This window comes from Enterococcus sp. MMGLQ5-1, from assembly GCF_013155265.1.
GTDB lineage: Bacteria > Bacillota > Bacilli > Lactobacillales > Streptococcaceae > MMGLQ5-1.
The window spans coordinates 115,343-173,013 of the sequence record NZ_JABJXU010000004.1 but is presented as its reverse complement, the minus strand read 5'-3'; the positions used below and the strand labels follow the sequence as shown (position 1 = coordinate 173,013).

Genomic DNA, 57,671 nt, shown 5'->3' with positions numbered 1-57,671 from the left:
TGTTTTTCAGATTCAGAAGCATTATATACTTCTTTGTCTTTATGCCCTTTGACACGTCCTTTTTGTGCTTCATTGTTCATTGATAATGTAATGGTTTCACCAGCTTTGATTTTAGCTTTAATTGGTGTTTCATTTAAAACATAACCGTCAAGGGTTTTAACTTCGGTGTAAGTGACTTCAGTATCATGTAAAAATTCTTTATCAATAAAGCCGATACCTTTATCATTTGTTTTAACATCGTAATCTTTACCGTCAACTGTCATTTTAAATTGAACATTAGCCATAGGCTTGCCTGTTTCTTCATCCAATTTTTGAACCTGTGATTTACCTGTTTTAACAACTTTAATATTAATATCAAAATAATTTGGGTCATTAATTTTTGCGACCATTAAAGTCTGACTACCCGATTTTTGATAAACAACAGAAGTACCTTGAGCAAGAGTTTTCATCAATCGAAATTTACCATTTTCATTAGAATTTTTATTCGGTGTAATTGTTAATTGATTACCATTAATAGAGTAATCAACATTTGCATTACTTGATGGTGTCAATGAATTAAATTCAGATAAATTCGTATTATTAGTATCTGTTAAAGTCACAGATTCACCTAATTTTACAGTAACCGTCTGACCGTTAAAGCTTGGCTTTTTATTGTAATTATCAACCGCTTGATTAATTTGTGCTTTAGCATTTTGAAAATCGGAATCACTAAAACCGTCAATACCATATACTTCAATACCATTCACAGCTTCCCAAATCATCGTTTGAGCTACAAAATAGTACCACTTGTCTGTACTAACTGTACTCCATAAAGTCGCAATTTGTTCAGCACGAGCTGAAAGGTCTGTACGATCTTTACCGATATACCCCGTATTCATACCTAAAGGAATTAAAACTTCTGGCTCAATACAAAACGCAACTTCCTCTTTACCATTCGATTTAACCACTAATTGCCCTGTATCATGCACACCAGTCGAAGTCAGAACTTTAACATATTCTCCCGGAACATTTACATATTCTGCGATTGTATCCGCACTAACTGACTGTGATTGCCATGTACTCACACCAATCTGAGTAACTAACAATGCCAATGCGAATAATACTTTTTTCTTTGATTTAACTAAGCTACCTGTATAGCTCATAAAATCAGATAACGCTTGATTTATTTTCATTTTTTCTCCTCTCAATCATCAAAGTTTAATTTGATAATTTCTAAGAGGGCGAACGTATACCAAACATTGAATCACTCCTTTTTTAGACAACAAAAAAAGGACTTAACTAAAAGTCCTTAATTTATATTTTATTAATATGGGCGAATCCAACCCTCACCATTACCTGTATAACCACTATAACCATTATCGGCTATCCAATCCATTAATTCACCGCTTCCCTCTGGATAAGGCGCACGAATATAGCCAGCATTCAACCATTTTTGGTCGTCAGACACGACAGCACCATCACCATTAGAAGAACTACCCCCAGCATTACTAGAGCCACCACCTGTATTTTGTGAAGCACTACCATTATTAGTAGTATCACCATTATTTACAGTTTGCCCACTAGCATTAAAAGTCGTACCAGCCGATGAACTACCAGCATTATAGCTTGGTGTATAACCATTTGAAGCAGTAGCAGCACTTGTAGAGCCAGTCGCACCATTTTTAGTTGTCGCATTTGATACAGCTTCACTAGCTGAGTTTTCTGCTTGTGCTTGTTCAGCTTGCGCTTTTTGGGCTTCATCAGCTTTAGCTTTTTCTTCGGCTTCTTTTTTAGCCTTTTCAACATTTGCCTTATCATCAGCAACTTTTTTAATTTGAGCTTTAGCGTTTGTCTTAGCATTTTCTAAAGCTGTTTTAAAATCACTTTTAGATAATTTATCAAGATTAACTTCATCAACTGTTTTACTTGTCAAACCGTCTTTAATCGTTTGATTAGTTATTTTAGAGCCATTTAAAACAGCTGACTTAAATAAACTATTCGTTTTAACCTGTAAATCAAATTTTAATTGAATCACAATTAAATCATTTAATAACTTTTGATAATCTGAATCTGATAAATTTGATTGTTTAGACTTAACTTTTTGATTCACTTTATCAATTTGTTCTTGTGTAATATCAGCTACTAGATAATCTTTATCTGTTAAAGCAGCTACAATTTTTGATAATCCGTTATAAGTGCTATCTTGTAATTGCTCAATCTTTAATTGTGCTTGTGTTTCTTGGCGTTTCTGATATGCAGATACTCCAAAACTACCACCTAGAATAATTACAACACCAGCAATCAATGCAATTTGTTTCTGTTTTTTATTCAATCCCCTAATCGTATCTAATACATTTTTCATAAAATAACCTCCGTTAATTAATTTTATCATATTTTTAAAATAACATATTATAATTTCAATAAGTTTAATATAAAATATCCAATAATAATAACATTTGAAAAATATAACATCTTAATTGTGTATTCATGATATTCTTCATTTCCTAATTTAAAATATTGATTTAAAGCAAAATTCCCAAAAATTTGAATTATTATCAAACTTAATATTGTAATTAATATAACCAATTTAGACATCATTTAACCACCTTTCTTATAAACAAAGGCTCTGGATAAATTGGATTGCGTAACTGATCTCTTTCTTTATTAGTAACCTCATTACTTATTTTTCTTACATAAGTGGGATATTGAGCAACTAACAATCGGTGTGCTTCACATTTAATTTTATGTTCCGCATACACTTTACCAGTAACCCAACCAACATATTGATATTGATACATTTTCTCTCCGTTCTATAAATCACCCCCAGTGATTTTATATTTATTTTTTCCAATAAAAAAAGACTTGCTAGAATTAACAAGTCTAATCAACAAATATCATTATTCAAAATGCGCTAGTTTACAAATTCTTACATCTACATCGTCAATTAACCATTTAATTGGCAAGAAAATAGAACCTCCAATTGCTTCACGCTCTATTGCAAATTCGCTAATATTTGAAGGCAAAATACATAAACCATATTTTGCAGATTCAATGACTAAACCAACAAAACTCCCCTCATTAATTCCACAATTTGTTTCATAAGAGTATACACTTACTAAATCACCCTCTGTTAATTCTTCAACTTCAAAAACTTGTTGCATAACTTCCTCCAATTCATAACAAAAAAAAAGACTTACTCAATCAAGCAAATCTAAACGACAACAACATTATTAATATTTTTAGCACAAGTAATCTTTACATAGGCAACTGCCCCAAGCGGTATAGCTTGATTTAAAGGATACTTAAAATAGTTAGTTTGAAAATCTTGGTAAAAACATTGAATCAAAAATTTTGTTCTCACGATCAATATTATTTTGAATTCCTACAATATCGTGTGTAAAATTTTCACTATCTGCATTTAATAAATCATTTAATTTTAAATCAAAATGCTTTACTGCAAGTTTTAAATCAATAATTAAACCAATACGGTCAAATAATAACAACCCCTCTTTCTCAGCTCTTTCAACAATTTCAGAGATTAAATTCATTTTTTCTCTATTCATATAATCCTCCTTTTTTTCAAAATAAAAAGCCTACATCATAATGTAAGCCGATAAAATAATGTAACTATATAAGTAACGAGAATCGAACTCGAAAAATACACCAGCACTTACTTAATAAATAATTAAATAGCAATTTCTTGCTACGGAGTGGAACTATATCACGTGAACCTAACCCCTAGATTTTGTTTTGGAAGAATCTAAACTCCCCAAAGTTTTTTACTTTACTCTTGATTTTTATATATCGAGAACTGTATAATTAAAGTGTCTAAGTTTTAACTAACAGTTCTTTGATAATCAGAAAGAAAGTATCTGCTTTGTTTCATATTTGGTTGTCAAGGAACATTTTTTTAATTGAAAAACTTAAGTTAATTCTCTTTTATCTGCAAGATTCCTATTTTTCCTTGTAATTAACTTGAAAAATTTAAGGAATTATTCTCAGTCGATAAATTTGAACTAGCTATATTTTTTTAATTAATTTTATAGCTTTTGGCTATATTCATATAATAGCTTATAGCTATATTAGTGTCAACTACTTTTTTAAAAAAATTTAAAAAGGAGATAAAATGTTTTCAGAACGATTAAAACTATTACGTTTAGAGGCTGGATTAACTCAAAAAGATATTGCTCAACAACTTAAAATTTCCCAACCTTCTTATGCTGACTGGGAAAGAGGCAAAAAAAATCCAACTCAAGATAAACTAACTATTATTGCTAAATTTTATGATGTGTCAGTTGATTACTTACTCGGTAATACAGATGATAAACATTCTGATAAGAAAAATTTGTCTACTTTTGATATTCTTTTCAGAAAAACTTCAAAAAATTTAAATGAACGTGAACAAAAAGAGCTTAAAGAGGATTTAGAAGCATTTTTAGCAGAGCGTTCAAAAATACTTAAAGAACGAAAAAAGCAAAAAGAGGATGATAATATTTGATAAATACTTACTATGAAGTATTAGGAAAAGCTTATTCTGCCCTCTACCAATTTATAAAATTATATGACATATCTACAAAAGAATATTCATATCATGATTTTTTTACCTTTCAAACAGAGCAGAATCAAATTGAAGTACTAACTCATCATTTTAGAAATAATAGTGTATCTGGGTTATTTATAAATAATAAAGAAGGTATTTCAATTTCATATGAAAAAAGTCACCCAACAACTAGGCAAAATTTTACAAAATGCCATGAATTAGGTCATTTTATGTTAAAACATTCAGGAGGATATTTTACTGAAAATAATGTTAATAATAATGAATTAGAGGATCTTAAAGAAATTGAAGCAAACTTTTATTCTGCATTTATACTCATGCCTGATATTGTTTTGTTACAAAAAATTGGATATGAAAATAAGACATTTAATTCAGTTATGTTTGAGCTAGAAGTTTCACAAGAAGCTCTACATAATAAATTAATGGATACACTACAATACAAATGCAATCTTAATCGTAAATTAGCATTAAATATTGTCATGAATTATCGCAAGGGGAATAATCATGCTATTCTAAAATACTTATCATTGATAAAAGAAAATATTATTAGTGAATATTATCAGATCCAATACAGTCCCGAAGAAAAATTACTAAAATTGATGAAAGAAAAAAATTTCATATCTAATTTTGATATGAAAGAATTGAATGATGATGAGTTTAAACAACAAATTAAAAATAAATTCAATCATATTGGTGCTTGGGGATATTATGACAAGGGTAAAAGTATTTCATATGCTTTTGATAAAAATAAGCTGGCTGACAAACAAGCACTACAAAAAGCTAAAACAATATTGATATTAAAACATTGATAACTATTTTGAAATAATGATTTTCTTTATACTCTAATACAGTAATTAAACACTAAAACGATTTTTAAAAATAAATTATATTTTACTTAAACAAGTCATTAAAGTTAGACAGGAGATTAATTATGGCAGGTATAAGCAGTGATTTAGGTAACGCACAAGCAAAAGCGACCGCCTTAAAAAATGCAACTGAAAAATTAGAACAAACTCACACAGTTACTACAGATACTAAGACGACTATTTCGGGTAATACAAACGCACAAGAAGTTATTCAGCAAGCTAAGAATGCCACTACTCAAATCTCAGAAGCGATTTTAACAGCTTCTGACAGCATTCATAGCGTTGCTAAGGAATTTGAAGCAATGGATCAAAAAGCTAGTCAAGAACTCTTTCAACCTAAATATAGTGTTGGTGATTTTGCATGGTAAAAAGGTTAGATGAATTAAAACAAAAAGAACAACACCTTTTAGAAACAGAGTTAGATTTAAAGATTGAGCATCAAAAAGTAGAACAAATCGAAACAGATTATTTACAAAATTTCAAAGAAGCTAATAATTTACTTGAAGAATTACGTTATTTCTATCAAGAGAGTGAAAATCAAACCTTTTATGAATCCGTTCAAAATGAATTAAATTATCAAGTTTCTCATGCATTTAATGAAATAGACGAACTTAAAACAAGTCAATATCAAACTAAACGACAAATTGAAAATCAATTAGATGATATTGCTTATGAAAGAAATAAAGTAAACCAAAATGAACAGGAGCGACAAACATGAGTATTGATATGTATTTATCTGATTCAAAAAAGCAAGCAAGTAGTGTCAGTACAATGTGCAAGTCACAAGTTGAGGGCTATGAGAATTTACAAAAAGCAATCAATGATTTTGTTCTTAATAGTATGCAGCTTAAAGGAAAAACCTACGATTCAGCCAAGACCTATTTTTCTGGTGTTTTGTTACCTTTATCAAAAGGTGGTATGCTTCTATCGGAAGCGGTTGAAAAAGCGGTCAAGAAATTTCCAGAGGATTATGTCGCGCAGGTTGATAGCTGTAGCTTAAAAGAATCAAAGCTAGAAGAACAGATTCAACAAGCTGATACTGCAATTAATCGGATTAATGCGATTAGAGAAAGTATCTCTAAGTTAGATTCTAAAGACTTTAATACAACTGTTATGTTGGTAACTAATAGTGCAGTATTAGGCATTTATAATCAAATCAAACAAGATTTAACAGAAAAGCTTGAAAAATTAAGACTTTTCAATGCGACCTCACCAACTATTTTTTCAGAGATTGCCTCTTTAACTGAAGCAATCAATCAAGGCATTGCGCAGACTAAAACTGCTTTTAATGCTAGTACAGGTACTTTTACCATGCCTAGCCAAGAAAATATGGCATGGGCTAGGACGATTAATGATAAATGGGATAATCAATCTGAAACTAAAACTGAAATTAAGATAAAAGAATATCCAATTGACAATCAAGGTAATACTGAAAAAATTTACGAAGTTTACGTTAATGGTATATTTGATGAAAAACAAACAGCCAATCTTAATTGGATGATGGCTAAGGAAAGTTTTAAAGCAGGGATTCATTTTTATGCGGAATTTCTTGCAATCAATGATATTTATAGATTATTATATGGTAAAGATTGGTTAAGTGGAGATGAAGCTAGTCGTGCAGAAGCTGCGGCTTGGTTAGCACTCTCTGCTATTCCAATTAGCAAATTAAGTAAAATAGCAAAAGAATTAAAAGCTGGCAATAAGCTTCTAAAAGGTGTATCTTTAACTGAAAAAGAATTAAAGATATTACAAGAAGCTGGTTATTTTGATGAAGTGGTAGGTAAAAATATTGTTAAAAAAATTCCAATTGGAACAGATTTTGGTAAAATGGGAACTTTAGTAGAAAATCCAAAAATCAATGTTAACTGGAACGAATATGCTGAACATGGAATGTCTAGATTAAAAGAAAGAAACATGTCACAAGAAATGGTTGATAATATAGTAAAAAATGGAAAAGTTTTATCTCAAAATAATGGTGCAAAATTTGCTTATATAACTCCAGAAGGGGTGGCTATTGTAAGTAAAGAAGGTAAATTAGTAACAGCTTGGGGCAAAGATAATTTTGATAAAGAAATGACTGAATTAATTAATAAACTATTCTAAAATAAGGTGAGAAAATGTATAATACGATTGAAAAAATAATAAATGCATGGGATCCTGTGGATTTATTCCCAATGGCACCAAAAGACGAATATAAATCAGAAATAAATAAAATTATTAATTTATATAAAATGAATAAAAATATTTCTATTGATGAATTGGCTAAAGAAATATCAATTATTTTTAAAACCTCTTTTGGTGAAGAATTAATTTTTAAAAATAATGAAAGAGAAGTTGCTCAACAAATTATTGAACAATTATTTTAATAATACGACACAATAAAAGCTCATAATTTTGAATTATGGGCTTATCTTTATTATTTAATTTCAATAATTATTTTTTATTCATTTCCCTTTTAATTGAAGTATATGCTTCACTATCTTTTTTAACGTAAGTTTCCTTACTGCCATCTTCAAATATAAAAATACCGTTATCTAAAGAGAACGAAACAGATTTTCCATTTGCAGTTATTGTTTTTGTATCAAAATTAATAGTTGCCTCTTCTTCACCATCACCATAATCATGATACCAAGTGTTACCCTTGATTCTCATTGTAACTTCATCATCTAATCGTGTACCATTTTCATAAACTCTGTAATAATCACCATCTGTACTAGAAGTAGAATTGCATGCTGTCAAAAATAAAAAAAAAAAAACAAATAAAATACTTAAAAAAATTCTTTTCTTTTTCATAAACCCTCCTAATATTAGAATTATAGCATAATAAAAATGTTAATATTTTTATACAAAATACAACTTATAATTACCATTAATTATAACCTTTATTTTATTAAAAATATAAAAAAAGAGTAAGTATATTCCAATATCTTGCGTTACCAAAAAGTTACCAAAATTTCCATTTTTAATGTTTTTTATAATTAGTTTAGCTCGTAAAAACACTGATATATCAACATTCAATCTTTTAAAAATATGGTATTACATCACTAAATTCATTTAATAAATTGGTTAGTCGATTAATTAATTCTTCATAAATATCAGAATACTCAGTGATATCCAAATTTTGTATAATATCTTTAACTAAATTTTTAAGTACTAGCTGATATTTTTCAGCATTTCTCTCGGTGTTTGGCATTCCTAAAATAATGGTTACTGCTGGATTTTCTCTATAATAACTAAATTCCAATGCTTTCATATGTATTCCTTCTTTCTTTATTTTTTTTTGAAATATATTTTGATTAATCAGGATAATCTTAGAACATAATTAATTTGCCCACTTAATATTGCACATAAAATTAAGATTAAACCAAATCGATTCATTAATAATTTGATTTTTAATCTCTGCTAACAATTCACTTCTTAATTGATCCTGTTGTACAACCGAATCGTATTGACTATTTGGTTGAATAATAATGTCTAACTCTATAATCAATTGATTGCCTACTTTTGCGGTTCTTAAAAGAAAAGTTCGGATAGCTTTCCTTTCAAAATTTTTTCTGACAATGACTTCAATTTTTCTTCTTAATTCAGATTTTGGAGCCGCACTTGTTAATTCTAGAATCGCAGTTTTCAATTCCTTAATCGCTAAACTGATAAATGAAACGGTAATGAAAATTGAAATCGTTGCATCGATATAGGGTGTGATAAAATGCCATTGAATACGTAAAACTATTTCTGAAAAAATAAATGAAGCAGTAACCCCAAGACTAAAGAAAAAACCAAAGCGCCATTGTTCAATTTCTAATTGTATAAACGGGTGTTCTAATTTTTTTTTTTAGAAATTGCCAAAATAGCCAACAACTAATCATTCCGAATGTTGAAATATAAAGACCTGTTGATTTATTTTGAGCGATTTCTACACTATGTAATGAACGAACCACATCAATAAGTCCATAGATAGAAATAGCGAGAATTAATAGGTATTGAACAAACATCATCAAAGGAATAAAGGCTTCCTTTCCAAACGGAAAATTTTGGAAGTCTTGTTCTTGGACATACTTTACTAAGTAAAATGTAATAATTGACATTGCTGCACCAATCAGAGTATAAGAACCATCGAGAATCAAAACATTAAAGTTTAATATTATGCCGATAATCACTAACAAAATACCATAGATTAATCCAAATAGGGCGGATTGGCATAATGGTTTCTTTATTGACTTCATTAATTTTCTCCTTTAATCCTTTGAGAAATAGTAAGATTTAGTAAATCGAAATTTCCTTATTTATTACATCATTAACGATACTAGTATGCCACCGACAATTACAGAGGTAATAGTCATTGTTGAAAAACCGCCAGTTACCATAATTGGTAACATCTGATTTGTGATTATCTCAACTTCGCTCTCTGTTTCACCAACTGATTTAGCTGCTTCTTGAGGTAAAACCATTGTTCCAGGGAAACCAAATAGTGTTGTTAAACCAACTGCAATCGAAAGCATCGGTGAGTATCCCACAATTTTACCTAAAACAAACGAAACGGCAACAATAATTGACACACCTGCAATTAAGAAGAAGAGTATTGGTTTAATTAATCCAATCAAATCCGCTGGTACAATGTCAGCTAATGGGCCAAAAGCAATAACCATGATAGAAATCATCAATAGCCCGAAAGAATCTGTTTTGGCAAGTGCATTTGGTTTTAATATTTTAATTTGTCGTAAGAAAATAACTAAAAGTAATGCAATGACAAACATATTAACATGTCCGTTAGTTAGACCACTTAAAAAGCTAGCGAGACAGACTGTTGCGCCTAATAAAAATAGTGTGCCATAGGCAGTTTGCAGTGCTTGAGGAATAATCAGTTTCAACTGCCTGTTCTTTTTCAGTCGCTAATTCGAACTTGCCTGAACGATAATCTTTTTTAATTCGTTTTGCCTCAAGTTTTAAAATATTGGATCCAACTAAGAAACCAATCAAGTTTTTAAGATTTAAAATCAACAATGGTAAAACTGCTAGTAAATATCCAGAATATTGTCCTAAGTCTGTACCTGAACTCATTAAATCTGATATTGTTTCTTGTACCATCAAAACTGAAAGTGAACCGCCAGTAATTGCTGCTGTTCCTGCAATGGCAACATTTGAATCAAAGAATAACTTACTCGTAAATAAAATAATTAGCGTTAATAGAACAACTGTTCCGACACCGACTAGAAATGTTTTCCACTGTTCTTTGAGTTCTTTTAAACTCATTGTTGTCCCTAAATGCACAATGACAACACCAATCACTGCGTTTCCAATTCCTAAAAGACCCGAATCACTAATTAAATCATGAGGAAAAATATCAGTTGTAAATCCCACTAAAAAAATGATTGACGCGACTAAAAGCATTGAAACTAAAGCTTTCGATTTTTCTGAAATAAATTCTCCAATAGTCCAAACCAGCATGACTATTGTAAAAGCTATAAATGGTTGCATAATCTCTCTCTTTTCTTTTTATTATTGTATTGGATGATAGGTAAATCCTTCACCATGTACTTCTGAAACGTTATAGGTGATTAAAAAACACTTTGGATCTACTTCGTTAATTAGATTGCGAATTGAGGGATATTCTTGATTGTCTACAATCATTAAGATCATATTCCGATCTTTTAAATGATTTCCACCTTTAGCATTGAAAATCGTCATCCCACGATTGACTTGTTCCCGCAGTACTATTCTAATTTCTTCCGTACGATTCATACTGATAACCATAATCGCTTTTTTCCGCCGCAAACCAGTTTCTATATAAGTCATTACAATCGAAGTAATGCCAATTGATAAAATCGAAAAAAGGAAGGCTTCAAAACCAAAAACAGGAATGGTTAATAAAACAATTACTGCATCGGTAGCTAACAACCCAATGGATGGATTTAAATTAAAATATTTTTTGAATATAAGGGGGGGATTGTGGTTCCACCACTTGAAGCTTGTATCATATAAAGGATCGATACCCCTGCGGCAAAAATCACGCTTCCAAAAATAACAGATAGTAATCGATCTTGGGTAACCATTATTTCAGGTATTGATCCTAAGATAATTGGAAAGGTGATACTTCCTACAAGTATATTAAGAAATACCGCTTTTCCCAAAAAGAAGAAAGCCAGAATAAGCATCAAAATATTAATGACAAGTACCGTTTGACCGCGATTAATACCAGTGACGGATTCAACTAAAATACCAATACCACTTGCCCCTCCAGCTGCAATATGATGCGGACTTAGAAACAAATTGATACTAAGGCTTAGCAATGTTACAGCGAGGAGAATTTTAAAAAAATTAATGATTTGTTTCATTCGAGATATTCCTCTCTCAATGCATTTTGTGCCAAAGTAATAACGAGATTCACCGCTTTTTCAAGCTCATTAATCGATACAGTTTCGTCAATCGTATGAATTTTGTCATAACCAATAGATAAATTAACTGTATTTCTACCTTGTAGTTGGAAACTATTTGCATCACTACCGCCACCACTGACTTCCTCTGTCATTTGCAATGATAATTGAGTGAGTGATTCTTTTAATAGTTTTATTGCTGGTTCGTGACTAGTCACCTTGAATCCTTCAGCTAATTTTGTGGTAGTAATAGTCGCAACCGTTCCTGTTTTTCCAGCTGCTTTTTGAAATGTTGTAGTGATGTTTTCTAAAAATCTTAAGGCTTTATTATCAGATATTGAACGAACTTCTCCGTATATGATAATTTCATCCATAACAATATTTATCGCTTCACCACCTATGACTTTGCCGATATTTGCAGTCGTTTCTTCATCAATTCGTCCGTTTTGAATCGATGGTAATGTTTCAGTCAATGTGGCAATTACTGATTGGCCTTTTTCTGGTTCTAGACCAGCATGGGCGGCTTTACCATTAATTTTCACTGTATAACTATATAGGTGTGGGCTACCTACAGTTACATGACCGACTTCATGTGGACTATCTAAAACATAACCGACTTTTGCATCTAATAGTTCTGAATTTAGGGCACTTGAACCAATAAGTCCAATTTCTTCTCCGGGAGAAAAGACAAACTCTAATGGTGCTGTTTCAATCCCATTTTCTTTAATTCGTTTGAGCGCTTCAAAGATGATTGCAATACCAGCTTTATCGTCTGCGCCTAAAATAGTTTGTCCTTTGGAATATAAATTCCCTTCTCTTTCAACGACTTGGATTCCTTTACCAGGAGCAACAGTATCTGTGTGAGCTGAAAAAAAGATAGGTTTTTTAGTGGGATTTCCTTCCCATTTTGCGATTATATTATTGCCACCTAAATTTGTTATTTTCATTGAATTATCTTCAACAAAAGGTATATCTAATTTTTGTAATTGTTTTTTTAAATAATTATGAAATTCACATTCTTCACCTGATTCAGAATCAATTTCAACCATTTCAATAAATGTTTCTACTAGACGCTTTGTATCTTGTTGTGTATTTTTCATAAATATTCCTTTCCATTCATAGATGACTTTAGAATTACTGTTTATCATCATGTTGCAACTGATTTTTTTAATTGAATAAAAATAACCTGAACAATAGTTCTTTATTTAATTATTTTAAAAATTATTGGCATTATTATTAAGTATGTACGTACATAATTAGTTTATGAAAATTAAATTTATTCATTAATTTACTTATTTATAGTTGTTTTCTCAGTTGCCTATGCTATATTATCATCAGAAAATAATAGAACCTATCTACTATTTTTGTATACCGCAAGACAGAAAATGTATATTTTTTTTATTAATTAAATTAGGAGGTAGCTTTGATTCCAAATTATTTAAAAAGAGAACTACTTGTTTTATTTTTTATCATAAATAAAAAAGATACTTCACTAAATGAAGTATCTGAAGAATTTGGTATTTCTAAACGATTGGCCAAATCAACGCTTTTGACCATTAATGATCATTTTGTTGATTATTTGGCATTAGAGAATTTTTTTGTTTCAACGAATCATGGTTCAATCTATGTCAATGATGCTTTTAAAAATTCTGCGGTCAACTATGCCTATCTTTTAAAATTATCATTACTTCAAACCAATATATGCTTTAATTATTGTATTATTTTAATTACTAATTATAAAATCCAAAAAGATGATTTATTAGATCAATTATTTATCTCCGATATTTATTTGGCAAAGTTAACTGCACAATTAAATCGTTATTTTAAATCGTTTAAATTTAAAATTGTTATATCAGAAGGGTATTATTCCTTAAAAGGTGATGAAGTCAACATTCGACTATTTTCTTATCTTTATTTACAAGATTCTTTTCAAGATTTGGAATGGCCATTTACAACAATTTCCCTAGATGAAATTAAAGAAGAAATACCAAAAGAAATCTTAAAAGCGGATGAAAAAAAATCGAATACCAAGAAACGCTCACTCTATATTTTATATGCTATTTTAAAAATAAGAATTAATGGTGATTTTTTTATTATTCTCCATGAATCAAAGGATTTTCAGGACCTTTTGAATCTCATTAAAAATAATTTTGATATTGCTTTAATTTTCAAAAGAAATATCTTTAAAATTGCTTCAGAAGAAAAAATTTTAACAGAAATTCTTTATTTTAATTTTCTTGCTCGAATTTTTATCGCAGATGTGGTACCAACTAAACAAAAAATAGCTATGGGGAAGATTTTTTCTCAATCAGCCAATCCTTACTGTACGCTTTCTGTAAAGATTATCAATCAAATTCAATATAGTAAACTTGGAAATTTACCTTTGCATCACAGATATCTGTGCATTTATTTTTTGACCATTTTTAATACTTTTTATGGTTTAGTTAATACTTCATATGATACATTGACTGATCTATTCATTCCTAATATTACTTATTACTTAACAATAAAAAACAAAATGATGGATGCAATTAAAACTGGTGTTACTTCAATTATTCACGATAAGAAACAAGCACATTTAGTTAGTAGCTTATTATATAGCCTTTATCGGTCAGAAATTAAAACATCTTTAAAGATTTATCTCCAAATGACTAAAGATTTTACAGCAGATTATTTCATTACTAATCGTTTACAAAATCTATTTAATGCCAAAAATATTCAGATAACTACAGATTATATTAGTGCAGATCTGATAATTACTGACACACTTGAACGTTCTGAAAAAGGAACACTTATTTTTTTTCTTAATGATGTCAATAATGAACAAAGCTGGGATGAATTGTTAGTACTTGTACAGAATTTATACAAAGAAAAATTAGCTGAAATTTATTCTTTCTAACTTTTCATTCCAAATAATATCAGTTAACAAAATTGTATTGGAAATACAAAACGAAAGAAGTAATGATGTACGGTAATACACTAAAAGAGATTCGTCAGGGAAAGAGAATGACACAAAAAGAAGTCTGCGAAAATATCGTAACTTTAAGTTATTATTGTCGTATTGAAAGAGAAATAGGCATTTGGCCAATATTATTTTTTTATGCATTGGTAATGCGATTTTGTTAATGGATATAAGTATTTAACTAATTTAGAAAGTTTTCTTGAAACGTGGGATATGTTCAGTAAAAATGTATATCTATATTTTAACGGGTTATTCCATTTTTAAACTGGGCGACCAAAAACTGGTAAACAGAAAATAATTAAATTTTTTTCTAATTGGAATTCCTTAGAGGTGCAAAACATGCAGTTAACTTATAAGAAATTTATTGAAGATCACTCTTAATAAAAATTAAATAATGCTAATTTTAAATTAAAACAATAAATTACTTCATCCATTTTAAATATTAGAGGTCAGTTTGGTAGTTTAACATAATATTAAATAACGATTTTTATATATTTTTAAATCTGTCTATATCAATTTGTATAAAATTTTTCTCAAATATGTATCAATAATCTGTCAATTCAATATGGTATTGTTCTATACAATTAAACTTTATTCTATATTGACAGTGAAGTAGCGTTTTTGGGGACTCATTTTTTACTCTCTACCTGATTTCCAAATAAAAAACATCTATTATTAAAAATTTTAAACAATTTTCATATACTATTATGACTTATTGTACATAAAAACGACTAAATTCAAGAATTTACTACATACTTGAGTTTAGTTGTTTTATTTTGTTAAGTGTTTACAATTTTTGTACACCGGTATACAAAAATTGTGAATATTTTTGTACAAATATAGATGTTACATTGATGGAAAGGAAAAATTAGACAAGGTAATACTTGAAAGGAGAGAAAATAATGAAAAGTTTCAAAAATAATTTTAATTATCAGCAAAAATGGCAAATTGAAGTAGAAGTAGAAAACTCGGATGCTGCAATTTTAAAAAATTACAATTTAACATTGTTAAAAGAGTTAGATACTCTTATTAAAGAAATTTCTTCAGAAAATTTTTGGGAAATAATTCCAAAAATTTTAGGAATAGATTCCAAACTTAATCTTTTAAATTTTTTTCTTCTTGAATCAGATGCTGTTTCTAACAGTAAAGAAATTATTGAAATTATTGAAAAAGATTACCTCTCATATAATAAAGAACTCTGTGGATACAGGCTAAACGAAACACCTAGTTATTCTTTAATATTCGATATTAAATAATTTTCCATCATTTGAAGGTTATACATTTAAGGAAGTTCGGGGAAGTGAAGTAGGTATCTTTGCAGAACAATCTCAAACAGTGACTTATGTTTATATAAAAGATAGTGAACTTGATCAGTTAACGAAACCCACAGTTAATTATGGTCAAAATAAAATTGAAACAGGTAGCTCCAAAACAAACACAAGCTCAAATGACAACAAACAATTGCCAACGACTAATTCAATTAATGAGCCCTTTATAGCATTAATTGGAATACTATTCATATTGGGTATACCGTTTACTTATTATCACTACAAAAAGAAATCTTAATAATAAATAATATCTCTTTTCGAATAATATTATTTTATATTGGTATTTAACGAAAATGTCAGGAGAGTTCATTTGAAATACTTGAAAAAAATAATTTCCAGAATATCACATTATGACTTGTTTTTGGATGATAAAAAGTTAAATGGTTATTTTGACGATTAAATTTAGAGTTGGACAATTTCAATAAAATAGACATAAAGTAATTAAATTTCTTCGTAATCGTGTTTTTCTTTTTCGTTAGGCGTCATTTGATTCCAGGATACTTTCAGAAATACGAAACGAAAGGATGATGATGTGATGTACGGTAATACACTAAAAAAGATTCGCCAGGGAAAGAGAATGACACAAAAAGAAGTCTGTAAAAATATCGTAACTTTAAGTTATTATAGTCGAATTGAAAGAGGAATAAGTATTCCATCAATTGAGCTTTTTATTAACTTGTTGCGTAATTTAAATTTAACTTTAGATGAATTTTTATTTATCCATAGAAATTATCTAGAGGAAGAGGGATCAAAGATTTGGTATGAGCTTTCTGTTATGTTCTATGAAAATGATATTAAAGCTCTTGAACGAAAAAAGCAAGAATTTGTTAGTAGAAATGAAACTCATTTTTTAGAATTAACAACATTTTTAATTTTAAAATTAAATGGTGAGATAATACCTGCAGAACAAGCAGAGTCAGTAATAAATCAGTTAATGAAATCCGAAGATTGGACAAGAATAGAAATTAATATCTTTAATCATATTATGTCGCTTATTCCATTGGAAACTGTATTAATAATTACTGATAGATTATTAAAAAGTAAAAAAATTTATAGTCCTGAAAAAGGATATAATTCAATCTATAATAAACTTTTGGTCAATATTATTTTTTTATGCATTGATAATGGCGATTTTGTTAATGGGTATAAGTATTTAACTAATTTAGAAAGTCGTCTTGAAGTGTGGGATATGTTCAGTAAAAACGTATGTCTATATTTTAACGGGTTATTCCAATTTTTGACTGGGCAACCAAAAACTGGTAAACGAAAAATAATGAAATCTTTTTCTAATTGGGATTCTTTAGGAATGCAAAACATGTCATTAACTTATAAGAAGTTTTTTGAAGATCACTCTTAATAAAAATTAAATAATGCTAATTTTAAATTAAAACAATAAATTGTATATTATTATTATTTATCGTACATAAAATGACTAAATTCAAGAATTTACTACATACGTGAGTTTAATTATTTTATTTTGTTAATTGTTTACAATTTTTGTACACAATTATACAAAAATTGTGAATATTCTTTTACAAATATAGATGTTACATTGATGGAAAGAAAAAATTAGATAAGGTAATACTTGAGAGGAGAGAAAACTGGCAAATTGAATTAGAAGTAGAAAACCCTGATGTTGCAATTTTATAAAATTGCAATTTAACATTGTTAAAAGAGTTAGAGAACCTTATTAAATAAATTCCTTCCTAAAATTTTAGGAATAGGTTCCAAATTTAATCTTTTAAATTTTTTTCTTCTGGAATCATATGATGTTTCTAATAATAAAGAAATTATTGAAAGAGATTACCTCTCATATAATAAAGAACTCTGTAGATACAGGATAAACGAAACACCTAGTTATTTTTTAATATTCGATATTAAATAGTTTTCCATCATTATTAATAAAAATAACAATCTATATCACATTTGATTACGTAGCATTAGCAATATATAAATTAAAAATTTAGGAGAATAATCATTTATGTTATATCATAAAAAAATATTGAAAATATCAATGTTATTAATTTTATTTTTAGGTTTACTTTCACCCTTACTAAGTTTCGCAGAGATGGTAGAAACTGAAGACAATCAAACAATAAATGATGACGAGATACGAGTACAAGATGCTGCTGATTCTTCTTTTTCTAATACAACAATAGAAACAGGAGCTAATCCTGATGAAGGTACGCCAGGCATTCAATATAATGAAGATTATACTGTTGTCACTGGTTACACAGGTACAGCTACTGATGTTGTAATTCCATCTGGAATAATTAGTATTGATAAACTTGCATTTCAATCTAAACAACTTACTTCCGTTGTTCTTCCAGAAAGTTTAACTACAATTGGGTATGGAGCATTTTCAATCAATCATCTCACTTCTATTGATATTCCCAATAGCGTGACTGCTATCGGAGAGGCATCTTTTTATTATAATGAACTTACTTCCGTTGTTCTTCCGGAAAGTTTGACCACAATTGGGCAAGGTGCATTTATATACAATGAACTTACTTCTGTTGTTTTTCCAGAAAGTTTGACCACAATTGGGCAGCTTGCTTTTGCATATAATCGACTTACTTCTATTACTGTTACTGAAAGTGTATCCACACTTGGTTCTCAAATATTTGTAGGGCAATCTTCATCTACTATGGTTGCTAGGAAGAGTACATATACATCTTCTGATTTAGGTATTTCAACATTTTATCAAGAAAACCAACTTGTCACATTTTCAAGTCAAACAGCAGGTGTAATCATTGATGGAACTGTATTTCAATTGGATTCGAACTTTACTGGTAATCAATTTATTGTAAATTGGAACTCTTGGGATGGGCAACATTCGGGGGAACTAACAGTTGAATTAATAGAATCTCTTGTAATTGGTACAATTAATTATCAAGACGAATTAGGTAATTTGTTATTAGACTCAAGGGATATTTCATCACAAGTTGGATCAACATTTAATTGGTTGACACCAGAAAATATTACTGGTTATCAAGTTGATTATTCTAAATCAACAATGGTTTCAAAATCAGATAATGGTACGGAACAAATAACATTGACGAATCTAATGACAACTAGTAATAGTTCTACAATTGAAGAGTTGATTGATTATTTAAGTAGTAAAGAAATTGAGGATGGGATGTTCTCAATTAATATCAATTATGTGTATACAAAAATTCCGGTAAAAGCTGCAGATGTAACAATTCGTTATGTAGATACTGATGATAATAGTATTGTGGATGAAAAAGTATTAATTGGTAATATTGGTGATGCTTTTACAACAGAAAAATTAAACATCGATGGTTATACTTTCAAAGAAATTCAAGGGAATGCAACAGGTATATTTACAAATCAAGCACAGACAGTAACTTATATTTATGTAAAAGATAGTGAACTCGATCAGTTAACGAAATCCACAGATAATTATGATCAAAATAAAATTGGAACAGGTAGTTCCAAAACAAACGCAGACTCAAATGATAACAAACAATTACCAATGACTAATTCAATTAATGAGATCTTTATAGCATTAATTGGGCTACTATTCATATTGAGTATACCTCTTTTTATCGTTATAAAAAGAAATCCTGATAACAAATAATATCTCTTTTCGAAGAATATTTTTTATATTGTTATTTATCGAAAATGTAAGGGGAGATTATCTGAAATACTTGAAAAAAATAATTTCTAAAATATTACACTATGATTTGTTTTTGGATGATAAAATGTTAAACGGTTATTTTGATGATTGAATTTTAAGTTGAACAAGTGTGATAGTTTGTCAAATAATTTTCAATAACTGAATAAAAAAATATTGAAAATTAAAATATATTCATTAATTTTGAATTTAGAAATATTCAATCCATTTAGTAGATTAATTTATAAATAAGTATAGGAGAGATTTTATGAACAAGAAAATTTATCAATTTTTTTCTTTAATAATAGTATTAAATATATTAATATTATCACCAACAGCAACTATCTATGCAGTTGAACAGGATTCGCTGCAAGGCACTGAAACAGTGACCACAGACTCATCTGAAAATAACATGGAAGATCCACAGATATCAGATGTTGGAACTGAACAGAATTCACTGCAAGACATTGAAATAGTAACTACAGATTCAACCGAAAGTAGCTTAGAGAATCAGCAGATATCAGGTTATACAGAATTCATCAATGTATCAGATGAAATTGCTAGTGGCACCCTCGGAACAAGTAATTGGACTTTACTAGGTAATGGAGATTTGCAAATTGATTCAGGTGTATTGGCTGCTACTAACTCGGAAGGAAATCCTAGTCCCTGGAGAGAATACGCAGATCAAATTCAAACAATAACTTTTACTGGTGATGTTAAAGCAAATGCCATATCCATGTATCTATTTGCATATCTTCCTGAATTAACAACAATTAATAATATTGAAAAATTAGATACTAGTAATGTAAAAAATATGAGCGGTTTATTTAGAGGATGTATTTCATTACAGACATTAGACCTTTCTGCTTGGAATATATCTAATGTAACAGATATAAGTGATATTTTTTATGGTTGTAACAGTCTTAATTCACTAAATACAACTGGATGGGATACTTCTAATGTCTTTTATATGGATGGCACATTCAACAATACTGGCTTTTCAAGTATTGATGTTTCTGAATGGGACACACAGAATGTTATAACTATGAACGCAATGTTTGCTGGGATGCAGAATCTAATTACTATAGATTTGTCAAATTTTAAAACAGACAATCTTGCTGATATGGCACTAATGTTTTCGAATTGTGAGTCACTAATAACCATAGATTTATCAAATTTTAATACAGATAATGTAGAAAGATTTTTAGGTTTATTTTCATGGTGTTTATCTTTGAAAACAATTAATTTATCAAGTTTTAACACAAGTTTAGCACGTGAAATAGGAAGTCAAGAAGCATTAAATGATTTGTTTTCCGGCTGCAATAGTCTTTCATCACTTATTCTTGGAGAAAACTCAATATTCGCATCAAGTGCAGATCTTTCAGAAATTAATACTACTAGTAATGTATATACAGGTAGATGGATTGGATTGAAAACAAACAATGTTTACGACTCTAGTACAGTATTTATGGATAGTTACGATGGCACTATTCCTGATACTTATATTTGGGAGCGGACGTCGGGAGTTGTCACAATTAAATATCTTGATCAGCAAGATAATGAAATTCATGATTCACAGAGTATCACAGGATATTATGATGAAGCATTCGATACAACTTCTTTGGATTATAAATTACAAATCGAAGGCTATACTTTAGATGCAAATCGGTTACCAGAAAATGGAACAGGTTCGTTTAAAGTAGAAGAACAAACAGTAATATATTACTACAATAAAAATGCAGACGTTACCGTCTATTATCTCGATGAAGATGGCAATTCGATTGCAGATAAAAAAATTCTATCTGGTGACATTGGTGATGCTTTTACAACAGAAAAATTATCCATCGAAGGTTATACTTTTAAGGAAGTTCAAGGTAATGTAACAGGTACATTTACAGATCAAGAACAAACAGTTACTTATGTCTATACAAAAAATAGTGATACTGTTAATGCGAATGCAAGTAGTAGTGATAATAAGTTGCCAACAACTGGTTCAACTTTTAATCCATATGTAAGCGTAGTGGGTTTGCTATTGCTCTTAGGGATAATTCCAATCAAGACAAAATTTAAACATTAAAAATAGATATCACTAATATTGTTTGAATCATTAAATTGTAAAGGGCTATATTAAAATGTAGGAAAAAGGCCAATATAATTGCTATTCTCTGTTCTCTAATTGGTATGATTAATGTGAGAAATTACGAGTTTAGTTTGATGTTTTTTACAATAGTCAAAAGCTTGTAAAAATGAGATTTTTTTTGTAGATTATTAAAATTTTCTCTAAATTATAGAAAATATAATTAAATATTTCACAATTGTTTTTTATTCATAGCTAGTTTTATTGCTAAAATTTTAGTTGAAAAAGTCAATTTATTATTAATAATGGATTGACTTTTATAAAAAGAATTTCTATATTCCTTAATTGATAGTGATTATCATTATCAATTGTCTTGTGGCTTATTACTATAATTAATAGAGAAAAGGGAGTGAGAAAGATTTATGTTAAAGAAAAAACGCAATTTTTCAATTCTAGTTTATCTCGAATAATTTCTTCAAATCCGAGAAGCAGCGGAGGAACGGTAATTCTTCTTTCTCTAAGTTGATCTAAATTATTGGCCATACCTGCATCATAATATCGTTTTACTGTTCGATAGTCACAATTATATTGTTTTGCGAGGGCTGCAAAATTAGGTTGGATTTCGTTCAGAATGTGTAGCAGGACTCCTTCTAAGACATCTTTTCTCATGTTTCACTCTCCTTGAATGGGTTCATGACAAAGGATATCAGATTTTAAATGAGCCTACATTTTCGTTGGCCTTTTTCCTACATTTTAATATGGCCCTTTACATGTTAATTGTTACAATTATAATTCTTCGAAGTAATTCATGATAATATTAAATTCATATTAACAAAACGCTTAATTTATGGAAAGTTTTTCAATACACCGTTACCGTAGTCAACTATCGTATAAGTAATACCTTCATAAATGAATGAATATCTTTCATTTTTTTTATATTGTAAAATTTCAATTCTATCTAAAGGGATTTCTGCTGATAAAGTTTTAACTAGTCCTCTTAATGATTTTATAATTAATATATTTTGTCTGACAGTTAGATCAACAAAATAATAATCTAATCGTAGATGATCTGTAACTTCAATTAATGTGCGCATTTGATCGCCTCATTTATGATTTTTTCAATTATATCAAGGAGACTTTCAGAATTATTAGAACCAATCGTTTCTTTTGCAACCTGTTTAATTTCGGTTTGAGCATTTTCCATTGCGAAACTATGTTTAATATACTTAATCATTTCAAAATCATTACCACTATCACCAAATGCAGCAATTTCATCCTCAGAAATCTGCCATTCTTTACTTAATAATTGTAGGCCATGGTATTTATGAATACCAGGTACAATTAGATCAATATCACCATGACCACTAGAAACAGGAATTAACGTATTGCCTAAAACATTTTTCAATATTTTTAGCTTGGTAGTTATATCCTTATCATTAAAGGAAAGTGCAAATTTTAATATATCGTCTTTTTCATTATACAAATTTTCCCAACTAGCTAATACTTTAATTTTTGGATAGTAAAATTTTGCCACATCTAACTGTTCATTTGTACTTCCTTCTAAAATATATGCACTATTTTTACCACAAACAATTAAATTTATTGGTTGCAAATCTTGCAATAAATTTAAAGTATTTGTAACAGTCATCTTTGCCAACGAAGCATTGTAAAATGATTGATCTCCTATTACGATATTTGCACCATTTTCTGCGATAAATGTTATACTTTGATAAATATCTGGAAAAAAAGAACGGAGTTGGAAATATTGATTCCCACTTGCGACAACAAATCTAATTTTCAAGGCTTCCATTTTTTTAAATAAACGATTAAATCGGTCATGATTATATTGTTTATTATCATTTAAGAATGTACCATCCATATCCACTACTATCATCTTTATCACCATTATAATTACCACCTTTCGATAGTAGTATATTTTATGGAACGCGTCCCATGTCAAGAAAAATATTAAAAGGTGATCAAATGGAAAATATACGATCAATTGCTTTAAAAGCTGGAGTATCTAAATCAACAGTTTCTCGTGTTATGAATGGTGAAAAATATGTTTCAGAAGAAAATAGAAAAAAAGTAAAACGTGTCATTGAAGAAACTGGATACATACCTAATGGAAATGCAATTAAATTAAGCAAAGGAAAAAATAACACGATTGGCGTAACACTACCTTACAATAACTCTTGTTATGATAAATTGTCTAACAGTATTTTGTACCAAGCAACTAAAATGGATTATCAGGTACTATTTTTACCCACGTATCATAAATTAAATAAAGAAAAAGAATACTTTAGTCTTCTAGAAAAAAGAGTAATTGATGGTTTGATAATTACTAAATATTCAAAACAATTGGAGGAACTATTAACCACTAAATTGGATGGTAAGATTATTGGTACAGAAAAGAGTAATATTTCAAAATTATCTACAATTTATCCTGATCGAAAAAAAATTTATAGTCATTTATTTTCAGAAATTTCAAAAACAGGTACTAACAAAGTGATTTTTATGACAAAGGATAAACCAGAGTTCAGTAAGAGCACTTTAGATAAGTTTAATAGTTATAATAAATACTTTGGAACACCAAAAGAAGATGTTAATTATTTTACAGGATTAACAGAATATTCTGATGGTTATCATTGGGCAATGACAAAAATTTCTAAAAGCAATGTTCCCGATTTTATTTTCGCAAATGGTGATGAGGTTGCTAGCGGTATAATTTCTGGCTTAAAAAAACTTGGTATTACTCACAACAAAGATTTTAAAATTATTGGAGAAGGAAATACTCCTTACAGCGAACTAATGAAATTTTCAAGTATTGATTTTCTACCAAATGAAATTGGAAAAGCAGCATTTGATTTTCTTCTATCAGAAGATATGCATATATCAGTCGCAAAAAAACCTTTGCTAATAAAGAGAGCTTGGTATAATTAATTATTACAATTTTTTTATAGCAAAATGAAAGATGATTTGGACTTAAATTGGAAAATTGATAAAGAGTTATAAAATACAGGTAAAAAACTTCCTTTAAGCTAATGAAGGATTTTGAAAAGTAAAGATTTTCAATCACTTGAAATAAAAAAAATTTTTTCTTTTTCATAAAACCTCCCAACATTAAAACTATAGCATAATAAAGATGTTAATATTTTTATACAAAATACAACTTATAATAATCATTAATTATAGAATGCAAAGAAGAATCTTGGTTAAAGCAATATAATGGTGTGGAAGAGTTATATTAGAAATTTGGAGGAAATTAGTAGTTTTGGAAGCAGATAAGTTTAAAGTAAATGATGATATATATGTTTTATAAGTTTCATTACTAATATTGAATAGTGGCAAAAAAATATAGATTATATAAAGAATAATTTTACTTTTAAGAGAATTATATGAGTAAAATGGAGGAAATAAAAAACAAAAATTGAAAATATAGATTATTGGAATGCAAGGATATTTGACTTCCAGTTTCTATATTTTGGAGATGAAGTACCAATATTCTTTGAAGGAAAAGGAGATATAGCTATCTAAAGGAGGAAAATGATATTGAAATTCCCAGCAAAGATAAAAAAATCATTAGGTTATAAAAATCTACTAATAGGATTAAAGTCTATTCTGAAAAACCAATATAAAATTATAGAAGAAAATTATTATGGGGAATATGATGACTTCATTCTATATATAGAATATAACGAAATAAAAACTGCGTTACAAATCAGTGAAACAAGAACTGAGGGAATGATGAATTATGGACCGGGAGGAGCGTTTGGAATTGACGTTCATTTAGAAAATAATGATGGCTATAATGCAGATTCCAAAGGAAATAGATATTCTCCGTTATACTCATATGTATCTTCAGAAGATGCTTTAGTACTTGAATACGCCCGAGGAAGAAATTTAGAGGATATAGAAAATTCACTTTTTATTTTAAAAAAATACCTTGATAATAAAGAAAAAATGAATAATTTATCTTAGTTTCAGTATTAGAATAATAATTGAATTCCGATAAATAATACCCAATAAAAGCCCATAATTATTATGATTACGGGCTTTATTTTATTCTTATTCCAGTACAAAATGTAAAATTGAGGTGATAAATATGCAATTTAATGGAAGATTTAGTATTAATAACAATATAATAATTCATCCTAATTTAACAATAGATGAATTCATTAAAACATCATTATATGAAAAACAAGATTTATCTAGATTTTTTTGGATAAGAAAAGAAAATATTATAAATAATCATAATTTTTACTTAGGTTTTTTATTTAAAGAAAAAAAAATCTCTCAAATTCAATTTTATTGTGTTGATAAAAATATTAGCACAGAAGAAATGCGCAAAAAATTTAATGATAATTTTGTTAAAGAGTTATCTTCATCAGAAGATTATGCGTGGGGAAATATTAAATCAATTTTTAATAAAAGAGAAAATATTGCATTACTTGTTATTAATTACAAGTAAGATTGTAAGATGGAACAATATCAATAAAATAAACATGAGATAGTCTATTTTGCTGTGTACCTATTTTTTATTGGATAATCAAATACAATAAAAGCTCATAATTAAAATTATGGGCTTTATTTTATATATATTTCTAACAAAATACTCCTGAAATAATCTCAATAAAAATTAATTTCTTGGTTAGTTTATTGGCTACTTTTTAAAAATTCAATCAATAAATAGCTTAATATACCTATAAATAAAGCAAATTTATAAAAAAAAAGTTTAAAACAGCTTTTAATACTAGTACAGGTACTTTTACAATGTCAAGTCAAGAAAATATGGCATGGGCTAGAACGATTAATGATTATGAACAAAAAACAGATATGTATCCATTATGTTTATAACAAAAAAACTGGAGTATTTGATGATTTTAAATTTAAATAGCATGAAAGGAATATTATGAATAATATTAAAATTACAAAAAATTGGGAAGATGATGGATTATTAGAATTGAGAATATAAGCAACATCAAAATTTATTTTTGCAAATCAATTATGTTATATTCAAGATACAGATTTAGAAAATAATGGAAAAATAATTAAAGAATTTTCATATAATTTTACTAATTCATGTTATGTTGAATTTGGTAATAAAGATGGAAATTATACTCCAGCATTCTCATTAAAATTTTTACCCACAGATAAAACTGGAAAAATAAAAATATAAGTATACATGGAAATAGCAGATAATGACGAAAGAAAACATAGATGTTGCTTTTATATTGATAGTGAAATAGGTTTAATTGAACAATTTGGCTTAAAATTAGTAGAAATGGCTACTCAAAGTACATTTCAAGAATTAGATTTAAATATTTAAATTAATAATGATTATTGTAAAAAAAATAAATTGGTTAGATGAAGATTTTGGAGAAGATGGTAAATAATATGATTGATAGAGAAAAAAAATTTCAAGAAATTAAAGCGTTTGTCCTAAAATGGTATGACCAAAGTCAGAATTATCTTAACAATAATTACATTAATTCAAATATTATACGTAATCAGGACAATGGACTTGTCATTAATTTTGAAAATAATCAAGGTATAGCTGAAATAGTAGTTGAAAAAGCGACTTATGCACCTTACGAATTTATTTCCTTTGAGATTGCTGTATTTGAAAATAATCAAGCTAAAATATCATATAGTTGGTATGATATAGTGGACACTCCTATAAACGAAATAAATAAAGAATTGGATCGTGGGATTAATAATTTAATCAAATTATCTAACTAAATTAAGGAAAAAAGAATGTTAAACGTCATAACAGGAAAGTTAATAATAAATGAAAATTTAATCGTGTATCCCGAATACACATTTGATGACTTTAAAAAAAGTGTATATTATAACGGTCAAGATGGGATAAAAATAATATATTTAAATAAAAAACAAAAAATAGATAATTATAACTATTATGTAAATTTATTTTTTAAAACTAGAAAATTATACAGTGTGTCTCTTATTAACTGTAATCAAAATATTTCTAAAGCTAATGAAAAAAATAGGAAAATAATTCATGATAAAATATTAGATGAAAACAATATTAAAAGCAATGCTGATTATAAATGGGGGAAAATCATTTCTGAATACGATTCAAGAAGTAATATAAGCAGTATAGATATATTTTATAACCATTGAAACATTCTTAAATATGACTAGATTGTTAAAATAATTAATATAAAAATGTATAATACGATTGAAAAATATTTCTACTGATGAATCGGCTAAAGAAATATCAATTATTTTAAAAAAATCTTTTGGGAAAGAATTAATTTTTAAAAATAATAAAAAAGAAGTTGCTCAACAAATTATTGAACAATTATTTTAATAATACAACACAATAAAAGCTCATAATTATTTAAATTATGAGCTTTATTTTATGTTTATTATAACAAAAATACTTCTAAAAAAATCTCAATAAAAATTAATTTCTTGGTTAGTTTTTTGGTTAGTTTTAAAAATTTAGATCAATGAACATCTTGATATACCTATAAATAAAGAAAATTTATAAAAATGAAGTTTAAAATGTAAAAATTAGGAGTTTTTTATTAACTTAAGACATTTTTTCTGTCTAAAAGATAAATTTAATAATGAAATCAAATATTGATTGATCTCATTATTATAGATAAGCAATTCGTGAATTTAATAAAAAAATTCAGCAATAAAAATTGTAGAATTTAATAAAAAAAGACACTTCGTTTTTGAAGTGTCTAGATCTATGGATAATTACCCTAGAATTTTCGAATCAATTATTCAACCCTAGGTTCTAGTTGTGATTCCGTTTTATCTTTAGCCTTACCTGCTGTTTTTGAAACTGTTGACTTTACTTTTTCAGCCTGTTTTGAAGTAACCTCAGCGATACTTTCACCTGCATCACCTAATTTATCTTGCACAGTAACTGATTGCTTTTCGTATTGTTCTTTAGATTTGATATCAATAACCTTAACATTGACTTCCACAACCTCAAGATTCGTAATATATTTAACCTCTTTTACAATTACTTTTTTTATTTCGCTATAAATATCTTCAATTTTTTTACCATATTCTGCGACAATGTCCAAATCTACAGCAACTTGCTTTTTCCCTACTTCCACGTCAATTCCTGAGGTTACATTATCTGTATTAACCAACCTTTCAGTAAGGTTAGAAAAAAAGCCACCATCAACTGCTAATAAACCATCAATACTCTCTAATGCAATGCCAATAATTTTTTGAATTACTTTATCATCAAATGTCAATTCACCTTTTACACCTGTTAAAGCTGTTTCTTGTCCACTAGTTTTTTCCATGTTAATAATCCTCCTCTGTTTATATTAAAAATATCTATTTATCTGGAAAATATTTTCCCAGTAAATCACTTCTTTTAACGTACAAACCAAATAGCACTCCTAGAACAATCAAAATAATAACTATAATTGTTTTAAAAAAACCAAAAGTAAAAAAAAGTATTGCCAAAACTAAACCAAAGATACCACCAGTAATTGGCAATATATTTTCTAATAATATTTTTTGCATCGTTCTCTCCTTTTTTATAGAACACGCTTCTTAGAAGATTTTGTTTCTAATTGATTAAAAATCACATGAATATCAATTTGATTCGTTATTCCTAAAAAATTTTGAATGTCATTTCTAACTTTATTTGTCAGCTCATTTGTTTTTTCTATGGTGTTACCCTGTTGCTTCAAATCACCAAATAGTTTAATTTTAATTTTTTTATTTGACAATTTAACCTTGCTTTTTGAAATATCAGCAAAGCTAAATTCTTGAACAGAACTTTTAACTAAACCTTCAATTCCTTCTCTTTTTAAAATTAATTTACCACCAGAATCTTTTAAAAGAATTTCTGTAAAATTACTTGGTAAAAATAATATAATTAAAATTGTGATTAAAGAACAGCTTATAAAAAATATGCTACTCCAAAATAAGTAAATAGGAATCCACTGTCCAATTAAAGGATAGTATACAGGATTCATAAAATTTAAATTTACAATATACTGATTGTTTACTAAAACTGAAAATAGAACACTTATTAATAAAATAATCATTATAGTAATAATGATCTTCCATTTTTTCTTCATAAACATCAATCCACTCTTTCATTTCATATAAATTAATGCTAACACTTTTAAAAAAAATAAACAAATATAAAAGATTATTTATATAATAAAAAATAATTTATATTGACCTAAGAGAAAAATAGATTTATAAATATTCACCAGCACAACCAAGAAATTTTATTACAATTATTTTCAATAAATTAACTTAAAACAAAATAAAGAAAAAAATTTTATATAATAAAATAACGAATAAAACATAATTTATCAGTTCTACATATGGATACTGACTACAAATATAAAAATGTATTCTTATACACTAAAGATGAGACAAATGCTGATGTTTTTAATGAATGACTTGAAAATAAAACATTATTCATCTATTTATTAATGTTGGAAATCCAATTAATAATACACAATAAAAGCTCATAATTCTGAATTATGGGCTTTATTTTATGTTTATTATAACGAAAATACTCCTAAAATAATCTCAATAAAAATTAATTTCTTGGTTAGTTTTTTGGTTAATTTTAAAAATTTAAATCAATGAACATCTTAATATACCTATAAATAAAGCAAATTTATAAAAACAAAGTTTAAAACATGTTTAATCATGCGTTTGTCAACTATTGAACGACTAATCAAAAATCGATTGCTTAGATTCATTCAAAGTTCTGACTAAACCATGAAATTCAGCTTTTTCCTGCCAGCTCTGGATTTGCCATATTTTTTCAGCATCCTGACGAGCCGCTTCTAAAATATTGCCATCGTTAACAATATCAGCAACTAAAAACTCTGGTAGGCCTGATTGCTTCAGACCAAATACCTCACCAGCACCACGCATTTCCAAATCTTTTTGGGCAAGTATAAAACCATTGCTGACCTCCGTCATAATGGTTAAACGCTCCTTACCCTGCTTTGTTTTTGGATTGGCAACTAAAATCGCATAAGACTTTGCCTCACCTCGACCAATACGACCGCGTAATTGATGCAGCTGCGCTAAACCAAAGCGATCCGCATCCATAATAACCATTACCGTTGCATTTGGTACATTGACACCAACCTCAATTACTGTTGTCGATACAAGAATATCAATCTGGTGTGCCTTGAAAGCCTGCATAATCGCATCTTTCTCATCATTTTTTAGTTTGCCATGCAATAAAGCAACTCGAGCCTTACCTTGATAAAATTGACTCAGTTCCTCATATAATTCAGTCGCATTTTTCAAATCAAGCTGCTCACTTTCTTCAATCAATGGTGAGATAAAATAAGCCTGATGCCCTTGATTTAACTCCTTTTGAAGCCAAGAAAGCACTTTTGGCAAGACTTCATGTTTAACCCATCTTGTTTGAATAGGCAGACGACCAGCAGGCAATTCATCAATAATTGAGACATCCATTTCACCATAAACCGTTATTGCTAATGTTCTCGGTATTGGTGTCGCCGTCATCATCAAAACATCTGGATTTTGACCTTTTTCACGGAATATCTTTCGCTGATTAACACCGAAGCGATGCTGCTCGTCAGTAATTACTAAGCCTAGATTAGAGAAAGCAACTGCTTCTTGAATAATAGCGTGTGTACCAATAATCATTTGAACTTGGCCATTAGCAATTTCAGCTAAAATTTGCTGTTTTTCTTTTACTTTCATGCCACTGGTTAACCTAGCAATTTTAACAGCCTTTCCAAAAATACCTTGTAAACTTTCAAAATGCTGAATTGCTAAGATTTCTGTCGGCACCATTAGAGCAGACTGAAAACCAGCAGTAAAGCTTGCATACATTGCAATTGCTGCAATTACAGTTTTACCACTCCCAACATCACCTTGCAAGAGGCGATTCATATGGAAGGGTGATTGCAAATCAGTCAGTATTTCTTCTAAAACACGTTTTTGCGCCTTGGTTAAACTAAATGGTAAGCTTAAGAGCAGCTGATTGACTGCTTCAGTCGAATAATTAATCGTTAATCCGCTATCAAGCTGTCGATCTTGATAACGAATTGATTGAAGGCGTAATTGAAACAGTAATAATTCTTGATACTTCATCCGCCGACCAGCTTGATGATATTCTTCTTCACTGCTTGGTAAGTGCAAAGCTCTAACCGCTTGACGATATGACATTAAATGATAGTGACTCAATAAGCTATTCGGTAAAATTTCTTGAAATAATTCTGAATAGCCAAGGTCTAATGCCTGCCTGACTAATTTTTCTAGCTCACTTTGTTTAACATTTTTATTTGTATGATAAATACCTTGAAAATCACCAGCCTGAAATTTAGCGCCAAGTATTTTCAAGCCTGTTAAGGCTTTTCTAGTATCATCCCATTTTCCGAAAATCATTGTTTCATAATTGACCGCAACCTTATCCTTTAAATAGGGCTGATTAAAAAAGGATACCGCAACTACTGCATCCTCTTGCTTAATTTTAAAGGTTAATTTATTCCGTTTACGGCCGAAGTAATTAACAATCGGCTCTGTTACAACCTGCCCGACGAGTACCGCTTTTTCACCATCAGTTAAATCATAAACTGACTTACTGGCAAAATCCTCATAGCGAAAAGGGAAATTCAATAATAAATCTTGAATCGTGTTAATACCTAAGGTTGCTAAGGCAGTCATTTTTTTAGGGCCAACGCCCGCTAAAACACTGACTGGGTCTAATAGATTCATCAATTACCCCCTTCTTATTAATCCTATCATTACAAAATTTGGATTGCCTTGGCAATGTATGAAATCGCTTCTCCATTTCGATTGGCAATTAATCCCGAAAATTCGGCTAAATCACCTGGCTGAACATCAATTTGACCACTTGGTCCAAAGATCTTAACTTCCGTTCTTCTTCGACCAACTGGTGAAGTTTCAAGCGTTTCAATCTCAAAAATAACCCCTGCAACAGTTTCCTCTGGCTCTGCAAGGCGACCATAGATATTAACAGCAATAGTGTTCAAAATTTTAAATTGATGACCAATTTCTGTATATTGAAAATCCTTTAATTGTAGCTGCTCACTCATTTTATGCTTCCTCACTAATTCCTAAAAGTTCTAAAATTCGATTCAATTCATCCAAATCAGCATAATCTAATTCAATTTTCCCTTTGGACTCATTGCCCTTGATTTTGACAATCGTACCGAAATACTGCTTTAACTTTTCTTCAACGTCTGAAATAAATAAATTCTTATCCAGACTTGGTACAGTTGTTTTTTTAGTTATTTGACGTACAATTTGCTCTAGCTGTCTAACCGTCAAGCCCTCAGCAATTGCTCTCTCAGCCAATTCAAGCTGTGCCTGCTTATCCTTTATGCCCAGTAAAGTACGTGCTTGAACATTAGATAGCCTTTGGTCTTTAACTGCGTCTTGAATTTTTTCAGGTAGGCTTAATAGCCGCAGCATATTGGTCAAATAGGTGCGTGATTTACCGACAATCTCAGCTAGCTGTTCTTGAGTTAGCTCCTGATTTTTAATAATATTTTGATAAGCCAGTGCCTCTTCAATCGGATTTAAATCCTGACGCTGAATATTTTCCAATAGCGCAACTGTCTCCACCTGGTCAGCAGTGAAGTCTCGAATAATTGCTGGAATTTCTGATAAACCAGCCAATGCACTTGCTCTAAAGCGACGTTCACCTGCCACTATTTCATAACCAAAAAGCGAGGAGGACTGGACGATGATTGGTTGAATTAAACCAATGCTTTTAATGGATTGTGCCAAGGACTTCAATTCATTTTCATCAAAATGAGTGCGTGGCTGATTTGGATTAGCTCGAATTTCTGATAGGGGTAAAATAATCATCTTCTCATTTTTCATAGCCTTATTTTAACACATTCACTCTTTAATAAGACCAATTTGCAATTATTTTCAAAAATGTCTACACTACATTTATAAGCAATTGGTTGCTATTAAACCAGCCAATTTTCAAAAGGAGCATTAAAGATGAAACCAAAACCAAAATATATGCAAATTATCGAAGAAATCAAACGGCGAATTAAAGCAGGTGACTATCCAATCGGCAGTCGATTGCCAAGTGAAAGAAAACTGGCCAGCCAATTCAAAGTCAATCGTTCAACAATTATTCGTAGCTATGAAGAATTAACCGCACTCGGTATTCTAGAGCGCCGTGTAGGCAGTGGGACCTATGTTAGCGAACATTATAACCTACTTTTTGAGGGGCAGACCAATTGGTACCAAACCTTAACCAATCAGCCGATTTCTACACAAGCAGAATATCAAGAAAAAGTGGTCGAGTACAAAAAAAAAGCGATGGATCTATATACCGGCGAACTCTCCTCACGCTTAATTCCAAACTTCAATTTTCCAGCCTTCAATTGGACTGAAATAGCCGATATGAGTCAAGATACTGCTGGCTTACCCGAGCTCAAGCAAGCAGTTTGTCAGCACCTAAGGATGCAAAATATTCAAATCAAGCCAGATGAGGTCCTAATTACCAGTGGTGCTAGACAGGCATTATTTCTCATCCTTCAAGTCCTCTTGTCCCCAGGAGATACTGTGGCCATTGAAACACCTTCCTTTTTATATCGGCTTTCATTATTTCAGTCAGCAAAAATTAAAACCATTCAAATACCTATTGATATTCAACAAAAAAAAATCAATATCCAAGCATTAGAAAAAGCTTTTCAGCAGAATAAAATCAAATTTTTAATCTTAAATCCTAATTTCCACAATCCGACTGGTATTACTCTAACCTCTGAAAATCGGCAAGAATTAATTCAAATATGTGCAAGCTACCAAATTCCCATTATTGAAGATGATGTTTTTCAGCTTTTTAATTTTACAAATAAAAAAATTAAGCCGCTTAAAAGTATGGATAGCCTAAATGTCATTTATTTAGGCTCACTGTCAAAAGTATTAGGAAAAAATATCAATATCGGTTGGTGTATCGCGCCACCTTTCATGGTTAAAAAGCTAGCCGCTGCGAGAGAGTTGATGGATTTTAACCTTAATATTTTTCCGCAAATCATTGCTGCACAAGCTTTTAATGCCTTTGATTTTCAAAATAAAATTAATCAGACTAATCAAGTGCTTAAACACAAGCATATTGAATTATTAGAAGTCATCGCAAAATATCCTAGCTGGCTACCAGCTAGGATTGATGGCGGACTTTATCAGTGGTTAACCTATAAACGTGATCTATCAAGGACTGAATTTGATTATTTTATCGAAGAAAAATTACTTATTGCACCAAGCTTTATTTTCGGGCAACAGTATAATGCCATTCGAATTAACTTTTCAAAGCTGAATGACATTGTCGAATTTGAAAATCATTTTAAAAATGTTAATCAGCGCTTAGAACAATTCTAAATAACAAAAAATGGGCTGTGACATAACTTTTCCCTTAGTTTAATATTCGTAATTTACGGATTTTACATATTAGAAAAACTCAGTATAAGTCAAAATAATTCATCTCATTTTAGAGTTACGAAATGCCCTGTTTTTATGGGTAGAAAAGTGAAAACGAAGCGTCAAAGCTGGATAGAAAGTCATCACCAGCATGATGTATTTGACCTGAAGCTCGCAAAATTATATAACAGACTAAAAAGTGGGGGCAAGCATAGCTTGCTCCCACCTTCCTATCAGCTCGATTAACAGCTTTAATTTTGGTTACTATTTCTTATACCAGGTCGTATTACCGATATTCAGATGAACATTTCTAGCGAAGCCAGCAGCCTGGATTACAATTAATATTACAATCACTCGGGCAAACCACCCAATAAATGGAATCACTGATAAAACGAGCAAGACAACAAACAAGCGCCATGAAAAACCCACATTAGAAAAACGTCTAACCAACAGGGCAAGCGTTGGAATCAATAAGAATAAGCTGATTAGACCAAAGACAATCCCAAAAATATTATCAATTGGAAAAATAGCAAGGCGCTCTGTTCCTCTAGTTAAAAATTCTCCTATAAAATTAATCAAAACTAAAATAATAGCAACTGGATAAAACTCATCAAGAGTTGTTTCTGATTTAAAATCAAAATACTTTTTTAAATATAAATCAATACTTCTTTTAAACATATCTGCCTCCCTTTAACACTTAATATATTCACTATAAAAGAATAGAAGGGTGAATACATCAGACTTTTGGTTGATTAAAGAGTGGCAAAGGACTGATTATCAGACAACGTTATTATTTTAATTATCTATCAAATCTGTAAACTCCGCCTGCACAAATTTAGCAAGGTCCTGCGCATTTATTTTAATTGAGCGACCTAATTCTCCCGCAGAAACTATGAGCCAGCCACGACTAACAGCAGATTGATCGATATAAATCGGAAATTTTTTAGTTTGATAAATCCCGACTGGATTATTTGCACCATGAATATAGCCTGTTGTTTGCTCCAAATCCTTAAGTGGAATCATACCAACCTTTTTATTACCTGAAATTACTGCTAATTTCTTATACGATAGGTGCGCTGAAACCGGTACAATACCAATTACCGGTCCAGTCACATTACCAATTAAAGCAAGTGTTTTATAAATCGTCTCAGCTTCTAGCTGATGATCAATTTGTATCACATCACCAGCTTGATGTGTTGAAAAAACTATAGATTCATATGATATCTTGGCCTTATCTAAAATTTGTTCAACTAATGTTTTTTTTAATTTTTTCTTTTTTGACATCGTGCCTCTAAAAACTCCTCTAGTGACTTTAGCAACTTTAAAATGTGTCGCACGCGGATACTGTACTACAATAATTTAGCTTAAAAATCTAGTTTAGCACTAACAGCTATCAGAACAACTGTTTCAGCATTTTTTTTGTAAGCTTGCAATAAAAGTCATCGCATCCAATGGTGTTGCATGCATCAAATCAAAAGCCTTAATTTCACTAATTAGCGCATCATTTGAAGCTTCAACAAAAAGTGAAAGTTGTTCATCCGCAGGCGCTCCTGTCGATGCTTTCGGTGACTGTTCAGCGTTTTCTAGCTCATCCAGTATAACCTGCGCCCGCTTTAAGACAGCACTTGGCAAGCCAGCAATTTGAGCAACATGAATCCCATAGCTTTTGTCTGCAGGCCCAGCAATCATTTTATGTAAAAAAGTAACATTACCGTCCTCTTCAAGTGTTGATACATGTACATTTTTAAGTCCAGAAAGCGTTTGACCTAAGATTGTTAATTCATGGTAATGCGTTGAAAACAAGGTTTTTGCACCAACGTTATCATGCAAATATTCAATAATTGCTTGTGCTAAAGCCATACCATCATAAGTCGCTGTCCCTCTACCAAGCTCATCAAATAAAATTAAGCTTTGAGCTGTCGCATTACGAACCGCAAGGTTAGCCTCCATCATTTCAACCATGAAAGTTGACTGTCCTGAGATTAAATCATCGCTTGCCCCAATTCTCGTATAGATTGCATCAAATATTGGTAGCTTGGCTGATGAGGCAGGCACAAAGCTACCGATTTGTGCCAGAATGACCATTAGGGCAAGCTGCCTCATATAAGTTGACTTACCTGACATATTAGGACCAGTAATCAATTCAATTGTTTCAGCTTCACGCATTTCAATCGAGTTTGGAACATAAGTATTTGGACCTAAAACCTTCTCTACAACAGCATGACGTCCTTCAACAATATCTAGTGAACGCCCAAACTCGACCATCTCAGGCTTCACATAGTGATAATTTTCTGCCACCTGAGTAAGACTTTGTAAACAATCAATTTCAGCAATCTTTGAGGCCAGCTTTTGCAGCTGCGTGATGTAGCCTTCCACCTGTTCACGGATTGTCAAAAACAGATGATACTCTAGGTCGGTCGATTTATCACGTGCTTCTAAAATAGTACCTTCGACTTTAGCTAATTCATCCGTACCAAAGCGCTCTGAATTTTTTAGGGTCGCTTTTCTAAAAAAATAATCTGGAATAGCACCGAGCTGTGATTGAGTGACGTGGAAATAATAACCATCCTTGCGATTATAATCAATACGTAAATTTTTAATACCCGTATTCTCTTTTTCCTTTTGTTCAATCTCTGAAATCCATTTGGCACCATTACGGCCCGCCTCGCGAAATACGTCTAATTCCGCATTATAGCCCGTTTTAATAATCCCACCTTCAGTGATAGCACTGGCAGCGTCATCAGCAATCCCTCGCTCAATCAAGCCAGCGAGCTCCGGTAGCTCATTTAACTGGTCTGTCAGGTAATTTAAAGCTGGGTGATTAATGTTGCGCAAAATAGCGATGATATTTGGTACCTGATAGAGTGAATGCTTAAGCTGTAAAAAATCCTTCGGATTGGCATTTCCAAAGGCGACGCGACTTGCCAGACGTTCTAAGTCATAGACACCCTTTAGGCTCTCTTCTAAATCACTACGCTCAAAAAAGTGGTTTAGCAATACTTCAACAGCCGCTTGTCTTTCTAAAATCGATTTTTTTTGAATCAATGGACGCTCAATCCATTGCTTTAATAAACGAGTACCCATTGCTGTTTTCGTCTCATCCAAAAGCCAAAATAAAGTACCCTGCTTTCTGCCATGACGAATCGTCTTTGTTAATTCAAGATTATATTTTGAAAAATAATCAATCTTTAAAAACTGCTCAGCGGTATAAAATTCAGCAGGCTTAATATGCGATAGATGGCGCATTTGCGTTTTACTAACATAATTTAACAATAGATTTAATGCAGGCTGGATACTGATTTCAATATCAGCAATCAGCTCGCTCAGCTCACCAGCAAGTCCTTCAACTGCTCGGACAGAGATTAAAATAGCTAACCGTTTTTTGATTGCTTCTAAATCTAAAATTAAAGCTTCATCTAAAATTAATTCTTTAGTATTAAGACTTAAGCATTCATTGATAACTTCATCTAATTCCGCAAAATAGGATACCTTTAATTCACCTGTTGCCAAGTCGATATATGCAAAGCTATAGCCGCCAGCTGTTTGCGCAATTGCAGTTAGAAAATTGTTACTCGTCTTATCCTCTTGACTATTGGTCGCAGTCCCCGGCGTTAAGACTTGCACAACTTCACGCTTAACCACACCTTTGGCAAGCTTTGGATCTTCCATCTGTTCAGCAATCGCAACCTTGTAGCCAGCCTCTATTAGCTGATCAACGTAGATTTGAGCTGAATGGTATGGCACACCTGCCATTGGAATTGGTTTTTCGGCATTTTTATTGCGACTGGTTAAGGTCAACTCTAATAAATGAGCTGCTTTTTCGGCATCCTCATAAAATAATTCATAGAAATCTCCCATTCTAAACATTAAAAAAGCATCTGGGTAGTCTTTTTTAATGTCAAGATATTGTTGCATGCCTGGAGAAATTTTCTCAATTGCCATTTTTTATCTCCTATAATAAAAGTATCTTATTAATAATTATTTAAAATTATTATCTTCCAGTGATTGATTGACTTCATCTTCGATTCGATGCGTTAAGTAATGTAGCAAATCATCAACGTTCTTTAATTCTTGACGATATGCAATTACCAAGGGATGCTGATTAATCTTATCATTTAACGCATCTGCCTGTTGATTAGCAAGCTGAGCAGCCGCTTTTTTATCAATTCGCTGATAAAGCACTGCATCCTTTTGTGCACGTTCTAAATCCTCAGTCCATTGCTGAATCTGTCTGTTCTGATTTATTTTATATTCGATTGCACGATAATTTTTCACTAAGTCAAGCTCAGTCAAATAATCCGTCAACTGTTTAAGCTTTTCAGCAACCTCTTGATCTATTATATCCATCATTATTCCTCAAGTTTTTTAATAATTATAACATATGTTTAATTATCTCTAAAAAATTACTAATAACCCAATCATAAAAAATTAGCAAAAAAGCTATTTTAAAGTCCAGCCGCCATCAATTGGCATAATTGCGCCTTGGATATAGTCAGAGCTCTCACTCGCCAAAAATAAGCTTAAATTAGCGACCTCCTCAGCGGTTCCCCAGCGGTTAACAGGTGTTTCACCGGCAACCCACTGTGCCATCTCACCAGCTCCAGAAAAATCCCTAGCATTCATTGGTGTTTTTATCGCTCCAGGGGCAATTGCATTAACCTTTAAATTATCCTTAGCATAGTCTAAGGCAAGCTGCTTAGTAAATCCAGCAACCGCGTGCTTGCTGGTTGTATAAGCAATACCACCACCACCAGCAACTAAGCCAGCAATCGAACACATATTGATAATCGTGCCTGATTTTTGAGCTAGCATTTTGGGTAAGACTTGGCGAGTAACCATAAACATACTCGTAAGATTGGTCGCCATAACCTTTTCAAAAGCCAATTGACTGGTCATCAGTATTGGTTGATAATCATCCAATATACCTGCCGTATTAAGTAAAATATCAATTGAATCAAAGTTATCAATTACTCTTTCAAGCTGCTGACTATCAAGAATATCCAGCTGATAAAATTTAAAGGCTTCTGATTCGGCAAGCGGGCAGACCTGAATATCAATACCATAGACTATCGCTCCTTGATCCAGAAAAGCCTTTGCCTGTGCTAAGCCAATACCGCTGCTACAGCCAGTAACTAGAACCCGTTTATTTTTAAAATTCCAAATAGCCATCGTCTCTCCTTTGACCTTTAAAAAAGTATCATTGGTCAGCGCTCATTGCAGATATCAATATTTATTCCGTCACATTGGTTCACTAAAAATGCTCCTATTAAAGCCTTATTAAATACAAAAAATGAGCGTATCCATACCTAAATTTAATCGGTCACAATTATCCAATCATCTGCCAAGACATCGCAAGGCGTTGGCGACCACATTGAATAGCCTTCACCCTCGCCAGAAACATTAATCAAGAAATATGGTGTTACTTTAAGCCTTTCCCCATTCTCTAGTGTGATCGAGTCATAAATCGCAATAAAATTTTCTGCACCACCCCAGCCTTGTGTTCTAACAGCCCTTTTACCTGCCTTTAGCATTGGTAAAACTGATTCAAATGTCATTGTAAGCCTCCTGATCTTATTCCATCCTTTTTAATTTAAAATAAGGCTGGCATTTTGCCAGCCTTACGAATAATTTTGTTAAACTAGCTAATCAAAGAACCATTAGGTACGTTTGGTGCTGCAACAACCTTCAAAATACCGTTTTCACCCTCAGCAGATAAAATCATACCTTGACTAACCTCACCGCGCAATTTTCTCGGCTTCAAATTAGCAACAATCACAACCTTCTGTCCAATCAAAACCTCTGGATTTGGATAAAATTCTGCAATACCTGATAAAATTTGACGGTGCTCTTTATCACCTGCGTCTAGTCTAAATTGTAAAAGCTTATCCGCGCCCTCTACCTTTTTGACCTCAATGACCTCGGCAACCTTCAATTCAACTTTATCAAAATCCTCATATTTAATCGATTTATCCTTAGCTGAAAGCAATTCAACCTCTTCTGGTAACCACTCCTTTTCAGTGATGCCACCAGACATTTGCTCCTTAATATAAGCAATTTCTACCTCAGAATCTAATCGTGGAAAAATTGGCTGACCTTTGGTCACCACTTTTTGATTTGCCGTCAATTCACCATATACTGCTGAATCAATATTTGGCAATGTCCCTAAACCGAGCTGTTCAAAGATTGCTTTTGGTGCTTGTGTTAATACTGGTTGAATTAAGACCCCGACTAACGCCAACGCCTCTGCTAAATGTACTAAAACACTATTTAATTCATCACGCTTATTTTCATCTTTCGCTAGAACCCAAGGCATTGACTCATCAATATATTTATTAGAACGTGAAATAATATCCCAAACCTCGCCTAAAGCAATATTAAATTCTAATTTATCAAAGGCCTTATGATATTTCTCAACCGAGTCCAAAATTTGGTTTTGTAAATCTGCATCAAAGGATGTGACATTACGATGGTAGGTTGGAATCACGCCATCTGTATATTTATTAATCATTGCTACAGTCCGATTTAATAGATTACCCAAGTCATTTGCTAAATCAGAATTAGTTCTAGTTATAAAGTCTTCAGGTGTAAAGACGCCATCACTACCGAAGGGTACTGCACGAAGTAAATAATAACGTAAAGCATCTAAGCCATAACGTTCAACGAGCATTTCTGGATAGACAACATTTCCTTTAGACTTAGACATCTTACCATCACGCATCAATAGCCAACCATGGCCAAAAACCTGCTTTGGTAGTGGTAAATCTAGTGCCATTAGCATAATCGGCCAGTAAATTGTATGAAAACGGACAATTTCCTTACCTACCATGTGGATGTTAGCAGGCCAATATTTTTTAAAGAGCGAATCATCCTCGCTACCGTAGCCAAGTGCAGTGATATAGTTCGCTAAAGCATCAATCCAGACATAGACGACGTGCTTCGGATTCGATTTAACCGGAATACCCCAAGTAAATGTCGTTCTTGAAACAGCTAAATCCTCTAAGCCCGGTTTAATAAAATTATTAATCATTTCATTTTTCCGTGATTCTGGCTGAATAAACTCTGGATGCTCATTATAATAATCTAAAAGACGATCAGCATACTTACTCATTCTGAAGAAATAAGATTCTTCCTTGACCCATTCTACTTCGTGACCACTTGGTGCAATCCCACCAATCACTTTGCCTGAATCATCTTTAAAGACCTCTGCAAGCTGTGTTTCAGTAAAAAATTCTTCGTCAGATACTGAATACCAGCCTGCGTATTCCCCTAAATAAATATCACCCTGAGCTAACAGCTGCTCAAAAATTTGTTGGATTGCCGCCTCATGATAATCATCAGTTGTCCGGATAAATTTATCATAGCTAATATCTAATAATGACCATAGAGCCTTAATATCTTCAGCCATACCATCAACGTACTTCTTAGGTGTCACGCCAAGTTGGTTGGCTTTTTCTTCAATTTTTAGACCATGCTCATCAGTACCAGTTAAATAAAAAACATCAAAATCCATTAATCGTTTGTAACGCGCCAAAGCATCACAGGCAATTGTTGTATAAGAATTCCCAATATGTAATTTCCCTGATGGATAGTAAATTGGGGTTGTAATATAAAAAGTTTCTTTGGTCAAAGCGCCAGCCTCCTGCATTAATAATCGCTATTTCAAACTCTGAAATAAGAAAATATCCACTCATAATCATAACATAATCAAGCTTGAGATACATTAGTAAACCATGATTAATCTATTTAAAAAGTTGAGAGTGCTTGCTCTGACATGCTCGAAACGGGCTAAATGTACTGTGATTTTTGAAAAATCTACAACATCAACTTTGGCGAAGTGCGCCAAAGTAAATGTATTGATGTTTACGATTTTTTACAAAATCACGAGCGAGTACATTTAGCACCTTAGTGAACGGTAGGCAATCATTTTTGAGATAAAGAAACTTGTGATTTTAGTCGTTTTGTTTCGTAATTTGTCTTTTAAATTCATAAACAGAATGCTTTCGCATTACTTGTTTCACAAGTACAAATCACTCAAGAAATTGATACGCTACGCTGAAGGATAAACCTTTAGACTCCACTTAATCATTTAGTTGACTTATCGCAAAAAATGATTGAATCGAAAGAGCATTGTCAAGCACTCGATACTAGATTTAGCTAAATTTTCAGATTTTTTAACGCTGCTGCCAATGGACTTTCTAATTCTGCAGCCTTTTCTAATTTTTTCATAATTTTTTGTGTTTCTCGCTTATCTACCTTTTTTGATCCAGCCTTCCCACCAGTCAGCTTTTCAGTTGTACCATCATATTTACATTTAAAATATTTACCATTACTACCATCAATAATCAGCATTTTCCGATGGCACTGTGGGCAACGATGATTACTAATCTTAGCTTCTGCTTGGCGCTTATAATCACATTCTAAATTACTACAGATAAGTAATTTACCATTTTTGGTCGCCTTTTCCTTTAAATTAGCACCACATTTAGGACAAATTTTGGTTGTGAGCGAGAAATCCTTGTATTCAATATCGCTTGATTTAATTTCGGCAATCAGCGCTGTCGCTTTAGCCTTGATATCAGTAACAAATTGCTCAGGCTTTTCTTTGCCTTGGGCAATTCTTTCAAGGCGAATCTCCCATTTGGCAGTTGTTTCTGGTGTTTTCAAATCTGGATTCACTAAATCCAATAGCTGTCTACCCTTTGGCGTTGTCGTTAAAAATTTATTTCGATCAACATAACCACTTGAAATAATCTTTTCAATAATTTCAGCTCGTGTCGCAGGCGTACCAAGCCCATATTTTTCCATTTGCTGTAATAGCTTACCTTCAGATAAGGGATTTGGTGGGGTTGTGGTCGTTTGCTTAATTGAAAACTGTGGCGCAATTTGCTTAATTTGATGCCAATCAATACTTTTCTCAATCTGCTGCTCTTGTTTAAAGCCCGCTTCGAGAATTTTTTCTTGATGAAAGATAAAAGTAGCCTCTGGAAAAGTAACCGTTATTTTTTGTACCTCTTTTTTAAATTTTGGTAAAAATAAACCAACAAAACGGTTCACAATTAAGAAGTAGATTTTATGCTCATCATTGCTAAGCTTGGCTAAATTCGGAGCTTTTTCTGTTGGAATCAATGCGTAATGGTCACTAACCTTACTATCATTAAAAACTGCTTGTTGAATCACCTTTGCACCGCTTTTAATAATTTCACGAAGATCAATCACTTGGCGTAACGCCAACAAATGTTCCTTCAGCTCAGCTCGCAAATCACTTGGTAAATACTTACTATCCGTTCTAGGGTAAGAAACAATTTTATGAAACTCATATAATGTTTGAACAAGCGATAAGGTTTTTTTAGCTGAAAAGCCATATTTTTCATTGGCTACACGCTGTAGCTCAGTCAAATCATAAGGCAATGGTGCGGATTCCGTTTTGAGCTGTGTTTCACTAATTTCAACCTGACCTTTTTCAGTGATTTGCTTAATTAAGCTTTCGACTTCTACTTGTGACTTAAATGGATTGCCTTGATATTTACCTTCCTTACCCTGAACAATTAATTTAGGCTCGTAAAAGGTTTGTGCACGAAAGGAGGCAATCTTTGCTTCTTTTTGGCGGACAAGCTGCAAAGTTGGTGTTTGGACACGTCCAGCAGATAAACTATCATTATATTTAACTGTTAATGCACGTGTCACATTCAGTCCAATGTACCAGTCAGCCTGACTACGGGCCAACGCAGAATCATATAAGCGTTGATAATTTTGAGCAGGCTCTAGCTTAGCAAACCCTGCCTTAATTGCTCGATCAGTCTGTGAAGAAATCCAAAGCCTTTCTATTTTTTTATTAAAACGAATCCACTCAATAATCCAGCGAGCGACTAGCTCTCCTTCGCGTCCAGCATCGGTTGCGATAACAATGCCACTAATATCCTTACGCTTTGCTAATTCACCGATTGCCTTGAGCTGACCACGCGTTTTGGGTAACGGCTTAATCCCAATTTTTGATGGTAGCATCGGTAATGGATTCATCTCCCATTTCTGCCAGCTTTTATCTAAATCTTCAGGCATTCTTAAGGTTAATAGGTGCCCTAGTGCCCATGTAATAATATAATCATCGCCCTCAAAATAATATTTTGACGCTTGCTTGGCACCGAGAACTCTTGCTAAATCTTTAGCAACGGAGGGTTTTTCTGCGATTACTAATTTTTTCATTAAGTTATCCTCCATAGATAAAACTATTTTATGTTTAATAATTACGAATAGTAATATACTGAACTTAAATTTATTACAACAAAAGAACAAACTACTATTGTATTAGTATAGCATTTAATTAATAACTGCTGAAATGCTGTTATTGGCAAATGGTTAATCATAAAAATAATAAAAAAGACAAAACAACATATAACAATTTTCAAAAAGTTAAAATAACGAAGTTAACTTTTAAATTGCTATTGTTGCCTCATCTTTTCTTAAAATGTCAATGCCGACTTTTTAATTTACGATTGACCTGCTTAATTTCACGCCTATCAAATAAAAGCAAAACCAGCCAAACCACTGCATAAATAATCACAAAAATTAATAAAAAATGTAGAAAAATCAGCCAGCTGTCAATATCCATTATTAAAGCAATCATGATTGTAGCTGTAATAAAGGTTAAGATAAAATGAATACCAAATGCTAGTAAATAGCTTATTTTTTCGGACTTAAATACTTTTGAATATAGGCCAAATAAGGCACTCGCAAATAAAACGGTCAAAAAATCAAAGCGCGTAATCAGATAACTATTTTCTTGCCCTAAAACGACAGCTAGGAGAAAAAAGCTACCAAAACCAAAGCCAGTTATCATCGGTTGAATCCATTTGGTTATTTTATTCATCGGCTAAAATCCTCTGCTTAATATTTTTCCAATACTTGCGACTAATCTGAACCGCAGTATTTGTCTTTAAGATGGCTTGCATATTTCCTGAGAAGCTACTTTCTATTTTCATAATATAATCCATATTCACTAACGTGCTTCTCGAAACTCGAACAAATTGGCGCTCTGGTAATTCTATTTCAAGCTGACTTAAGGTCTTACGGAAAACATATTTCTCGTTAGCTAGGTGGATTGTTGTATAATCTCCAAAAACCTCACACCAAATAATATCATTTTTAGGAAATTTATAAATTCTCCCACCCATTTGAATAATATAAATGCCAAGCGTTTGGTTATAGTCTGCTAGATAATCCATCAAATGACCGACTGCAACATTTTTTTCTTTCGCTTCAATCGTCACCTGAATTTCAGCCAAATTATTTTTTTCTTTGAAGAATATTTTCAAGTCAAGCGCTCCCTCTAAAAATAAACTATGCTAAGGTTACCTGTAAAATCTTACGACTTAATATCCCTATAATGACTAAAGAAACCAAAATCGTCAACCCTAAGAAAAATAGTTCAAAATGAGCGCCTGAAAGCTGATTATGCCAAAGATAGCCCACGCCCAAGCTTTTCTTTAACGCTTCGCTTTGTGCTACAGAGAAATCACTCAAAATTGGTGTCATCAATGTTCGGCGAAAGCTTGATGAGGCGTATGACATTGGAAAAATCTTAATTATAGTTAAAGCTGCACCACTAAAATTACCAACTGGAACATAGGCCGTACACAAAAAACCGGACAAAGCACCAAAGATACTACCTAACGTTTTTAAAGTTTCTTCACTTTTAACAAATGATAAAAGAACTAAATTAAAAGAGGTGGCTGTTAATGCACTTAGAATTATTAAAATAAATGTCTTAATAATTAAATCTATAGACAGTAGCAATGCTTCCTGCTTGGCAAAATACGCCAAGCAAACTATGAAAACAACAAGCTGCATTAGCACTGAAATAATAACAGCACTGAAAAAATAGCCTGCCAATAATGAAAAAGGAGCGGTGTCGGTAATCGAAAAATCCATAAATTTGTTTTGTGCCTTATCACGAATCATTTGACCTAAAGTCGAAAGAGAGGTCGTCAGGGCGGTTACTGCCAAAATGCCACCAAGCAGCCACATATCAATTAACAGAGCACCATTTTTCAGCTGTTCAACTTGAGAAATCGTATTTTCTCTTAAAAAAAGCACATAAAGTGCAAAAACAATCAATGAGCCAAGCAATGAAAATAATACATTCGTCCGATTATTAAAATAAATTTTACAATTACGTTTAACGATTGCTATCATGATTAAAATTCCTTCCCGTTACCTTTAAAAAAACCTCATTCATGCCGATAGGCTGATAAGTAAAATCAATAATGTTATGGCGCTCTGCTTCAAATAAATCAAACATTTCTATTATATTTTTTACATTAATACAAATTCCACGATCGTCCTCACCCACAATTTGCTTTTGATCAATGCTTAATTTTAAATTAGTCTTATCTTTAACCTTTAACCAAACCATTGGCGTACTATACTTCCGCTTTAAGCTTTCCGCAGTTCCTGCTTCAAGTAGCTGCCCATTTTCCAAAATATAAACACTATCCGCATATTCAGCCTCTTCTAAATAATGCGTTGTGAGTAAAATACCAATATTTTCCGATTCCTTTAGAGCGTTCAGTAACTGCCATATTTCTTTTCGCGATTGCAGATCAAGACCAGTAGTTGGTTCATCTAAAAATAAGATTTCAGGCTGATGAATCAATGCTCTTGCAATATCAACCTTACGCCGCATCCCCCCTGATAAGCGACCATATTTCTTTTGTGCATATTCATTAATTCCGATTTTTGTGATTAATTCATCTAAGCGTTTTTGGTCAACGTGATGGTACATTTCAGCACGGAGCAATAAATTTTCCATTACGGTCAATTCATCATCCAAGACACTATTTTGAAAGACCACACCAATTTTGATGGATGAATGATTCAACTTACCATTATAAAGAATTTCGCCAGAAGTTGGTTGGAGTGTTCCTGTTAACATCCTAATTGTTGTCGATTTACCAGCGCCATTTGTACCTAAATAGGCAGTTAAACTACCTGATTTTATTTGAATATTAAGCTGATTAACTGCAAGCTGTTCACCATATTTTTTGGTTAACTGTCTTGTTTCAATAATTGCCATTCTCTCTCACCTCACCCTTATCATAGCCGCTTTAAAATCAAAATAAAGCTTTCTGAGTTAAGTGGTCTAATTTTTGCGATAAATGGCTGAAAAATAAAAAAGCATCAAAATTATATTGACAGCTACCAGTTTTTTTATTAAATTTATATAGTACGCCGCTTTAGCTCAGTTAGGTAGAGCACCACCATGGTAAGGTGGGGGTCGCCGGTTCGAGCCCGGCAAGTGGCTTAAATCCACGAAATAAACTTAAAAAAGATTCCACAAACGCTTATTTATAGGCGTTTTTTATTTTAAAAAAAGATAAGTTTTTAAATGAAAACGAACAAAAAACGAACAAAGACTAGATGTCATTTAATCTCTCTAAATGCTTCTGCTAAATTTTCATCACACCATTTTCTAAACATTTCTCTATTGATTTTCAATAGCAGTTAATCTTTCTTTACCATTCACTTCAACAATATGATACTCACCAAAAATTTCATAAAAAGCACGACAATAATTAATAGCAAACTATAACTTAAAAACAACTGACAAAATCATCAGTTGTTTTTTTATATTATTACTTTCAAAAAAGAATAAAATTTATCAGTGAAAATACTTCATAAAACTATAAATTGTTAAATTAATTGTCAACAAAATACTCAAAATTGTCCGATAATTCTTTATAATATTAAATAATTATTATTGGCATAGTATCAATTAGTGAATCTCAAAAAAATTTTTGATAATTATTACAACTTTAAAAAACCTTGAATGCAGGTCACGGCATCTCCACCAAGTAATATCTCACCATCATCTTGATATTTTATTTCAACTTTCCCATCCCTTCCCATACATATTCCCTGACTAGCAACATAGTTTTTGTTTGAAATTAATTTTTTGTTTTTGACCAAAATTGCCACGCATCCATTTCCGCTTCCACAGACTGGATCTTCATTTGCCCCTTCATTAGGCGCGAAAGAACGAACTTCCATATCGCTCTCATCATTTAAGTCATTTAATCCAAAAATTGTTAAACCAGTAACTTCTTTAGTAAGTGCTGATATTTTTTTAAAATCCGGACGCAAAGAGATAACTTCTTGTCCATTGGTTATTTGTAGAGTTATCCATACAGCCCCTACATCGATAATGGCATGTTCTTTAATACTTTCAACTGGAATGCCTAAAGCTTCTGAAAACTGTTCTATTTGGTTACGTTGAATTTCTTTAATTTTATATTCTGGAAGTGTTAAAAATATCTTATCAGATTCGATATATATTTTTATTAACCCTTGACCACATTCTTGAATGATATAGTCTTTTTTTAGATTTTCTTTATTCTGATTATAAAAAGCAAATGCGGAACCGATGGTGGGATGTCCAGCAAAAGGCAACTCACTTTGAGTACTAAATATCCTTAACTTATAATCTGCCATTGGATCACTTGAACGACAGATGAAAGTTGTTTCAGAAAGGTTCATCCAGTTTGCAATAGTTTGCATCTCTTTTGTCGAAAGATTATCACCTTCAAGAATAACTGCTACAGGATTCCCTTTAAAAGATTTTTTTGTAAAAACATCAATTTGTTGAAATAATAACTCCTTCATAATATTTCCTCCAATGCTTCTATTTTTATTAATAAATTTCTTTTGCTAATTTAGTGTTTTGATCTTTAAAAGTTTTCTTCCCAGATGAGAATTGAGCATATAGTATAGATATTAATATTAACAATGCACCAAAATAACCTCTAATTTCCAATACTTCATGGATAAAAAGAAATGAAAGTAATGCAGAAAAAACAGGTTCCAGAGAAAAAATTAATCCAATTTTTACTGCAGATAAATATTTTTGAGACATTGGTTGCACCACAAACCCATAAGCACTGCAAAAGATTCCTAAGGCTAAAATTGCTAGCCATTGACTAGAATTGTTTGGGAGCGAAGGTCTTTCAAAAACAGTTGAAAATCCCCATCCCATAAGTGAAGTAACACCTAGTTGAATAATACTAACCAAAAATAAATCAATTTCTTTTTTACAAGCAAGAAAATCCAAAATAATGATATAGGATGCATACAAAATTGCAGTTAGTATGCAAAGGAAAGCCCCTTTTCCTAAATGTAAAGAGTTTCCATTGGCAGTTAATAAATATAAACCTACAGTACTCATAAAAATGCTAATGAATATCGAATTACTTGGTTTTTTTCGATTTACAATACTTTCAATGATTGGTACAAATACGACAGTTGTACTAGCTAAAAAACCAGCAGTTGATGCGGGTGTGTACTTTACACCAATTACTAAAGAGGAGAATATCAAAAATAATAAGCCACCCATGAGTAAGCCGTATTTAATTGTTGGTTTATTTATTCTAATAAATTTTTTCCATGATAATAGAATCATTGCTATAAAAGCAATACCAAATCGTAACCCAATTAGATTGAATGGTTCTATGCCAGAGAGGCCAATTTTCATTAATAAATAAGACATACCCCAAGCTAAAGACACAGTAACCATTAAAAAAGTTGCTTTATTACTGTTCATAAACATACCCTCGATTATTTTTATCTATTCAAAAATAATTTTCTTAATTCAGCAAGTCATTATTTTTTTAGATGATTTTATTTTTATTATTCTTGATTCACATACCAACCTGTACAGGTGTCGACCCATTTTGTATAGTCCGTGAGTTCTTCAAGCTCTGGTAGTGTTAACTGCACAGTACTATTTAAGCTACCACCAGCAGTATAGATGGTACTAAATCGTTTCAAGGAAACATCTAAGAAAATTTCTACACCATTTTTGATAGCAAATGGACAAACAGCACCTGGGACATGCCCAATTAAATCCTCCACTTGTGATCCAGGAATCATTTTTGCCTTTTGTTGAAAGGCATCTTTATATTTGCGATTATTCACTTTAGCATCTCCAGCCATAACGATTAATATTGGCTTTTCTTTTTGAAGAAATGACATTGTTTTAGCAATTTGAGCAGGTTCACAGCCAATAACTTGTGCAGCATGCTCTACAGTATCTCCAATATGTTCATTTACTTGTATTTGATCGCCTAGCTCATGTTTAATTAAAAATTGTTTGACTGATTCGTATGACATTATGATCACCTATATTCTTAAGTTTTTTTTCTTCCATTTTTATTATATAATCTTCTTATCAATAAGTTAAATTAATATTTTTAATTACAATATTAGAAAGAGTGATGGATATAATGAATCCTTATATTATTTTGCAAAAAATTGTTGAAATTGGTAGTTTTACTAAGGCAGCCAATATTCTCGGATACACGCAATCGTCACTAAGTCAAACAATTTCTTCCTTAGAAAATGAATTATCAATAAAACTTTTAAGCCGTTCAAGAGCAGGTGTAGAATTAACGAAAGAAGGAAAAGAGTTATATCCTTATATCGAAAGAAGCATTGTTCAATTTCAAATTATGAAAGAAAAAGTTAATGAAATAAAAGGACTAGGAACAGGAACGATTCGTATTGGTGCCATAGCTAGTGTGACTGCGTATTGGCTACCAGAGTTAATAAGAGAATTTCAAATTGATTTTCCAAAAGTTCAATTCATTCTTTATCAAGGGGATTATTCTTCTATTCAGCAATGGATAAAAGAGGGAACAGTTGACTTTGGTTTTATTACACCCAATGCAGTAACTAAATTGGAAACAGTCTCCATTAAAAGTGGCGAAATGTTGGCGGTTTTACCCAAAAAGCACCAACTAGCCACTCTACCACAAGTAGATTTGTTTCAAATAAGTAAAGAGCCATTTATATTATTAGAAGAAGGACATTATAACGAACCCTTGAACGCTTTCCAAAAATACGAACTGACACCTAACATAAAGTATACATTGCATGATGACTATGCCATTATGAAAATGGTTGAAGCGGGATTGGGAATTAGTATTTTAGCCAAATTAATGGTTGAAAATGCCAAAGCAGATATTGTATCTATTCCAATAACCGAACCGATTATGAGAAAAATAGCCATAGGCTACAAAGATAAAGATGCTTTGCCTATAGCAAGTAAAAAGTTTATCGATTTTATTGTATTAAAAAAAGATGAATTAATTTAATCTTTTTCATTTCTCTTCATACCGAGTAATGTATAGCAGTACGATAGCATATATTATAAGTATAACAGCACCTGTTATTCCTAAGATTTTCATACTAATTCTCCAGTTAAATAAGCACATATGTTACAGTATCTTTTTTATAAATCATTAAACACCACTAGTAATAATTTAATTAAAAATTAATTAAATATACTGTTTATCATAATGATTTTCGTAAATTTTAACTAACATCGTTATTGTATCGTTATAAGGAGTAGGAATATTGAATTCTTTACCCAATCTAGAAATTGCGCCATTTAAATTTTCTATTTCGGTTTGATTTCTATGGATTATCATATCTTGAGCCATCGATGGAAAATGATTTTTAGCAGTTTCTGCAACAGAAGGTAAAGTTTTTTCGAAAAAATTTTTCTTATCTAATTCACATATATTTTTCGCGTAAGCAATTTTTATCGTTTCTTCAACCAAATGTTTGGCTAATTTAATAAATTTCTCATCACGACAAGCTTCTCCGACTTGAATTCTCAATAATGCTAGCGGAGCATTAATAACAATATTCATCATTAACTTGTTCCAAATGTTGAGATCAATTTGTTTCTCATCAAATGAAGTACGAACGCCACCGTTTTCAAAACAAGCAGCTAAAACTTCGCAAGCTTCCTGTTGTAATCTTTTTTTTGTTATGCTTCCGAGATATATATTTACTCCCTCAAACAATTCACCAGCAATAACGCCAGCTTGCTGAATAACGCTTGACATATTCAAGCAACCATATAGTGTCCGTTCTTCTCCATATTGGTGAGCAATAAGTTCCTCATTACCAAGTCCATTTTGTAATGTACAAATAAATGTATACGTACCAACTATTGGTTGAATATCCTTTAGTACGTTATTGGTTACAGTACCTTTAACTAAGATTATGACATAATCCATAGTAGGTAAATTCTTATACGAAGTGACAACATCAATAGGAACTATTTCAGATTCATTGTGAGATATTATATTTAATCCTTTTTGTTTAATAGTCATTGCATGATTACCTTTTAATGGTGCGATTAATGACACCTCGGCACCACCTTTTTTAAGATATGCTGCAATCATACTTCCCATGGCTCCAGCACCAACAATAGCTATTTTCATTTATTAATCTCCTTTTACTAATATATATTTTTTAAAAAAGATGTCTACTTTAGATTATTGTGCTAAAAATATAATAAGTAAAATTAAATTAATTAATTTAAATATTAGAAAAACTTATACTACTGTTTTTTGTTAACAAAAGTTAATATATGAAGAAATTAGATAGTCAAAATATTTGAATTATAATATTGAAAATAAAATAGAGTAATATTTCTGAAATACTATTTTTAGGATAATCAATTTTGGTAGGTAGTAGTTAACAATTAGTCCAAAAATATCAATGAAGCATTGGTATTCTAATACTTTTTATTACTGTCAAATGAAGTATTTGGCCTTAAAAAAATATTATTATACTATCTAAGGGTATTGTATCTAGTAATATTTAAAAAATAAATTTATCACATTTTATAGATTTTTAAATAAATTATGGGCATCTTTAGTTTGATTAAACTCACCACTTCTATCCAGCCAATTGGATTGTCAACAGACAACTAGACAACTTTTATAAGAGATCGTTGGACGGATTATACTACAGTAGACATCAAGTTAAGGGAATTTGAGGGGGAATTACTATGAAACGCAAATCATTCACACAATAATTCAAACGACAAGCTGTTTATTCTTGTTAATGAAGGGGATAATCGTCTCGACTATTTCAAAAAAATGGAAGTCTATCCTTGAATCCACCTGTCAATGGATTCAAGGATATAAAAAGCATGAAAAACATATCTTTACTAGAAGGGAAATTCATGAATTCGTTCGTAGAAATGAAGTAACTCAAAAAAAGAAAATAAACGCTTAAAAGAAGAAGTAGAACTTTAAAAAAAAATCGAACTCTCCTTTTTTCTTTCAGGAAGACTTCGATAATTTTTGAGTTTATAAAGGATCATTGAGGAACACCGCCTATTTTAGAGGTTTATCGTTGCCAAATGTCCCACTATCAGGCTATTATTTGTTCTGTCAGTAATGTGAAGGACATCCGCTGCGTTTGCTTTTTGCATAGAATTATGCTGTGCCTATACTTCAGCATACAATAATTGTTCAAAATTCACCTAATCATTCCTTAAGCGTTTCATTATATTTATAGTTGGATAAAAACCAATCGATTTTATAAAAAGTCATACCTAATCTGGTAATTGGCCATTATGCGCCGCCCATTGGCATTCAATTAAATCAATATTACTAAAGGTGGCTTTAAACGAAGAAACTTCAGGTGAGCAGGCATAAATCCCAAATCGAACTGTATCTTGTCCTCTATGCATATGACATACTCGCATTTGTTCAAAATTTACACCATCGTATGAGCACTCTATACGGTAATCATCTTCTCTACGGCTTAAGCGATACCAAATACTTTTAATCGAAGCGTCAATAACTGTAGTTGCCCAGTCTGAATAGCCCAAATTGGTTACAACACTTCCTAAATGCTGATAGTTTTCATTCTCGTACTCGATGGAAGCCTTTAGCCAATTATTACTATCCAGATACATGACAATCCCGCATTGATCAAATCGATGTGAAGTATCAAATGACGTTTTTACAACAAAACTAAAAAATTGCTCATTTGTTTCCATTTGAAATACTGGTGCATTATCATTTTGAAAATGATAATAAGTATTTTGCCATAAATCAGTTTGTGATTTAGTTATTATTTCAACGGTTTCATTTGTCACTACAAAATTTCGGGGACTTCTAGTCCATTTAAAATTATTTAAATCCATCCATTTTCCCTTCTGATTTTCAAAAATTTATTTTGTATTTCTAATCCAATAATGAGAATTTATAAATTTTAATAAATGCACAAGTAATAAAATATCTATAATTAAATTATAACTCATTCAGATTATTATATTAACTAAATAACCAATATATTCTCTAAATGTAGATTGATTAGCACTTGTTCAACGGTTGATTTTCCACCCCCACCTTTAAAATTTCCAATTACATAAGTTTTTAAAGTTATATATTCTCCTTTATTGTTTATATACCACCTTAATTACTTTAAAAAGTGCCTATTCGATCTTAATTACATTCATAGCCTGCCATATGATTTTGCCAAAAGGGTATTTGGTAAACTATTTTTTATTTTCAAATACGGCGCGGCATGTTCGTCGAAGGAATATAATTATTTTTATAGTATAAAAAAGATTTTAAATTAAAATTCATAAGATATATACAGGACAATAGAATATACTATAGCAGACTATTTTATCAGAATTAGATTTCTTGTTGTAAGTAATAAAAAAAAATTAATTGCTCATTTTTTGAAAGAATATGCACTCTCAAAGTGGATGGGATACACATTAATATTTCACAAATCACAAAAACTTATCAACACACTTTAGAAGTTTCAAGTATCTGATGAAATCAGGATAATACCTCACTTTCATGAATACAATAGATCAATAAAAAGACCTTTAAAAGACCTAATATCTCAAAACCCTTTTTAATTGTATTTCACAAACTCGGCAAGTGGCTTAATAAGTAACCCGTATTCAAATTTTATAAGAGAAATGCCATACATGTCAGCATTTCTCTTTTTATTATCTATAAAATAATTTAACTCCATTAGATAGTAATTATCCAATGGAGTTAAATTATCGTCGTAGAATACTGTTCAAGCGCTGTTACGAATTATTTTGAATAGTTACTTTACGTCTAACAAGCTAGCATTATAATGTCTCACCGTTAGATTCAATAACCTTTTGATACCAATAAAAGGAATCCTTTCTTAAGCGTTTGCCACTGCCTTTTCCAAAATCATCCAAATCGACATATATGTAGCCATATCGTTTCGTCATTTCAGCGCTCGATGAGCTAACAATGTCAATCGGTCCCCAGCTTAAATAGGCCAAAATATCTACGCCATCCTTGACACATTCCTTGAGCTGCTCAATGTGCTGCCTCAAATACTCGATTCGATATTCGTCGTGAATTTGACCATCTGCCTCAACTGTATCTATTGCACCCAAACCATTTTCTGCAATCATTAGTGGTACCTCGTATCTATCCCAGTATTGGGATAAACAGTTATAAAATCCTAGTGGATCAGCACGCCATTCCCACGGAGTAGGCTTTAAATATGGGTTTTGCTCCCCTTCAAAGGGTGCCATGGCATTTTTAGTTGAATCAACAATCCTACTGTAATAGTAAGAAATTGCTAAGAAATCCATTGTATTATTTTGAAGAAGCGACAAATCTCCCGCTTCAATTGGTAGCTCAATATTATTTTCCTCAAAGTAACGAAGTGCAAATTGTGGATATTTTCCACGTAATTGAACATCTGTAAAATAATATTGCATTCGATTTTTTTTCATAGTTAATACAACATCTTCTGGCTTACAGGTTGCTGGGTAGAATGTGCCATCAGCAACCATGGTTCCTAGCTGAGCATCTGGATCAATCTGTCTACCTAGTTCAACAACTTTTGCGCCTGCAACAAATTGATTATGAACCGCTTGATACATTAGTGCTTCCATATTTTCAGCTTGATCATCATAAATACCCAAACTTCCAAATTGAACAACTGGTACAAGATTAACCTGATTACAGATAATCCAATATTTTACCTTACCTTTATAGCGTTCTAATAACACCTTCGCATATTTCACGAAGAAATCAATTACCTTTCGATTCGCGAAGCCCCCATATTCAGTTACTAAATGAAGTGGCATATCATAATGACTCATTGTCATGACTGGCTCCATGCCATTTTCAATGATTTCCTCAATTAAATTGTCATAAAATAAAAGTCCTGCTTCATTCGGAGAGGACTCGTCACCCTTTGGAAAAATACGTGACCATGAAATACTCGTCCTAAAAGAATTAAATCCCATTTCCTTCATCAAGGCTAAATCTTCCTTATAAGTATGATAAAAATCAATACCGTAGCGTTTTGGATAATAGCTTTCACTATCTGCTATAGCACGCTTAATCCCTAGCAGAGTGCCACCGCCTTCTTTTTCAATATTGCTGCGATTGATTTCAGGATCATAGGCATGGATGTCTGAGGTTGATAAGCCTCTACCATCGATATCATAAGCGCCTTCAATTTGACAAGCTGCAACTGCACCTCCCCATAAAAAATCTTTCGGAAAACTATTTATTGTCATCTAATACTCCTTTGCTAACCATTTAATTTAACTCACTACCATTTGATTTAATAACATTTTGATACCAGAAAAATGAATCCTTTCTTA

At 31.2% G+C, this 57,671-nt stretch carries 60 protein-coding genes, 1 tRNA gene and 1 pseudogene (2 of these 62 running past the window's edge); 21 read left to right on the top strand and 41 right to left on the bottom strand.

Annotated features, from left to right (window positions below):
* The 5 genes from HOY35_RS06195 to HOY35_RS06175 form a co-directional block, all read right to left on the bottom strand.
* Positions 1-1,172, bottom strand: partial view of a collagen binding domain-containing protein gene (locus HOY35_RS06195; protein ID WP_172211397.1) — the 5' portion only. The gene continues 1,144 nt to the left of window position 1, outside the view; the window shows 1,172 of its 2,316 coding nt (coding positions 1-1,172); its start codon is at positions 1,170-1,172; its stop codon lies beyond the left edge, outside the window.
* Positions 1,173-1,303: 131 nt separating this feature from the next.
* Positions 1,304-2,341 (bottom strand): hypothetical protein, encoded by a 1,038-nt coding sequence (locus HOY35_RS06190; protein ID WP_172211396.1) that lies wholly within the window; start codon positions 2,339-2,341, stop codon positions 1,304-1,306.
* A gap of 232 nt (positions 2,342-2,573) precedes the next feature.
* Positions 2,574-2,777 (bottom strand): hypothetical protein, encoded by a 204-nt coding sequence (locus tag HOY35_RS06185; RefSeq protein ID WP_172211394.1) that lies wholly within the window; start codon positions 2,775-2,777, stop codon positions 2,574-2,576.
* Positions 2,778-2,876: 99 nt separating this feature from the next.
* Positions 2,877-3,140: a hypothetical protein gene (locus tag HOY35_RS06180; protein WP_172211392.1), complete on the bottom strand. Its 264-nt coding sequence runs from the start codon at positions 3,138-3,140 to the stop codon at positions 2,877-2,879.
* 150 nt (positions 3,141-3,290) lie between these two features.
* Positions 3,291-3,542 carry a hypothetical protein gene (locus HOY35_RS06175; protein WP_172211390.1) on the bottom strand — a complete coding sequence of 84 codons (252 nt, stop codon included), beginning with the start codon at positions 3,540-3,542 and terminating at the stop codon, positions 3,291-3,293.
* A gap of 563 nt (positions 3,543-4,105) precedes the next feature.
* Between HOY35_RS06175 and HOY35_RS06170 the strand changes: the two genes are divergently transcribed.
* The 6 genes from HOY35_RS06170 to HOY35_RS06145 all read left to right on the top strand — a co-directional run bounded on the left by HOY35_RS06170 (position 4,106) and on the right by HOY35_RS06145 (position 7,769).
* A complete protein-coding gene (locus HOY35_RS06170) occupies positions 4,106-4,477 on the top strand; it encodes a helix-turn-helix domain-containing protein (protein WP_172211388.1) in 372 nt (123 codons plus the stop codon).
* Positions 4,474-5,346: an ImmA/IrrE family metallo-endopeptidase gene (locus HOY35_RS06165; protein ID WP_172211386.1), complete on the top strand. Its 873-nt coding sequence runs from the start codon at positions 4,474-4,476 to the stop codon at positions 5,344-5,346. Before HOY35_RS06170 ends, HOY35_RS06165 begins: the two co-directional genes overlap by 4 nt.
* A gap of 122 nt (positions 5,347-5,468) precedes the next feature.
* Positions 5,469-5,771, top strand: coding sequence for a TIGR04197 family type VII secretion effector (locus HOY35_RS06160; RefSeq protein ID WP_172211375.1), 303 nt, complete (start codon positions 5,469-5,471; stop codon positions 5,769-5,771).
* Positions 5,765-6,121, top strand: coding sequence for a DUF3958 family protein (locus HOY35_RS06155; RefSeq protein ID WP_172211373.1), 357 nt, complete (start codon positions 5,765-5,767; stop codon positions 6,119-6,121). Before HOY35_RS06160 ends, HOY35_RS06155 begins: the two co-directional genes overlap by 7 nt.
* Complete coding sequence (locus tag HOY35_RS06150) at positions 6,118-7,506, top strand: T7SS effector LXG polymorphic toxin (protein WP_172211371.1); 1,389 nt, start codon at positions 6,118-6,120, stop codon at positions 7,504-7,506. The genes HOY35_RS06155 and HOY35_RS06150 overlap by 4 nt, the downstream gene beginning before the upstream one ends.
* A gap of 14 nt (positions 7,507-7,520) precedes the next feature.
* The gene (locus tag HOY35_RS06145) at positions 7,521-7,769 is read left to right on the top strand and encodes a DUF1871 family protein (protein ID WP_172211369.1); all 249 of its coding nucleotides are present in this window, start codon (positions 7,521-7,523) and stop codon (positions 7,767-7,769) included.
* Between the two features lie 67 nt (positions 7,770-7,836).
* Here the strand turns inward: HOY35_RS06145 and HOY35_RS06140 are convergent, their stop codons facing one another.
* The 8 genes and pseudogenes from HOY35_RS06140 to HOY35_RS06115 form a co-directional block, all read right to left on the bottom strand.
* On the bottom strand, positions 7,837-8,196 hold the full coding sequence (locus HOY35_RS06140) for a hypothetical protein (protein WP_172211367.1): 360 nt from the start codon (positions 8,194-8,196) through the stop codon (positions 7,837-7,839).
* Between the two features lie 229 nt (positions 8,197-8,425).
* On the bottom strand, positions 8,426-8,656 hold the full coding sequence (locus tag HOY35_RS06135) for a hypothetical protein (RefSeq protein WP_172211050.1): 231 nt from the start codon (positions 8,654-8,656) through the stop codon (positions 8,426-8,428).
* A gap of 69 nt (positions 8,657-8,725) precedes the next feature.
* Entirely contained in the window at positions 8,726-9,034 is a 309-nt protein-coding gene (locus HOY35_RS13475; protein WP_249641489.1) for a hypothetical protein, read from the bottom strand.
* A gap of 160 nt (positions 9,035-9,194) precedes the next feature.
* Entirely contained in the window at positions 9,195-9,626 is a 432-nt protein-coding gene (locus HOY35_RS13470; protein ID WP_249641488.1) for a cation transporter, read from the bottom strand.
* 63 nt (positions 9,627-9,689) lie between these two features.
* The gene (locus tag HOY35_RS13465; protein ID WP_249641487.1) at positions 9,690-10,271 is read right to left on the bottom strand and encodes a hypothetical protein; all 582 of its coding nucleotides are present in this window, start codon (positions 10,269-10,271) and stop codon (positions 9,690-9,692) included.
* Entirely contained in the window at positions 10,192-10,878 is a 687-nt protein-coding gene (locus HOY35_RS13460; RefSeq protein ID WP_249641486.1) for a hypothetical protein, read from the bottom strand. The genes HOY35_RS13465 and HOY35_RS13460 overlap by 80 nt, the downstream gene beginning before the upstream one ends.
* 21 nt (positions 10,879-10,899) lie before the next feature.
* Positions 10,900-11,735, bottom strand: a pseudogene (locus HOY35_RS06120) (YitT family protein).
* The gene (locus HOY35_RS06115; RefSeq protein ID WP_172211365.1) at positions 11,732-12,874 is read right to left on the bottom strand and encodes a M20/M25/M40 family metallo-hydrolase; all 1,143 of its coding nucleotides are present in this window, start codon (positions 12,872-12,874) and stop codon (positions 11,732-11,734) included. Before HOY35_RS06115 ends, HOY35_RS06120 begins: the two are co-directional and overlap by 4 nt.
* Before the next feature lie 323 nt (positions 12,875-13,197).
* Here HOY35_RS06115 and HOY35_RS06110 point away from each other — a divergent pair, with 323 nt between their 5' ends.
* The 6 genes from HOY35_RS06110 (at position 13,198) to HOY35_RS06085 (ending at position 21,778) form a co-directional block, all read left to right on the top strand.
* The gene (locus HOY35_RS06110) at positions 13,198-14,673 is read left to right on the top strand and encodes a helix-turn-helix domain-containing protein (protein ID WP_172211363.1); all 1,476 of its coding nucleotides are present in this window, start codon (positions 13,198-13,200) and stop codon (positions 14,671-14,673) included.
* A gap of 965 nt (positions 14,674-15,638) precedes the next feature.
* A complete protein-coding gene (locus tag HOY35_RS06105) occupies positions 15,639-15,992 on the top strand; it encodes a hypothetical protein (protein WP_172211361.1) in 354 nt (117 codons plus the stop codon).
* Positions 15,982-16,302, top strand: a complete 321-nt coding sequence (locus HOY35_RS06100; protein ID WP_172211466.1) for a MucBP domain-containing protein — start codon at positions 15,982-15,984, stop codon at positions 16,300-16,302. The genes HOY35_RS06105 and HOY35_RS06100 overlap by 11 nt, the downstream gene beginning before the upstream one ends.
* Before the next feature lie 297 nt (positions 16,303-16,599).
* Positions 16,600-17,421, top strand: a complete 822-nt coding sequence (locus tag HOY35_RS06095; protein WP_172211359.1) for a helix-turn-helix domain-containing protein — start codon at positions 16,600-16,602, stop codon at positions 17,419-17,421.
* A 624-nt stretch (positions 17,422-18,045) separates the two neighbouring features.
* Positions 18,046-19,665 (top strand): leucine-rich repeat protein, encoded by a 1,620-nt coding sequence (locus HOY35_RS06090; RefSeq protein ID WP_172211357.1) that lies wholly within the window; start codon positions 18,046-18,048, stop codon positions 19,663-19,665.
* Between the two features lie 304 nt (positions 19,666-19,969).
* Positions 19,970-21,778 (top strand): MucBP domain-containing protein, encoded by a 1,809-nt coding sequence (locus HOY35_RS06085; RefSeq protein WP_172211355.1) that lies wholly within the window; start codon positions 19,970-19,972, stop codon positions 21,776-21,778.
* Positions 21,779-22,198: 420 nt separating this feature from the next.
* On the opposite strand, the gene HOY35_RS06080 is transcribed toward HOY35_RS06085, so the two are convergent.
* The 3 genes from HOY35_RS06080 to HOY35_RS06070 all read right to left on the bottom strand — a co-directional run bounded on the left by HOY35_RS06080 (position 22,199) and on the right by HOY35_RS06070 (position 23,684).
* Positions 22,199-22,447, bottom strand: a complete 249-nt coding sequence (locus tag HOY35_RS06080; protein ID WP_213173258.1) for a hypothetical protein — start codon at positions 22,445-22,447, stop codon at positions 22,199-22,201.
* 176 nt (positions 22,448-22,623) lie between these two features.
* A complete protein-coding gene (locus tag HOY35_RS06075) occupies positions 22,624-22,872 on the bottom strand; it encodes a hypothetical protein (protein ID WP_172211353.1) in 249 nt (82 codons plus the stop codon).
* The gene (locus HOY35_RS06070; protein WP_172211351.1) at positions 22,860-23,684 is read right to left on the bottom strand and encodes a Cof-type HAD-IIB family hydrolase; all 825 of its coding nucleotides are present in this window, start codon (positions 23,682-23,684) and stop codon (positions 22,860-22,862) included. The genes HOY35_RS06075 and HOY35_RS06070 overlap by 13 nt, the downstream gene beginning before the upstream one ends.
* Before the next feature lie 77 nt (positions 23,685-23,761).
* On the opposite strand from HOY35_RS06070, the gene HOY35_RS06065 reads away from it, so the two are divergent.
* From HOY35_RS06065 to HOY35_RS13615, 6 genes are all read left to right on the top strand, one after another.
* Complete coding sequence (locus tag HOY35_RS06065; RefSeq protein ID WP_172211349.1) at positions 23,762-24,721, top strand: LacI family DNA-binding transcriptional regulator; 960 nt, start codon at positions 23,762-23,764, stop codon at positions 24,719-24,721.
* Between the two features lie 609 nt (positions 24,722-25,330).
* Positions 25,331-25,759 carry a hypothetical protein gene (locus HOY35_RS06060; RefSeq protein WP_172211347.1) on the top strand — a complete coding sequence of 143 codons (429 nt, stop codon included), beginning with the start codon at positions 25,331-25,333 and terminating at the stop codon, positions 25,757-25,759.
* 124 nt (positions 25,760-25,883) lie between these two features.
* Positions 25,884-26,249 carry a hypothetical protein gene (locus HOY35_RS06055; protein ID WP_172211345.1) on the top strand — a complete coding sequence of 122 codons (366 nt, stop codon included), beginning with the start codon at positions 25,884-25,886 and terminating at the stop codon, positions 26,247-26,249.
* 926 nt (positions 26,250-27,175) lie between these two features.
* Positions 27,176-27,520: a hypothetical protein gene (locus HOY35_RS13400; protein WP_213173257.1), complete on the top strand. Its 345-nt coding sequence runs from the start codon at positions 27,176-27,178 to the stop codon at positions 27,518-27,520.
* A gap of 15 nt (positions 27,521-27,535) precedes the next feature.
* Positions 27,536-27,922 (top strand): hypothetical protein, encoded by a 387-nt coding sequence (locus tag HOY35_RS06045; RefSeq protein ID WP_172211343.1) that lies wholly within the window; start codon positions 27,536-27,538, stop codon positions 27,920-27,922.
* A 58-nt stretch (positions 27,923-27,980) separates the two neighbouring features.
* On the top strand, positions 27,981-28,112 hold the full coding sequence (locus HOY35_RS13615) for a hypothetical protein (RefSeq protein WP_283770049.1): 132 nt from the start codon (positions 27,981-27,983) through the stop codon (positions 28,110-28,112).
* A gap of 421 nt (positions 28,113-28,533) precedes the next feature.
* Here the strand turns inward: HOY35_RS13615 and HOY35_RS06040 are convergent, their stop codons facing one another.
* From HOY35_RS06040 to HOY35_RS06015, 6 genes are all read right to left on the bottom strand, one after another.
* Complete coding sequence (locus HOY35_RS06040) at positions 28,534-29,073, bottom strand: Asp23/Gls24 family envelope stress response protein (protein WP_172211341.1); 540 nt, start codon at positions 29,071-29,073, stop codon at positions 28,534-28,536.
* 34 nt (positions 29,074-29,107) lie between these two features.
* Complete coding sequence (locus tag HOY35_RS06035; protein WP_172211339.1) at positions 29,108-29,299, bottom strand: DUF2273 domain-containing protein; 192 nt, start codon at positions 29,297-29,299, stop codon at positions 29,108-29,110.
* A 14-nt stretch (positions 29,300-29,313) separates the two neighbouring features.
* The gene (amaP, locus tag HOY35_RS06030; RefSeq protein ID WP_172211337.1) at positions 29,314-29,868 is read right to left on the bottom strand and encodes an alkaline shock response membrane anchor protein AmaP; all 555 of its coding nucleotides are present in this window, start codon (positions 29,866-29,868) and stop codon (positions 29,314-29,316) included.
* Between the two features lie 607 nt (positions 29,869-30,475).
* Positions 30,476-32,506 carry an ATP-dependent DNA helicase RecG gene (recG, locus tag HOY35_RS06025; RefSeq protein WP_172211335.1) on the bottom strand — a complete coding sequence of 677 codons (2,031 nt, stop codon included), beginning with the start codon at positions 32,504-32,506 and terminating at the stop codon, positions 30,476-30,478.
* A gap of 29 nt (positions 32,507-32,535) precedes the next feature.
* Positions 32,536-32,847: a hypothetical protein gene (locus HOY35_RS06020; protein WP_172211333.1), complete on the bottom strand. Its 312-nt coding sequence runs from the start codon at positions 32,845-32,847 to the stop codon at positions 32,536-32,538.
* A 1-nt stretch (position 32,848) separates the two neighbouring features.
* A complete protein-coding gene (locus HOY35_RS06015) occupies positions 32,849-33,640 on the bottom strand; it encodes a ParB/RepB/Spo0J family partition protein (RefSeq protein WP_172211331.1) in 792 nt (263 codons plus the stop codon).
* A gap of 126 nt (positions 33,641-33,766) precedes the next feature.
* Between HOY35_RS06015 and HOY35_RS06010 the strand changes: the two genes are divergently transcribed.
* Entirely contained in the window at positions 33,767-35,152 is a 1,386-nt protein-coding gene (locus tag HOY35_RS06010) for a PLP-dependent aminotransferase family protein (protein ID WP_172211329.1), read from the top strand.
* 303 nt (positions 35,153-35,455) lie between these two features.
* On the opposite strand, the gene HOY35_RS06005 is transcribed toward HOY35_RS06010, so the two are convergent.
* From HOY35_RS06005 to HOY35_RS05950, 12 genes are all read right to left on the bottom strand, one after another.
* On the bottom strand, positions 35,456-35,869 hold the full coding sequence (locus HOY35_RS06005) for a DUF805 domain-containing protein (protein WP_172211327.1): 414 nt from the start codon (positions 35,867-35,869) through the stop codon (positions 35,456-35,458).
* Between the two features lie 117 nt (positions 35,870-35,986).
* The gene (locus HOY35_RS06000; RefSeq protein ID WP_172211325.1) at positions 35,987-36,475 is read right to left on the bottom strand and encodes an aminoacyl-tRNA deacylase; all 489 of its coding nucleotides are present in this window, start codon (positions 36,473-36,475) and stop codon (positions 35,987-35,989) included.
* Between the two features lie 123 nt (positions 36,476-36,598).
* The gene (mutS, locus tag HOY35_RS05995) at positions 36,599-39,133 is read right to left on the bottom strand and encodes a DNA mismatch repair protein MutS (RefSeq protein ID WP_172211323.1); all 2,535 of its coding nucleotides are present in this window, start codon (positions 39,131-39,133) and stop codon (positions 36,599-36,601) included.
* A 36-nt stretch (positions 39,134-39,169) separates the two neighbouring features.
* Complete coding sequence (locus tag HOY35_RS05990; RefSeq protein ID WP_172211321.1) at positions 39,170-39,541, bottom strand: YlbF family regulator; 372 nt, start codon at positions 39,539-39,541, stop codon at positions 39,170-39,172.
* 90 nt (positions 39,542-39,631) lie between these two features.
* The gene (locus tag HOY35_RS05985; protein ID WP_172211319.1) at positions 39,632-40,360 is read right to left on the bottom strand and encodes a 3-oxoacyl-ACP reductase; all 729 of its coding nucleotides are present in this window, start codon (positions 40,358-40,360) and stop codon (positions 39,632-39,634) included.
* A 143-nt stretch (positions 40,361-40,503) separates the two neighbouring features.
* A complete protein-coding gene (locus HOY35_RS05980; protein ID WP_172211317.1) occupies positions 40,504-40,746 on the bottom strand; it encodes a DUF2829 domain-containing protein in 243 nt (80 codons plus the stop codon).
* A gap of 83 nt (positions 40,747-40,829) precedes the next feature.
* The gene (gene metG / locus HOY35_RS05975; protein WP_249641485.1) at positions 40,830-42,818 is read right to left on the bottom strand and encodes a methionine--tRNA ligase; all 1,989 of its coding nucleotides are present in this window, start codon (positions 42,816-42,818) and stop codon (positions 40,830-40,832) included.
* A 527-nt stretch (positions 42,819-43,345) separates the two neighbouring features.
* On the bottom strand, positions 43,346-45,391 hold the full coding sequence (locus tag HOY35_RS05970; protein WP_172211313.1) for a DNA topoisomerase 3: 2,046 nt from the start codon (positions 45,389-45,391) through the stop codon (positions 43,346-43,348).
* Positions 45,392-45,656: 265 nt separating this feature from the next.
* On the bottom strand, positions 45,657-46,055 hold the full coding sequence (locus HOY35_RS05965) for a DUF3021 domain-containing protein (protein ID WP_172211311.1): 399 nt from the start codon (positions 46,053-46,055) through the stop codon (positions 45,657-45,659).
* Entirely contained in the window at positions 46,048-46,500 is a 453-nt protein-coding gene (locus HOY35_RS05960) for a LytTR family DNA-binding domain-containing protein (protein WP_172211309.1), read from the bottom strand. The genes HOY35_RS05965 and HOY35_RS05960 overlap by 8 nt, the downstream gene beginning before the upstream one ends.
* 25 nt (positions 46,501-46,525) lie before the next feature.
* Positions 46,526-47,380, bottom strand: a complete 855-nt coding sequence (locus tag HOY35_RS05955) for an ABC transporter permease (protein WP_172211307.1) — start codon at positions 47,378-47,380, stop codon at positions 46,526-46,528.
* Positions 47,364-48,260 carry an ABC transporter ATP-binding protein gene (locus HOY35_RS05950; RefSeq protein ID WP_172211305.1) on the bottom strand — a complete coding sequence of 299 codons (897 nt, stop codon included), beginning with the start codon at positions 48,258-48,260 and terminating at the stop codon, positions 47,364-47,366. The genes HOY35_RS05955 and HOY35_RS05950 overlap by 17 nt, the downstream gene beginning before the upstream one ends.
* A 154-nt stretch (positions 48,261-48,414) precedes the next feature.
* On the opposite strand from HOY35_RS05950, the gene HOY35_RS05945 reads away from it, so the two are divergent.
* Positions 48,415-48,488, top strand: a tRNA-Thr gene (locus HOY35_RS05945).
* Positions 48,489-48,991: 503 nt separating this feature from the next.
* On the opposite strand, the gene HOY35_RS05940 is transcribed toward HOY35_RS05945, so the two are convergent.
* From HOY35_RS05940 to HOY35_RS05930, 3 genes are all read right to left on the bottom strand, one after another.
* Positions 48,992-49,846 carry a PhzF family phenazine biosynthesis protein gene (locus HOY35_RS05940; RefSeq protein WP_216656328.1) on the bottom strand — a complete coding sequence of 285 codons (855 nt, stop codon included), beginning with the start codon at positions 49,844-49,846 and terminating at the stop codon, positions 48,992-48,994.
* 28 nt (positions 49,847-49,874) lie between these two features.
* Positions 49,875-50,780, bottom strand: coding sequence for a DMT family transporter (locus HOY35_RS05935; RefSeq protein ID WP_172211303.1), 906 nt, complete (start codon positions 50,778-50,780; stop codon positions 49,875-49,877).
* 86 nt (positions 50,781-50,866) lie between these two features.
* Positions 50,867-51,349, bottom strand: a complete 483-nt coding sequence (locus HOY35_RS05930) for a YbaK/EbsC family protein (RefSeq protein WP_172211301.1) — start codon at positions 51,347-51,349, stop codon at positions 50,867-50,869.
* 113 nt (positions 51,350-51,462) lie between these two features.
* Between HOY35_RS05930 and HOY35_RS05925 the strand changes: the two genes are divergently transcribed.
* Positions 51,463-52,332 carry a LysR family transcriptional regulator gene (locus HOY35_RS05925; protein WP_172211299.1) on the top strand — a complete coding sequence of 290 codons (870 nt, stop codon included), beginning with the start codon at positions 51,463-51,465 and terminating at the stop codon, positions 52,330-52,332.
* 183 nt (positions 52,333-52,515) lie between these two features.
* On the opposite strand, the gene HOY35_RS05920 is transcribed toward HOY35_RS05925, so the two are convergent.
* From HOY35_RS05920 to HOY35_RS05905, 4 genes are all read right to left on the bottom strand, one after another.
* Entirely contained in the window at positions 52,516-53,472 is a 957-nt protein-coding gene (locus HOY35_RS05920; protein ID WP_172211297.1) for a ketopantoate reductase family protein, read from the bottom strand.
* 1,124 nt (positions 53,473-54,596) lie between these two features.
* Entirely contained in the window at positions 54,597-55,193 is a 597-nt protein-coding gene (locus HOY35_RS05915) for a DUF1349 domain-containing protein (RefSeq protein ID WP_172211295.1), read from the bottom strand.
* Between the two features lie 951 nt (positions 55,194-56,144).
* Positions 56,145-57,584 (bottom strand): glycoside hydrolase family 1 protein, encoded by a 1,440-nt coding sequence (locus HOY35_RS05910; RefSeq protein ID WP_172211293.1) that lies wholly within the window; start codon positions 57,582-57,584, stop codon positions 56,145-56,147.
* Between the two features lie 22 nt (positions 57,585-57,606).
* Positions 57,607-57,671, bottom strand: the final stretch of a protein-coding gene (locus tag HOY35_RS05905; protein ID WP_172211291.1) for a glycoside hydrolase family 1 protein. 1,378 nt of this gene lie beyond the right edge of the window; the window shows 65 of its 1,443 coding nt (coding positions 1,379-1,443); its start codon lies off the right edge, out of view — the gene reads right to left on this strand; its stop codon occupies positions 57,607-57,609.

What these genes read in the sequence shown, in the direction of transcription:
- HOY35_RS06190 (WP_172211396.1), bottom strand. Translation starts at nt 2,341, where the DNA reads ATGAAAAATGTATTAGATACGATTAGGGGATTGAATAAAAAACAGAAA.
- HOY35_RS06185 (WP_172211394.1), bottom strand. Translation starts at nt 2,777, where the DNA reads ATGTATCAATATCAATATGTTGGTTGGGTTACTGGTAAAGTGTATGCG.
- HOY35_RS06180 (WP_172211392.1), bottom strand. Translation starts at nt 3,140, where the DNA reads ATGCAACAAGTTTTTGAAGTTGAAGAATTAACAGAGGGTGATTTAGTA.
- HOY35_RS06175 (WP_172211390.1), bottom strand. Translation starts at nt 3,542, where the DNA reads ATGAATAGAGAAAAAATGAATTTAATCTCTGAAATTGTTGAAAGAGCT.
- HOY35_RS06170 (WP_172211388.1), top strand. Translation starts at nt 4,106, where the DNA reads ATGTTTTCAGAACGATTAAAACTATTACGTTTAGAGGCTGGATTAACT.
- HOY35_RS06160 (WP_172211375.1), top strand. Translation starts at nt 5,469, where the DNA reads ATGGCAGGTATAAGCAGTGATTTAGGTAACGCACAAGCAAAAGCGACC.
- HOY35_RS06155 (WP_172211373.1), top strand. Translation starts at nt 5,765, where the DNA reads ATGGTAAAAAGGTTAGATGAATTAAAACAAAAAGAACAACACCTTTTA.
- HOY35_RS06150 (WP_172211371.1), top strand. Translation starts at nt 6,118, where the DNA reads ATGAGTATTGATATGTATTTATCTGATTCAAAAAAGCAAGCAAGTAGT.
- HOY35_RS06145 (WP_172211369.1), top strand. Translation starts at nt 7,521, where the DNA reads ATGTATAATACGATTGAAAAAATAATAAATGCATGGGATCCTGTGGAT.
- HOY35_RS06140 (WP_172211367.1), bottom strand. Translation starts at nt 8,196, where the DNA reads ATGAAAAAGAAAAGAATTTTTTTAAGTATTTTATTTGTTTTTTTTTTT.
- HOY35_RS06135 (WP_172211050.1), bottom strand. Translation starts at nt 8,656, where the DNA reads ATGAAAGCATTGGAATTTAGTTATTATAGAGAAAATCCAGCAGTAACC.
- HOY35_RS13470 (WP_249641488.1), bottom strand. Translation starts at nt 9,626, where the DNA reads ATGAAGTCAATAAAGAAACCATTATGCCAATCCGCCCTATTTGGATTA.
- HOY35_RS13460 (WP_249641486.1), bottom strand. Translation starts at nt 10,878, where the DNA reads ATGCAACCATTTATAGCTTTTACAATAGTCATGCTGGTTTGGACTATT.
- HOY35_RS06115 (WP_172211365.1), bottom strand. Translation starts at nt 12,874, where the DNA reads ATGAAAAATACACAACAAGATACAAAGCGTCTAGTAGAAACATTTATT.
- HOY35_RS06105 (WP_172211361.1), top strand. Translation starts at nt 15,639, where the DNA reads ATGAAAAGTTTCAAAAATAATTTTAATTATCAGCAAAAATGGCAAATT.
- HOY35_RS06095 (WP_172211359.1), top strand. Translation starts at nt 16,600, where the DNA reads ATGTACGGTAATACACTAAAAAAGATTCGCCAGGGAAAGAGAATGACA.
- HOY35_RS06090 (WP_172211357.1), top strand. Translation starts at nt 18,046, where the DNA reads ATGTTATATCATAAAAAAATATTGAAAATATCAATGTTATTAATTTTA.
- HOY35_RS06085 (WP_172211355.1), top strand. Translation starts at nt 19,970, where the DNA reads ATGAACAAGAAAATTTATCAATTTTTTTCTTTAATAATAGTATTAAAT.
- HOY35_RS06080 (WP_213173258.1), bottom strand. Translation starts at nt 22,447, where the DNA reads ATGAGAAAAGATGTCTTAGAAGGAGTCCTGCTACACATTCTGAACGAA.
- HOY35_RS06075 (WP_172211353.1), bottom strand. Translation starts at nt 22,872, where the DNA reads ATGCGCACATTAATTGAAGTTACAGATCATCTACGATTAGATTATTAT.
- HOY35_RS06070 (WP_172211351.1), bottom strand. Translation starts at nt 23,684, where the DNA reads ATGGTGATAAAGATGATAGTAGTGGATATGGATGGTACATTCTTAAAT.
- HOY35_RS06065 (WP_172211349.1), top strand. Translation starts at nt 23,762, where the DNA reads ATGGAAAATATACGATCAATTGCTTTAAAAGCTGGAGTATCTAAATCA.
- HOY35_RS06055 (WP_172211345.1), top strand. Translation starts at nt 25,884, where the DNA reads ATGCAATTTAATGGAAGATTTAGTATTAATAACAATATAATAATTCAT.
- HOY35_RS13400 (WP_213173257.1), top strand. Translation starts at nt 27,176, where the DNA reads ATGATTGATAGAGAAAAAAAATTTCAAGAAATTAAAGCGTTTGTCCTA.
- HOY35_RS06045 (WP_172211343.1), top strand. Translation starts at nt 27,536, where the DNA reads ATGTTAAACGTCATAACAGGAAAGTTAATAATAAATGAAAATTTAATC.
- HOY35_RS06040 (WP_172211341.1), bottom strand. Translation starts at nt 29,073, where the DNA reads ATGGAAAAAACTAGTGGACAAGAAACAGCTTTAACAGGTGTAAAAGGT.
- HOY35_RS06035 (WP_172211339.1), bottom strand. Translation starts at nt 29,299, where the DNA reads ATGCAAAAAATATTATTAGAAAATATATTGCCAATTACTGGTGGTATC.
- amaP (WP_172211337.1), bottom strand. Translation starts at nt 29,868, where the DNA reads ATGTTTATGAAGAAAAAATGGAAGATCATTATTACTATAATGATTATT.
- recG (WP_172211335.1), bottom strand. Translation starts at nt 32,506, where the DNA reads ATGAATCTATTAGACCCAGTCAGTGTTTTAGCGGGCGTTGGCCCTAAA.
- HOY35_RS06020 (WP_172211333.1), bottom strand. Translation starts at nt 32,847, where the DNA reads ATGAGTGAGCAGCTACAATTAAAGGATTTTCAATATACAGAAATTGGT.
- HOY35_RS06015 (WP_172211331.1), bottom strand. Translation starts at nt 33,640, where the DNA reads ATGAAAAATGAGAAGATGATTATTTTACCCCTATCAGAAATTCGAGCT.
- HOY35_RS06010 (WP_172211329.1), top strand. Translation starts at nt 33,767, where the DNA reads ATGAAACCAAAACCAAAATATATGCAAATTATCGAAGAAATCAAACGG.
- HOY35_RS06005 (WP_172211327.1), bottom strand. Translation starts at nt 35,869, where the DNA reads ATGTTTAAAAGAAGTATTGATTTATATTTAAAAAAGTATTTTGATTTT.
- HOY35_RS06000 (WP_172211325.1), bottom strand. Translation starts at nt 36,475, where the DNA reads ATGTCAAAAAAGAAAAAATTAAAAAAAACATTAGTTGAACAAATTTTA.
- mutS (WP_172211323.1), bottom strand. Translation starts at nt 39,133, where the DNA reads ATGGCAATTGAGAAAATTTCTCCAGGCATGCAACAATATCTTGACATT.
- HOY35_RS05990 (WP_172211321.1), bottom strand. Translation starts at nt 39,541, where the DNA reads ATGATGGATATAATAGATCAAGAGGTTGCTGAAAAGCTTAAACAGTTG.
- HOY35_RS05985 (WP_172211319.1), bottom strand. Translation starts at nt 40,360, where the DNA reads ATGGCTATTTGGAATTTTAAAAATAAACGGGTTCTAGTTACTGGCTGT.
- HOY35_RS05980 (WP_172211317.1), bottom strand. Translation starts at nt 40,746, where the DNA reads ATGACATTTGAATCAGTTTTACCAATGCTAAAGGCAGGTAAAAGGGCT.
- HOY35_RS05970 (WP_172211313.1), bottom strand. Translation starts at nt 45,391, where the DNA reads ATGAAAAAATTAGTAATCGCAGAAAAACCCTCCGTTGCTAAAGATTTA.
- HOY35_RS05965 (WP_172211311.1), bottom strand. Translation starts at nt 46,055, where the DNA reads ATGAATAAAATAACCAAATGGATTCAACCGATGATAACTGGCTTTGGT.
- HOY35_RS05955 (WP_172211307.1), bottom strand. Translation starts at nt 47,380, where the DNA reads ATGATAGCAATCGTTAAACGTAATTGTAAAATTTATTTTAATAATCGG.
- HOY35_RS05950 (WP_172211305.1), bottom strand. Translation starts at nt 48,260, where the DNA reads ATGGCAATTATTGAAACAAGACAGTTAACCAAAAAATATGGTGAACAG.
- HOY35_RS05940 (WP_216656328.1), bottom strand. Translation starts at nt 49,846, where the DNA reads ATGAAGGAGTTATTATTTCAACAAATTGATGTTTTTACAAAAAAATCT.
- HOY35_RS05935 (WP_172211303.1), bottom strand. Translation starts at nt 50,780, where the DNA reads ATGAACAGTAATAAAGCAACTTTTTTAATGGTTACTGTGTCTTTAGCT.
- HOY35_RS05930 (WP_172211301.1), bottom strand. Translation starts at nt 51,349, where the DNA reads ATGTCATACGAATCAGTCAAACAATTTTTAATTAAACATGAGCTAGGC.
- HOY35_RS05925 (WP_172211299.1), top strand. Translation starts at nt 51,463, where the DNA reads ATGAATCCTTATATTATTTTGCAAAAAATTGTTGAAATTGGTAGTTTT.
- HOY35_RS05920 (WP_172211297.1), bottom strand. Translation starts at nt 53,472, where the DNA reads ATGAAAATAGCTATTGTTGGTGCTGGAGCCATGGGAAGTATGATTGCA.
- HOY35_RS05915 (WP_172211295.1), bottom strand. Translation starts at nt 55,193, where the DNA reads ATGGATTTAAATAATTTTAAATGGACTAGAAGTCCCCGAAATTTTGTA.
- HOY35_RS05910 (WP_172211293.1), bottom strand. Translation starts at nt 57,584, where the DNA reads ATGACAATAAATAGTTTTCCGAAAGATTTTTTATGGGGAGGTGCAGTT.